Here is a 55424-nt window from a genome sequence, read left to right as displayed (position 1 = left end):
CGGCACCGGGCGACGAGCAGATCGACACCCCGCCAGAGCGATAGACATCCATCAGACCCGGCACGCCCAGCATGGAATCGCGGCGGAAGGTCAGCGGGTCGATGAAGGCGTCATCGACACGGCGATAAATCACATCGACGCGCTTCGGCCCTTCGGTGGTGCGGATATAGGCGAACTCCCCCTCGACAAACAGATCCGCGCCCTCGACCAGTTCCACACCCATGAGGTTGGCCAGGAAACTGTGCTCGTAATAGGCGCTGTTGTAGTGGCCCGGCGTCAGGATCACCACGCGCGGCCGGCCCTGGCATTTCTTGGGCGCCACCGATTCCAGCGTCCGGCGCAGCAATTCGGGATAGCCGTCCACCGGCTCGATGCGGTTGCCCCGGAACAGCTCTGGGAACATCCGCATCATGATCTCGCGGTTCTCCAGCATGTAGCTGACGCCGGACGGGGTGCGGCAATTATCCTCCAGCACGAAGAAATCATCGCGCCCGGTGCGGACCAGATCGACGCCGATGATGTGGCTGTAGACACCGCGCGGGGGGCGGAAACCGACCGCTGCCTTTTCATATGCGGCGTTCTGATAAACGAGCCGCGCAGGGATGCGCCCGGCGCGCACAATCTCGCCCCGCGAATAGACATCGGCGAGAAACGCGTTCAGCGCCTTGGCGCGCTGCTTGATGCCGCGCTCCAGCCGCCGCCACTCGGCCTGGGTGAAGACCCGCGGCATCATGTCGAAGGGGATCAGCCGGTCGGGATCGCCGCCTTCGCCGTAAACCGCGAAGGTGATCCCGATGCGGCGGAACAGCGCCTCGGCCTCGGCCTGTTTCATCTGGCGGAAATCCGCGGGCATCTTGTCCACCCAGTCCGACAGGCTCGCATAGGCCTCGCGCACATCGTCGCCGTTGAACATCTCGTTGTAATACATCATCGCCCCTTCATTCGGACCAGACCCCAAGCATCGCGCATCACGGCGCGGATGGCACGCTGGTCCCGCCTGTCCCAACGGGCAGCCATGTCCGAAGTTCCGGGATCTGCCGGTTTGGCGGGCAATCTGCGGAAGATGTTTCCACCGATTGGCAATTCCCCTAGAATGCCGGGAAAAAGTAACGAGAGGCAGTCATGAACAGGTTTCTGAAACTCGCGATCCTGATGCTGGTCGCGTCATGCGGGGGCGGCGGCAATTACTCTGCGCCGCGCGATCTGGAAAACGCCTGCGCCATCGTGCGCGAGCGCCCGGCCTATCACCGCGCCATGCAGCGCGCCGAGCGGCGTTGGGGCGTGCCGGTCGCGGTGCAGATGGCGTCGATCCACCAGGAATCCAAGTTCATCGGCGACGCCCGCACCCCGCATCAATACGCGCTCGGCATCATCCCGATCGGCCGGCAAAGCTCGGCCTATGGCTACAGCCAGGCGCTTGACGGCACCTGGGAGGAATATCAGCAGGAAACCGGCAACCGCCGCGCCCGGCGCGACAACATCAACGATGCTACCGATTTCATGGGCTGGTATATGGACGGCACGACGCGGCGGCTCGGAATCTCCAAATGGGATGCGCGCAACCAGTATCTCGCCTATCACGAAGGCCGGTCCGGGTTCGCGCGCGGCTCTTACCGCGCCAAGGGCTGGCTGATGGGCGTGGCCAATCGGGTCCAGTCACGCGCAGAGATGTATCACGCCCAACTCCGCTCCTGCCGCTGAGCCCGCCGACCTGCCCGTCACGGAAAAAGGGGCCGGAGGGCCCCCTCTTGCTACGCCGGATCACTCGTTCAGCGTCATCGGACGCTCGCCGCCCGGCGGCAGGCCGAAGATCCGGCGGACCCAGTTCAGCCAGGCGCCATAGGGTCGGCCAAGTGCCAGCATCATCACCGCCGCACCCAGCGTGCCGCGCAGCAGCCCCGCCCCGCTGGCCCCGCTGACCGCGATGATGAGCGCATAGATCGGCACCTGGAAACTCATCAGCGCAATCCCGTCCCAGATCAGCCGAGACAGCCTGCCCTCACCGGCCCGCCGCATCAGCAGATCCCGCCAGACACCGTAAGGGCGGCCGACCGGGATCATCAGCGCGGCGCCCAGAAGGCGGGCGCGGAACACCTCGTCCCAAGCCATTCCGGCGATGAAGCGTTCATTGATGATGCCGGTCAGCGTGAAGAACGTGATGAGCGCCACCGTGTCGGCGGCAAAGGAACGCAGACGGCTCGGCGACGCGACGTGCGATCCTTGCATGAGCTGCCCCCCCGACTGTTGTCGCCATCCTTCGCCGGGGCGGCGCATTGCCGCCCCGGCAAGCACATGCTTACTGACCCCGCCGCGCCAGCTCGTTCTGGATCACGAAGGTCGAGGCGCTGAAGCGCACCCCCTTCTTCATCTCGCCCAGGATAACGGTGGTCTTCTTGCCGGTATCATCGGTGACCACCCATTGCCGCAGCTCGGTGGGCGAGGTGAACACCATCTCGATATTCCCATATTCGGGATGCGCCGGATCCTGCGCCCTCACGACCGTGGTGTTCTTGCGCTCCGAATGCCCGGTCACCATGCCGGCACGCGACAGGTTGACGTTGGAATCGAGGATGATCGACAGCGGCGTCTGGTTCAGCGGATAGATCTGCGGCCCCTGGTTCGACTTGGCATCGAACACCGCCACCTGCCCGCCCGAGGCGAGCATGAGCTGGTTGGAATTCTTGTATTCGAACCGGACGCGGCCCGGACGCTGGATATAGACGGTGCCGGCCGAAATCGAGCCGTCGGGATTGACCTGCGTGAACTCGGATTGCAGCGTCGAAAGGCCGTTCAGATAATTGGAAATGTTGTTGAGCGGGATCTTCTCCGCCAGTGCCGCCGGCGCGGACAGGAGAAGGGCTAGGACGGGCGCGAGCGCGAGCGAGAATCGTTTCATGCTTCCTTTATGCATGGCTTCAGAAGGACTTGCACATCACCTTGCGGCGAAGATCGCAGTGCGAACGCGCACGGCGCCGTTACCGTTCCGCCACCTCCCGGACATCTGATGGTCATAACCATGCGCTACCCGGATCGGTGAGCCCGCCAGTTCTTGCAACCACAGGAGTCAGCCATGCCCCGTCTCATCCGTTCCCGTCTCACCCGCCGCGCGGTTCTGGGAACCGGCACCGCCTTCACCGCGGCGCTGGCGATGCCGGCGATCTCTCGCGCGCAGGCCCGGCCGGTCTTCGGCCATGGCGTCCAGTCGGGCGATCCGACGGCCACATCCGGCATGGTCTGGACACGGCCCGACCGCGCCTCGCGCGTCACGCTGGAGGTCGCCACAACAGAAAGCTTCGGCAACGCACGCCGCGTCGCCGATATGACCGCGCTGCCCGACAGCGATTTCGCGGTCAAGGCGCTGCTGGAAAACCTGCCGGCGGATCAGCGCATCTTCTATCGCTTCACCGCGACCGATCTGTCCGATGTCAACGCCGTGTCCGAGCCGCTGATTGGCCAGTTCCGCACCGCGCCCACCGAAAAGCGCAATATCCGCTTTGTCTGGTCGGGCGACACCGCCGGTCAGGGCTGGGGCATCAATGACGAGGGGATGCGCAGCTACGCGACCATGTCGCAGCATGAGCCCGATTTCATGATCCATTCCGGCGACACGATCTATGCCGACGGCCCGATGTCCGAACAGCAGGATTTCGACGGCGGCACCTGGACCAACACCGTGCTCATCGACGAGGTGCGCAAGGTTGCCGAAACCCTCGACGAATTCCGCGGCCGTTACAAATACAACATGCTGGACGACCATGTCCGCAGCTTCAATGCGATGACCCCGGTCTATTACCAGTGGGACGATCACGAGGTGACGAATAACTGGTCCTCGGCCAAGGATCTGTCCGGCGATGACCGCTATTCGGAAAAATCCATCGCGCTTCTCGCCGCACGCGGCGGCCGCGCCTTCCACGAGATGACGCCGATCTCCTACACCCCGGCCGAGCCGGGCCGGGTGTTCCGTCAGATCTCCTACGGCCCCTCCCTCGACATCTTCTTCCTCGATCTGCGCAGCTATCGCGGCCCGAACGGCCCCAGCATGGAAGAGGAGATGACGCCCGAATCCCGCGTGTTGGGCGAACGTCAGGTGGCCTGGCTGAAGGAGGCGCTGAAGACATCGACCGCAACCTGGAAGGTGATCGCCTCCGACATGCCCATCGGCATCATCGTCTGGGACAATTTCATGGAGGCCGCCGGTGCCGAGGCCGTCGCGAATGGCGAGGACGGCCCCGCCAAGGGGCGCGAGCTGGAATTCGCCGATCTGCTGCGCTTCATCCGCGACGAAAACATCGCCAATACGGTCTGGCTGACGGCGGATGTGCATTACACCGCCGCCAATCACTACAGCCCCGACCGCGCCCAGTTCCAGGAGTTCGCGCCGTTCTGGGAATTCGTCTCGGGCCCGCTCCATGCCGGGACATTCGGGCCGGGCGAGATGGACATGACCTTCGGGCCGTCGGTCGAATTCGTGAAAGCGCCGGAACCCGGTCAGGTCAATCTGCCGCCTTCGGCCGGTCTGCAATTCTTCGGCATCGTCGATATCGATGGCGAGACCGAGCAGATGACCGTGCGCCTCATGGATGTCGGCAATACCGAGTTGTGGTCCACCACGCTCGATCCGCAAACCGCCTGATCCCGGCTTGCCCCCGGCGCCGTCCCTGCATCAGTCGGGGACGGCCCCTGCCATCAGCTTGCAAAGATCCCGTCCCAGTCGCGGAACCCCTTGACCTCGATCGGGTTGCCCGACGGGTCGGTGAAGAACATGGTCGACTGCTCTCCCGGCTCGCCCGGGAAACGGGTCTGCGGCGGCAGGATGAAGAAGGTGCCCGCCGCCTCCAGCCGGTCGGCCAGGGCGCGCCAGTCATCCTGACGCATGACCAGCCCCAGATGCGGCATCGGGACCATGTGATCGCCCACCTTCCCGGTATTGCCGGTCTGGAAGGGCTCTCCCAGATGCAGGCTGATCTGATGTCCGAAAAAGTCGAAATCGACCCAGCTTTCTGTGCTGCGCCCCTCTTTGCAGCCCAGAACGCCGCCGTAGAACTCCCGCGCCTGATCTAGATCCCTGACGTGGTAAGCGAGGTGAAAACGGGTCTCCATGCAAATCCTCCAGACGACGGCTGAGCAGGGGAAACTTGCGCGTGCCGCGCGGGAAAGTCCATGCCAAGCGGCCAGAGGCTGCGACATCATGCGAGGCCGCTGAAAAGAAACAGACCCTCCGCTGGGTGGCGAAGGGTCTGTCTCCTCCCGCATTCGGGTGCCCCGGCCTCCCCGCCCGGCACCCTGCGAATTCCGTCATGCAAGCGTCATAGTTGCTAACACGCGATCACTTTTGCCTGAGACCCCGGCAGCCTGTCAACCGGCCATCGCGGCGCTCCGGCTTGACGACCGGGTCATCGCGGCGCATGACGGCAGGAAACCGCCCAAGTTGGAGCCTCACATGTCCCGCACAGTCTATGTCAACGGCGCGTACCTCCCCGAAGATCAGGCCACGGTGTCGATCTTTGACCGCGGGTTCGTCATGGCCGACGCGGTGTACGAGGTGGTCAGCGTCCTGGACGGCAAGCTGATCGACTTCGACGGGCATCAGGCGCGGCTGACCCGCTCGCTGGACGCGCTCGAGATCGGCAACCCTCTGTCGGACGCGGAGTATCTGGCCATGTTCCGCGAACTGGTCAGCCGGAACGAGATCACCGACGGGATGATCTATCTGCAGGTCACGCGCGGCAACCCCGGCGATCGCGACTTCGCTTATCCCGATCCCGACACGCCGCAGACCGTCGTGGCCTTTACCCAGGCCAAGCCGGGTCTCGCCGACAGCCCGGCCGCCCGGACTGGCTGGAAAGTCATCACCGTGCCCGATGAACGCTGGGGACGGCGCGACATCAAGACCACCCAGCTTCTCTACCCCTCGATGGCCAAGATGGCGGCCAAGGCGCAGGGCGCGGATGACGCCTGGCTGGTCGAGGATGGCAAGATCACCGAAGGCACCTCGAACAACGCCTATATCGTCAAGGGCAACAGGATCATCACCCGCGAGCTGTCGCACGACATCCTGCACGGCATCACCCGCGCCGCCGTGCTGCGCCTGGCCCGCGAATCGCAGATGCAGGTCGAGGAGCGCGGATTTTCGGTCGAAGAAGCGCAACAGGCGGACGAGGCCTTCGTGACCTCGGCCTCGGCCTTCGTCATGCCGGTGGTCGAGATCGACGGCGCCGCCATCGGGGACGGCGCGGTCGGCACCGTGGCGGCACGGTTGCGCGAGATCTATCTCGACGAGATGCGCCGCACCGCGATCTGACGGATCATCCCGAACGGTCCACGCGGGGCACCGCGCGGACCGGCAGGCGCGGCGCGGTCACGCGGCGCGTTTCTGGACCAGCCGACGCCCCTTGCGCTGATGCAGCATCGCAAGTTTCCGCCCCATGCGCCCGCTGCTCAGCGGCCTCGCCGACAGCGCCGTGTAATCGATGTCACGCAGCTCCGGGAACAGGGTCAGGATTTCTTCGCGGGCCGCGGGCGACACGCTCTTGAGGGCCTGCGGGCCGGTATAGAAGCTTTCCGTCTCAGCGCCGTTCGAGAACAGGATCTCATGCTGGTCGAACAGCAAATGAAAATACTCGACCTCGGTGACGTCCGCGGCAATGTCGATCCCGTCAACCACCACAAGCTGCTTGGCGGCGACCAGCACCTCGGACTGACCGAAGATGCGGTTCGCGATCTGCGACCGGACCAGCATCCGGTGCTGCGGCGAGACCAGCAGATCCTGCGCGGGCAGCTTGCCGCCCAAAGCCCCGGCGCGGATGCGGATCGGCACCAGATTGGGACATTCGGCAAGCTGCCGCGCGTCCAACATCTTGCGCCCGATCCAGCGGACCGGCTGGTATCCGTGATCCGCGGTCAGCACATGGTCGCCCTCGCCGATATCCTCGACCGCGACGCTGCCATGCGCCGTCTCGATCTGCGTGCCGCGCGCGAAGCAGGTCGCCAGTTCCGAGTATTTGGGCGCGAATTCTTTGTCGATACCGACTTTAGGGTTATCCGTGCCGGCCGAAGTGTCACGTGTGACATTCGTGTATGTCACACCGGGGATGAGCCGCTGGGTCGAGACATACACTGTCGGAATCGGGCTGCCATCCGGCATCGTGCCGTCTTTGAAATCGATCTGCGAGACGTAGATGACGGTGCCATCGGGTGCGGTGACGCGGTAGATATTCTCGGCCTCGTAATAGCCGTCGCCGGACGTGGCACCTGACAGCAACTCAACCGAGCCGATCTGGCTGTGATCGTTGAAGACATTATCGTCCCCCGAGTTGCTGAAGCCGTCGTTCAGATAGTCGTCATTGTCCTTTGAGTTGAACACGGCTTGCTGTGCCGTGCTGGCAACCGTCAGCTCTTCGTTCGCGATCGTGACATCGCCCGCCTGCCAGGCGAGATAGCTGGTGAAGCCCGATCCCGTTTCACCGGGGCCGTCGGGCGAGGCCACATGATCGATCTTCGTCCCGATGTCGAAGATGATTTGCGTGTCGGGCGTTTCAGGCGTGTCGAAGACCGAATTATTGTCGTTGATTTTGTGACCAGGCGAGCCGTCCTTGAGAAGCGTGTTGTAGGTCTCGCCGGGTGTCAGATTGTAATTCGAGATAAAGACTCGCTCTCCTCCGGCACCAATGACCTCGACCAGAAAATACGTTTTGCCGTCCGGTCCGACGAAGTCCCAAGAAAATTCTGGCTGGACGCTGGTGCCCGAACCAAAATCGATCTCGTCACCGTTCATCGCGGACATACTGCCGCTAGCAGTAAAAAGTTTGTCGTCAATAAGCCGGTGTGTGTCCGGAGAGGACAGCTTGATCGTGCCAGGCTCGGCGTCCGCATGCACTGCTAATGTGCCTGGGCCGTGCGTGTTACCGGGATCATCTAAAGTGAAAACCAGCATGTCCCGCGAGAATGCGTAGACATTGCCGCTGAAGTTAACTCCGCTTGGGTCGGTCGCCATGGTCTTCCGTCACCTTCTTTTGGCAGGCTGCTCTGCCAAATGAATCATTCGCTTCCGTCGGTCGCAGCGTGCCGCCGGAAACCGATCTCGAACTCAGTATCAGTGAAGAATGGGAACCACCGCGCGCGCCGGCGCCGGATCGATTGACAGCAAATGACCTTTGGTCAGGCTGTATACACAATCATATGCAGATTAAAATAGGTCGCATGCAACTTTTAGTTGTAAAGTTGCACTATTCTACCCGCAGCACCGGCGCCAGTGCCACGGCAGCCAGCGCCAGCAGCGCCAGCATCCCGAACGACGCCTGCAATCCCGCCAACTGCGCGACGAATCCGACGATGGGCGGACCCAGCAGCAGCCCGCCATATCCCACCGTCGCCACGCTGGCGATGGCGCGGCCGGGCGGCAGGTCCGGGTCATTGGCGGCGCGCGAAAAGGCCAGCGGCATCAGCACCGCATAGCCCATCCCGACCAGGGCAAAGCCGGTCAGCGCCAGGCCGAGACTGTCGGCAAGAATGGCCACCGCCAACCCCGTGAAGGCGATCAGCCCGCTGAACCGGGTGGCCGCGACCGGCCCCAGCCAATGCACCAGCACACCACCCGACAGGCGCGTCAGAACCATCGTCGCGCTAAAGGCGGCGTATCCGAGCGCCGCCTCCGCCTTGCTCGCCTGAACAAGTATTTCCAGATAGACGGCGCTCCAATCCGCCATCGCGCCCTCGCCCATCGAGGCCGCGAAGGCGACCGTGCCGACCAGCAGAAGCGGCCCGGACGGGAGCGAGAAGATGCTGCGAGACCTGGTCGCGCGATCCGCGCGCGGGGGTGCCGCCCCCCTGGCCGGAATCATCACCCAGAGCGCGACCGCACCGCCGATGACAGCCACGACCAGGAAATGCCATGCCGGCGAGAAGCCGAGCCGCACCGCCGCGTACCCGCTGGCCGCGCCCAATCCTGCGCCGAAGCTGAACATGGCGTGGAAGATCGACATGGTGGAGCGTTTCAGCCGCGCCTCCACCTTCGCCCCCCAGCCGTTCATCGCCACATCCATCGCCCCGTGCTGCGTGCCGAAGACGAACAGCGCCACCGCCAGCAGGATCGTTGTCGGGGCAAGCGCCAGCGCCAGCAGCGCCGGGCAATAGATCATCGCGCAGGCAATTGTCACCCGCTCCGCCCCGAAGCGCTCGCTCAGCCCGCCCGCGAAGGGGAAGGATACGATCGCGCCGCCCGCAAGCGCCAGCAGCAGAAGCCCGAGCGCCGCCGGCTCGAGCGAGAATGCCTGCTTGAAATCCGGCACCCGCGCCGCCCAGGCCCCGAACAGCATCCCGTTCAGCGCGAAGGCCGCGGTGACGGCCCACCAGCCGGCGTCGCGCCACAGCGCGGTCGGCCGTGCGGCAGAAGTGATGAGGGGCTCCGACATGAACAACTCCGGTCCGGCATCGCTGCCGCAAAAACTGAAATACGGGAATTTGCCTCGCTGCGCGAGCCGTGCTGCGATCTCGCGCGGCTCTTCGCCAGACGCAAGACCATCAGGGAAAAATGCGCTCGATTCCCGCTGACCGTGGCCATGCCGCACGGCGTTTGTCGTCGCGCGCGCGCCCGCGACCCTTGACCGCTCCGGCGTCAGTCGGCCGGACGGATGGTCTCCCCGCCCATGAAATGCGGCTTCAGCACCAGCTTGCCGCCATCCGGCGCAGGCTCTTTGCCGGCCACGATCCGCGCCGCCCGCCGCCCGATATCAAAGCGCCGCGCATCCGTGGTCGCAAGCCGCATCGGCAGACCGTCCAGCAGATCGACCCCGTTGAACCCGGCCAGCCCGAGCCGGCCCGGAATGTCGAACCCCTGCTCGCGGCACCAAAGCATCCCGCCCGCGCCGATCATGTCGTTGGAGTAATAGAGGAAATCCAGATCCGGCTGCCGCTCCAGGATCCGCTCGGTCAGTTCCCGCCCCTTCGCCAGCGAGGATCCTCCCTGATAGAATTCGCGCGCCGCAAGCGAGATCCCGGCCGCGCCAAGCGCGCGCTCCAACCCTGCCAGCCGCTTCTTCGCGCGATGATCCTCGGGCATATGCGTGCCGATGAAGCCGATGCGCCTATACCCCGCGGCGAGGATCTGCTCGCCCATCTGCCGCCCGGCCGCGAGATGCGAAATCCCGACGCCGCAATCGATGACATCGCCGTCGATATCCATGATCTCGACCACCGGCACCGACGCCGCCGCCAGCATCGCCCGCGCGGCGCGGTTATGTTCCAGCCCGGCCAGAATCACCCCGGAGGGCCGCCAGGACAGCATGTCGTAGAGCACCGACTCCTCGCGCGAGAGCGAATAGTTCGTCACCCCCACCACGGGTTGCAGCGGCGTGTCATCCAGCTCGGCCGAGATCCCGGTCAGCACATCGGGAAACACCAGGTTCGACAGCGACGGAATCACCACCGCGACCAGGTTGACGCGCTGGCTCGCCAGCCCCCCGGCGATCATGTTCGGCACATAGCCGAGCGCCTTCGCCGCGGTCAGCACCTTCTCGCGCGTCGAGGCCGAGACATCGCCGCGATTGCGCAACACCCGGCTGACCGTCATCTCGGACACACCCGACGCCTCGGACACGTCTCGAAGCGTCAACGGGCGGCGGTTCTTGCGGTGCGGCATGGGTGATCTTTCAATGGGTTTATCTGAGTTAGCGCATGACAACCGCTCAGGGCAAGCGCCTTGCCAAACCCGGCCTTTCCGGTCACAAGACCTGCGTCGGCCCCGTGGCTCAACTGGATAGAGCAGCCCCCTCCTAAGGGGCAGGTTGCAGGTTCGAATCCTGCCGGGGTCACCACGTTCCCGCTGACTAGCTCGACCCGAACCGCGCGGGACATTTTTTCCCTGCCTCCCTCAAGGGATACGAGTGACCTGATCTCGCCGGACTTTGGTTCTGTCGTGCCAGAATAAGGCAAAGGGGCCCCGAGAGCCCTTCTCAGCCGCCACATCCCGCACGGCCGCGACGTGCGGGCCGTGCGCCTCGGGCATCCTCGCTAAGCCAGCACCGTCGCGATCTCGTCCAGCGGCTTTTTCATCTTCGCCACTTTCGGGACTTTCGCATCCGCCGCCGGATGCCCCACCGCGATGATCATCGTCGCCTTCTCGCTGTCCGGGCGGCCGAGGAGCTGGTTGAGGAACTTCATCGGGTTCGGCGTGTGGGTGAGCGAGACGAGGCCGGCATGATGCAGCGCTGCCAGCAGAAAGCCCGTGGCGATGCCGGTGCTTTCCGGGACGTAGTAGTTCTTGAACCGGACGCCGTCATCGAACTGACCCCATCTCTGCGCGAAGACCACGATCAGCCAGGGCGCCTCCTCAAGATGCGGCTTGTGGTCATTGGTGCCGATGGGTTCAAGCGCCTTGAGCCATTCATCACCGGCACCCCCGTCATAGAACTGCCGCTCCTCCTCCTCGGCCGCCTCGCGGATGCGTTTCTTCAGCGCGGGATCCGAGATGGCAACGAAATGCCAGGGCTGGTGATTGGCCCCGGACGGGGCGGTGCCCGCGGTGCGGATGCATTCCTCGATCACCTCGCGGGCAACGGGGCGCCCGGCATAGTCGCGCACCGTATGGCGGCGGCGCATCACCTCGTAGAAGGCGCGGGCCGCGGGCAGCATCTCCGCATCCTCCAGTTCGCTGCGATCCGGCAGATCGAGCGCCTCGTATTCAATCTTCTCCCTGGCAAACATCCGTGTTCCTCCCTGTCACTGCCCGGCTGTCATCGTCGCTATCCACCGGTATTCGCGCGCGGAATCCCGCGTCCCGACACATCATTCACCAAATGTCCCGCGCGATCCAGCCATCTGCGTCGCTGGCCGGAAGGTGCCGTCTGACCCGGCCCGCCATGCGCGCGCGATTTGCCTTGCAGCCGCGTTTGCGCGCATGATCCTGCGGGGATGCCGCGATGGGGAGAGCGCAGTATGAAAGCCGGACACCGCAACCTGATTACAGATGTCGCCGGATTGCGCGTCGGCAATGCCGAGGATGCGACGCTCCGGTCTGGCACGACCGTGCTGACGGCGGATCGGCCCTTTGCCGCGGCCGTGCATGTGATGGGCGGTGCGCCGGGCACGCGCGACACCGAATTGCTGGCCCCGGACAAGCTGGTGCAGGAGATCGACGCGATCTTCCTGTCGGGGGGGTCGGCCTTCGGTCTCGCGGCGGGTGATGGCGTAATGGAGGGGCTGCGCGCCGCCGGGCGCGGCTTTGCCGTGGGCGACATGCGCGTGCCGATCGTGCCCGGCGCCATCGTCTTCGATCTTCTGAATGGCGGCGAGAAGGGATGGGACCGGAACCCCTATCCCGCGCTTGGCCGGGCGGCATGGCAACGCGCCGACGCTGATTTTGCCATCGGCAGCGCGGGCGCGGGAACCGGGGCGATGACCGGGCGGCTGAAGGGCGGGCTGGGGTCGGCCTCGGCGGTGCTGGAGTGCAGCATCACCGTCGGCGCGTTGGTGGTGGTCAATGCGCTCGGCTCGGCCACGATCGGTGATGGCCGGGCGTTCTGGGCCGCCCCGTGGGAAATAGGCGACGAGTTCGGCGGGTTGGGCATGGCAGGCCGGTTCGACCCGCAACATGAGCCCCTGCCCGAGAAACGGCTGGGCGAGGCAACGACCATCGCGATCGTCGCCACCGATGCGACGCTGGACAAGGCGGGGCTTCAGCGCCTGGCCACCGTGGCGCATGACGGGATGGCGCGGGCGCTCGTGCCCAGCCACACGCCCTATGACGGCGACCTGATCTTTGCGGTCTCTACCGGCGGGCGGGAGCTGCCCGATCCACAGGTGACGCCGTTCCAGCTTGGCCATGCGGCGGCCACCACACTGGCGCGCGCAATTGCCCGCGGCGTCTATGCCGCCCGGCCCGCGCCGGGGGATTTGCAGCGATGCTGGTCGGAGCTTCAGGACACCGCAGGATGACGGCACGACGACGGGGCCGAGCCACACCCTTGCCGACCGCGCGATTGGACGCCGCGTGACAGAGCAGAACGGCCCTTAGCTCGGCCGGATTTACCGGAGACCGCCGAGTGTTGATCGCGATTCACCGGCGGTCGTCCGCCTGCGGGATGCCCCGAGCGTGACATCCTCCGGCACCCCGTTGCGCTTCGTTGTGTTGCAGACGCACATCACCAGCTTTGCAGGCGCGCTTGCGCCGCCCACATTCCGAAACGACCAGAAACACCCCTTGCCACGCCCCGGCAAACGCGCCAGCCTGCCGCCGAAATCGGCAAGGGAGCCCAGCCCATGAACATGCAGTCCACCGATCTGAAAACGATGCTCAGCGATCCGTCGCTTCTGGAAACCCGCGCCTTCGTCGCCGGCGAATGGATCGAGGCCGATGACGGCAAGACGTTCGAGGTCGTCAATCCGGCCCGCGGCGACGTGATCGCGCATGTCGCCGATTTGTCCCGCGTCGAGGTCGCCCGCGCCATCGATGCGTCGGCCGAGGCGATGAAGGGCTGGGCCGCGCGCACCGCAAAGGAGCGCGCGCAGATCATGCGCAAATGGTTCGACCTGATGATGGAGAACCAGGACGATCTGGCCCGCATCCTGACCGCCGAAATGGGCAAGCCTCTGGCCGAGGCGAAGGGCGAGATCGCCTATGGCGCCAGCTTCATCGAATGGTTCGCAGAGGAGGCCAAGCGCATCTACGGCGAAACCATTCCCGGCCACCAGCCCGACAAGCGGCTGACGGTGATCCGCCAGCCGATCGGGGTGGTCGGTTCGATCACGCCGTGGAATTTCCCTAACGCCATGATCACCCGCAAATGCGGCCCCGCCATCGCGGCCGGCTGCGGTTTCGTGGGGCGCCCTGCCGCTGAGACCCCGCTTTCGGCACTGGCATTGGCGGTTCTGGCGGAACGCGCGGGTCTGCCGAAAGGGCTGTTCGCGGTGGTCACATCCACCTCGAGCAGCGAGATCGGCAAGGAGTTCTGCGAGAACCCGCTGATCCGCAAGCTGACCTTCACCGGATCGACCCAGGTGGGTCGCATCCTGCTGGGCCAGGCCGCGGAGCAGGTGCTGAAATGCTCGATGGAGTTGGGCGGCAACGCCCCCTTCATCGTCTTCGACGATGCCGATCTGGATGCTGCGGTGGAGGGGGCAATGGCCTCGAAATTCCGCAATAACGGCCAGACCTGCGTTTGCGCCAACCGCATCTATGTCCAGTCCGGCGTCTATGACGCCTTCGCCGACAAGCTCGCCGCCGCGGTCGAGAAGCTGCGCGTGGGTGACGGGCTGGAGGAGGGCGTGACCACCGGCCCGCTCATCAACGATGACGCGGTCGAGAAGGTCGAGGAACATATCGAGGATGTCGTCAGCGGCGGCGGCAAGGTGGTGACCGGGGGCAAGCGCAAGGACGGTCTGTTCTTCGAGCCCACGGTGGTGACCGGCGTGACCGACGACATGAAGGTGGCCACCGAGGAGACCTTCGGTCCGCTGGCGCCGCTGTTCCGCTTCGACAGCGAGGAGGAGGCGATCGAGAAGGCCAACAACACCATCTTCGGCCTGGCCAGCTATTTCTACGCCCGCGACATCGGCCGCATCACCCGCGTTCAGGAAGGGCTGGAATACGGCATCGTGGGGGTGAACACCGGCATCATCTCGACCGAAGTCGCGCCCTTTGGCGGGGTCAAGCAGTCCGGTCTGGGCCGCGAGGGCAGCCGCCACGGGATCGAGGATTACCTGGAAATGAAATATATCTGCCTGTCGATCTGACGGAACGATCGCGGCCGGGCACCGTTCTGAAAGGACAGGCAGCGCGCCCCGTCCTGCGGGCGGGCGAGCCGCCATCATCGCCCCGGCCGCGGCATCGCAGCCCAGGATCAACGACCAGCAGAGGTAGATCATGTTTCACAGGCTTGCAGGCGCGACGGCGCTCACACTCGCATTGTCCGGCCCGATCCTCGCCCAGACCGCATCCAACCCCGTCGTGTTTCCGGTGGGCACCACAGGCACCCAGCTCGAAGGCAGCATCTCCGGGCAGGACGTGGCGGATTTCACCCTGACCGCGCGTCAGGGCCAGACCCTGATCGTGAAGATGGTCACCGACAACCCGTCCGGCTATTTCAACATCTACGGGCCGGGCAGCGTGCCGGGCGAGGACGAGCCGCTGCACAGCGGCAGCAGCGCCGGGCTGGACGCCTCGCTGGAGATGCCCTCCGACGGCACCTATCTGATCCGCACCTTTCAGTCGCAGGAAGGTGGCAACGCGGACGGCGTGGCGAACTACACGCTGTCGGTCAGCGTGGACGGCGACGCGCCCGATGCCGGAGCGGATGCGACGGTCACGGCGGAAGGCCCGGATCTCTGGCAGGTCGCCGGGGCCGGGGCGGGCCTGAACATCCGCTCGGAGCCGACCCAAGCCGCCGAAGTGCTGGCCCGCGTCGAAAACGGCACCAGCCTGCGCAATCGTGGCTGCAAGCCGGTGGGGGAGACGAGCTGGTGCGAGGTCGAGACGACATCGGGCACGCCGGTCTCGGGCTGGGCCGCCAACAGCTATCTGCGCGCGCCGACAGAGCCGGTCGAGGCCGACCCGCCCCCCGCAAGCCCCGCCGTATCAGCGCAGCCGCCAGCGGCGTCGCCCGCGCGGGTCGAGGCCGGCGACGCCCCGCCTGCAAGCCCCGCCATCCGCGCCGACAAGCCCGCGCCCAAACCCGCCCAGGCGGAGGCGCCGGCGGAGATGCAGGGCGAACTGCCCTGCTCTGTCGCGATGGGGGCGCCGACGCAAAACTGCGCCTTCACGGCCTCGCGCGGGGCGGATGGCGCTGTGACCGTCACGATTGACTGGCCCGAGGGCGGGCAGCGCGAATTGCGATTCGCAGACGGCGCACCCGCACCGCGTGAGGGCATGACATCGGAACGGCGCGGCGCGCTGACGGTCATCAATATCGGTGACGAACGTTACGAGATCCCCGACGAATTGCTCAACGGCGGCTGATCGAAGCAGCACTTCTCAAACGGAAAGGCCCCGCGCATGGCGGGGCCTTTTTCATCGGATCGGACGCGGGGGGATCAGTTGTCCTCGTCCTCGGCGTCATCCTTGGAGTCGGGCAGGTTGAAGAACGTCTCGGCGTCATATTCACGCTCCTTCTCCTCCGGCTCCTCGTCCTTGGTCAGCGTGAAGTTCTCCAGCCCGGCAATCGCGGTCGGCAGGCGCGGTTCGTCCTCCATCGACAGCGAGGTCTCGGTGGAGACCAGCTTGCGGCGCTCGTCATCGGACATCACCCCGCCCTCGGCTTCGCGCTTCTTGGCGGCCTTCTGCACGGCGGCATCCAGCTCGGTCTGCTTGGCGAGACCAAGGGCGACCGGATCGATGGGCTGGATGTTCTGGATGTTCCAATGCGTCCGTTCGCGGATCGCCTGAATGGTCGGCTTGGTGGTGCCGACCAGCTTGGCGATCTGGGCGTCCGCCAGTTCCGGGTGGAACTTGACCAGCCACAGGATCGCCGCAGGACGGTCCTGACGCTTCGACAGCGGCGTATAGCGCGGACCACGACGCTTCTCCTCGCCCTCGGCGGCGGGGTTGTGCTTCAGCTTCAGCTTGTAGGCCGGATCCTTCTCGGCCGTGTCGATCTCCGACTGGTCGAGCTGGTGCGAGGCAATGGGATCGAAGCCCTTCACGCCCGCGGCCACATCGCCATCCGCGATGCCCTGCACTTCCAGTTCGTGCAGCCCGCAAAAATCCGCGATCTGCTTGAAGCTCAGCGTCGTGTTGTCGATCAGCCAGACGGCGGTGGCTTTGGCCATGAGCGGTTTGTTCATCGGATCACTCCTTGCGCATATCTCTCCCGGCCGGGAAAACGGCGTTTGGGCGAAGCCTTTCAGCGTTTTCGGGGGGGAATTCGGCGGCTGTATAGACGCTCGCGCCAGAAAGGGAAAGCCGGAATCTGATCCGACCCCGTGCAAAACCGGGTGGACTGCGCTATCGGTGGCGCGGACAGCGCGGGGAGGCGGCGGTGAAACAGGGATTATGCGCGGCGCTTGCCGTCTGGACATGCTGGGCCGCACCCACAACGGCCCAATCCGACCGCGCCGGCGATTTCGACTATTACGTGATGGCGCTCAGCTGGTCGCCAAGCTGGTGCAGCACCACCGGCGACCGGCGCGGGGCCAGCCAGTGCGATGCCGGCCGCAAGGTCGATTTCGTGCTGCACGGGCTGTGGCCGCAATACGAATCCGGCTGGCCGCAGGATTGCCGCAGCGACGAGCGCGATCCATCCCGGCGCGAGACCCAGGCCATGTCCGACATCATGGGATCGGGTGGGCTCGCCTGGTATCAGTGGCAGAAGCACGGGCGTTGCAGCGGGCTGTCCGCGGCCGGGTATTACGATCTGTCGCGCGCGGCCTTCGCATCGGTGACACTGCCCGAGTATTTCGTCGATCTCGACCGCGACATCTCTATCCCGCCCGAACTGATCGAGGAGGCGTTCATCGAATACAACCCCGATCTGACGGCCGACGCGATCACCGTCACCTGTCGCAGCGAGGATCTCCAGGAGGTGCGGATCTGCCTGACCCGCGATCTGAAACCGCGCGACTGCGCCCCCGATGTGCGAAGGGATTGCAGCCGCGCCTCCGTCCTCATGGAAAAGGTGCGCTGACCCTTACAGCCCGCCGCCGCCGACCGAGCCGAAATACTCCCCGGTGATATAGCTCGCCTCGTCCGAGGCCAGCAGCACGTAGATCGGGGCGATCTCCACCGGCTGGCCGGGCCGGCCGAGCGGCTGCGACTTGCCGTGGATCGCGGCCTTCTCGGTCGGCTGACCGCCCGAGATCTGTAGCGCCGTCCAGTAGGGGCCGGGGCAGACCGCGTTCACCCGGATGCCGCGCGGCGCAAGCTGCTTGGCCAGCGACTGCGCGAATGCGACGTTCGCGGCCTTGGTCTGGGCGTAGTCGAACAGGATATCGGAGGGCGAGAAGGCCTGCACCGACGAGGTGATGATGACCGAGGCGCCGCTGTCCAGATGCGGAAGCGCAGCGCGGGTAATCCAGAACGGCGCGTAGATGTTCGTCTTCATCGTGGCGTCGAAGGACTCGGTCGTCAGATCCTCGAGATTGTGGCAGAATTGCTGACGCCCGGCATTGTTGACCAGCACATCGAGGCCGCCGAGCCCGGAGACCGCCTGTTCAATCAGCGATTTGCAGAAATCCTCATCCGTGATGTCGCCTGGAATGGCGATGGCCTTGCGGCCCTCGGCCTCGATGGCGGCAACGACGCTGTCGGCGTCGTCCTGTTCATCGGGCAGATAGTTGATCGCCACATCCGCACCCTCGCGGGCATAGGCGATGGCCGCGGCGGCACCGATGCCGCTATCGCCGCCGGTGATGAGCGCGCGCTTGCCGGTCAGCCGGCCGGTGCCGCGATAACTCACCTCGCCATGATCGGGCAGCGGGTCCATTTTCGCTGCGAGACCCGGAAAGGGCTGCTCCTGCGCCGGGAAATCCGGGCGCGGCAGGCGCGGATCGCTGAGCGCGCCGCTGCGGAAAGGCTGGGCGGGGGCGTTGTCGTTCGGCATGGGAGCCTCCATTGCAATCGGATTACGGAATGCAGGGAGAACGACGACGACCGCCCGGTGGTTTCCCCGGTTCGGAAAGGTCAGCCGCCCGCGACCTTCAACACGATCTTGCCGATGTGATCGCTGCTTTCCATGCGGCGATGCGCCGCCGCCGCGTCGCGCAGATCGAATTCGCTGTCGATCAGGATGCGGATCTTCCCGGCCGCGATCAGCGGCCACAGATGCGCGCGCAGCTCCTCGGCAATCCGGGTCTTGGCGGCATCCGATTGCGGGCGCAGCGTCGAGCCGGTGATGGTCAGCCGCCGCATCATCAGATGGGCGAAATTGATCTCCGCCTTCGGACCCTGCAAGAAGGCGATCTGGACGAGCCGTCCGTCCATATCCAGCGATTTCAGGTTCCGCGCGATATAATCGCCGCCCACCATGTCGAGGATCAGGTTCGCCCCCCCCGCGTCACGCAGGACGCTGACGAAATCCGCATCGCGGTAGTTGATCGCGACCGCGCCGAGCGTTTCGCAGGCAGCGCATTTCTCGGCAGATCCGGCGGTGGCCCAGACCCGTGCGCCAAGCGCTGTGGCCACCTGGATGGCCATGGTGCCGATCCCGGACGAGCCGCCATGCACGAGAAACCGCTCCCCTGCCTTCAATCCGCCGCGCATGACCACGTTCGACCAGACGGTGAAGGCGGTCTCCGGCAGGGCGGCTGCCTCTTGCAGCGACATGCCCTCCGGCACTGGCAGCGCATGGCCCTGATGGCAGGCGACATATTCCGCATAGCCACCACCCGGCAGCAAAGCGCAGACCCGGTCACCGGGCGCCCAGGCGGTGACGCCGCTGCCGACGGCGACGACCTCTCCGGCGCCTTCCAGCCCCGGCAGGTCCGAGGCGCCGGGCGGCGGGGCGTAATTGCCCTGACGCTGCGCCACATCGGGCCGGTTCACCCCGGCATAGGCCAGCCGAATGACGATCTGGTCGTGGTTGGGCATGGGCACCGGCCGGCTGGTCTCTGCCAGCACATCGGCCGCGCCGGGTTCGGTAATCTCGACGGCGCGCATGGCGTCAGGCAGGGTCATGGCCGCGATCCTTCCTCGGTCGATTTCGGGGCCCGGATCCAGCCGGTCGCCAGATCGGTCAGCATGGTGACGCCGGGCAGCTTGCGAGCCCGCGCCTTCAGCTTCTCGAACTGCATCACCCCCTCGATCCGCCGGTCGATGAAGCCGCGCGTGTCGGCATGGCCCGCGGAGCTGTCGCCCAGCCAGTAAAGCACGCTGGCCGAATAGACCGCGGCCAGCGTGGCGCGTTTGGAATACCAGTTCACATCACGCGAACTGTCATTCAGCCCGGTCCAGATCGTGTCCGCCGTCTCCCAGACCAAGCGCGCGGCGAGCGGCTGGTTGGCGGGCAATGCCAGAATGGCGGATGCCGCGCGCACCAGCTCCACATCGGCGAGTTCCAGCCGCCGGGCGATGGCGGCGGCGATCCGGGCGCTGATGCCGCCCTGCCCCGTTTCCTGTCCGCTCATCCACTCCGCCAACTCCCGATCGCCCTTGCGGTGGATCCAGGCGGCCAGATCGGCGCCGCCGGCGGGGAAGAAGGCCTTGGCCACATCCTCTGACAAGCCCAGATCCTTTGCCCCCGCCCGCAGCGCGGCGGCGTTCATGCCATCGAACGGAACATGGCTGATGGCGGCCTCGGCCAGCCTGTCACGGGTATCGGTCATCCTCACCTCTGTACTGGACATAACGGAAAAATCGCCCTATATGAGCGCTTCCTGCAATCTCTATCAACTCTAACCTAGGAAGGTGGTGACAACCACATGCAGGTGAACGTTCGCGACAACAACGTCGAACAGGCGATGCGCGCCCTGAAGAAGAAACTTCAGCGCGAAGGCGTGTTCCGCGAGATGAAGCTTCGGCAGCATTTCGAGAAACCGTCCGTCAAGAAGGCCCGTGAAAAGGCCGAGGCCGTGCGCCGCGCCCGCAAGCTGGCCCGTAAAAAGGCACAGCGCGAAGGCGCTCTGTAAGACGAGCGGACCGAGAGAGGTTCAAGACCCCCGCTGGCGCGTGTCGGCGGGGGTTTTCCTTTGCCTGTCATCTGGAGGCGACGCTGCGGGCTCACGGGATTTTGGGATGCAGGCGCGATGCGTCTGCCCTATGCAGGACGGATGAGCCCAAAGCCGCCGATGATCCGTCTGACCGCCCTTGCCGCCATGCTGGCGCTCGGCGCCTGTGCGGCCCGCGACGTGGCGGAGGCGGACCGCATCGACGGGATCGACTGGAAGCTGATCTCGGTGAACGGGCTGGCCTATCCCTATGACGTGTCCCTCAGGCTCGATGGGGACCGGCTGAGCGGCGTGCTGCCCTGCAACGCCTATTCCGGTCAGCGCGGCGGCGCGGCCCCGTCATTCACGGCGAGCGGGCTGGACGTGACCGAGATGGCCTGCGCCGATCCGCAGCGCCGCCGGGCCGAGGCAGAATATCTGGCCCTCCTGCCCCGGCTCACCAGCATCGCGCGTGATGGCGACGGCCTGCGGATGACCGGCCCGGATGCCACGCTGAGCTTCGCGCGGCGGGAGGCGCGTGGCGATGAGGTGTTCTGATCTGGCAAAGCTGGCGGCTGTGACGTTCATCGCCGGCTGCGCGCCGGTGGCAGCGCCGCCGCTTGACGGCAGCTATCGCCTGGCCGGGATCGACGGCGCACCGATCGCAGGCACCGCGAACTTGCAGATCGACGGGGCGACCCTGTCCGGGCACGGCCCCTGCAACCGTTTTCACGCGCAGAACCTGTCGCAATGGCCGCAGATCGACCTGACCGCCATCGCATCGACACGTCGCCTCTGCGTTCAGGACGGCGGAGAGGCGGCGTTTCTCGCGGCCTTGGGTCAGGTCGAGACGGCACGCCGGACCCGCGACGTCCTGACGCTGAGCGGCCCCGATCACATCCTGCGCTTCACCGCCGAGTAAGCCGCGCCGCCAGCCGTTGCCGCGCGGCGGGCAGCGGGCGGGACACATGCGCTTCGGCCAGCCAGTGATGCAGGAAATGGCCGGTCAGAAGCAGCGCATGCGCCAGGTCGTCATTGCTCTGCGGACCGCCCAGCATTTGCGGCAGGCGCAGAAGGCGCGGGGCATAGTCGCCGGCGGCCGCGGCCGTCACCGCGCGGCCCGATGACGGGCTGACATAGCACAGCCCCTCCGTCGCGCCGGTCACCGCACAGCGGCGCAGGTCGAGGCCGAACCCCATCTCGTCCAGCAGAAGCATTTCCCACCGCACGTAATCCTCGGCCCAGTCCGCGCCGGCGTCCATCAGATCCCACAGCCGTTCCGACGCCTCGGCCAGTTTCGGATGGGGATCGCGCTCGGGCAGCGCAAAGCGCAGCAGCGCCGCGGTGGCGTTCATCCCGTCAAGCGCGGCGGCATCGGCCAGCAATCCCGGCCGCGCCCGTCCGGGTTCGATGCTGAACGTGCCAAGCTGGTCCTCCAGCCGCGCGCGCCAGACCGCGTCCACCTGGTGGCCGGGCTGGAGCATGGCGGCTTTCCGGCGCCCCGCCCCGCCGGGGACGATCCCCGCGATGCGACCTGCCTCCGCGCTGAGCACATCCAGCAGCACTGCGTGCTCTCCATGCGCGCGCCGCCCGATCACCGTGCCCTCGCCCCGCCACTCCATCAGCCGGTGAAATCCGCAAGCTGAGCGCCGCTGATGCGCAGCAGATCACCCGGCGCAATGGCAAAGACATGGCGCGGCGTGCCGGCCGCGGCCCAGACCTGGTCGAACGTCATCAGCCGCGGGTCCATGAAGGCCCGAACCGGGCGCAGATGCCCGACCGGCGCCACCCCGCCAATCGCGAAGCCGGTCTCGGCCCGGATCAGCGCCGCATCGGCCTTGCCCAAGTCCTGCCCCGCCAGATCGGCGGCGCGCGCGGCATCGACGCGATTGCCCCCGGCGGTCAGGAACAGCAGCGCGCCGCCGCTCTCCACACCCCGGAAGATGATCGACTTCGCGATCTGGTCCACCGCGCAGCCCACCGCGGCCGCCGCATCCGCGGCGGTGCGCGTGTCGCCCATCTCTCGGATCTGCGCGGCCAGACCCGCCGCGCGCAGCGCCGCCTCCACCCTTGCCAAACTCCGGCTCATCAAGCACTCCCCTGTCGGGACAAGTGGTAAGGGGACCGGCATGGCCGAACAAGTCTATACGCTGCTGGTGCAGGTCGGACGCAGCAAGGAGGACGGGCTGCCGAAAGGGGCGAGCGGGGCGGCACTGCTGTGCTATGCCTCCGGCGCCGATGAGGGCGAGGCCGTGCGCGAGACGGTCGCCATCCTGAAACAGGCGGAGATGTCGCCGCTCGACGTGACCGGCTACGGCACGCTGGCCGAGCGCGAAGCCGAAGGCCACGAGATCGGCGCGGAGGACCGGAAACTAATGCAGCGCGCCCTGGACGAGAACGCCGTGATCGTCGCCCAGATGGAGCCGGTTTTTGACGACGGCACAGCGTAGGGCGCGACAAGGATTGACCGTTCTGGGTCGATCCGCTGCACCGGCCGGTTTTCCTTGTCCCAAAGCTGCGCTATCGTCGTGGCAAATCACCTCTAACGGGCAGGGAATTTCATGAGCAGAACCATCACCAGACTGACCATTTCGGCCGCCGCCATCGCCATTCTGAGCGCCTGCGCGACGGCGCCGGTCGGCTCCGTTTCCACCGGCTCCTCGGTGACGCCGGAGCCGATCCCGCAAGCCTCGCCGGCCTCTGAGGCCGGGCTTCAGAACTGGATCCAGGGCTTCCGCTCGCGCGCGCTTGCATCAGGCATCAGCGCCGGCACCTATGACAACGCGATGCGCATCGCGCGCTACAACCCGGAGGTGATCCGGCTGGACCGCCGCCAGGCCGAGTTCAACCGCCCGGTCTGGGAATATCTGGACAGCGCCGCCTCGGACAGCCGCACCACCAAGGGGCGCGGCCTGGCCCGCACCTATGGCGGCACGCTGGCCAGCATCGAGGGGCGTTACGGCGTCGACCGCAATATCGTCATGGCGATTTGGGGGATGGAATCGAATTTCGGCGGCAATCGCGGCAAGATGCAGATCATCCCGTCACTCGCCACACTGGCCTATGACGGGCGGCGCGGAGAGATGTTCTCGCGCCAGCTCATCGCCGCACTCAAGATCATTCAGGCCGGCGATGTGGATCCGGCCGGGATGCTGGGAAGCTGGGCCGGCGCCATGGGCCACACCCAGTTCATGCCGACCTCTTACCTGGAATATGCGGTAGATTTCACCGGCGACGGACGGCGCGACATCTGGTCGGATGATCCGACCGATTCGCTGGCCTCGACTGCGGCCTATCTGAACCGCTCGGGCTGGGTGCCGGGCCTGCCCGCGGTCGTCGAGGTGCGGCTGCCGCAGGGATTCAACTATGGCCAGACCGGGCGCAGCAATGTGAAATCCGGCAGTGCCTGGTCGGCGCAGGGCGTGCGTTCGGTCAGCGGGCAATCCCTGCCCTCGGGCGGGATCATCGCGCCGGCGGGCCGGTCGGGGCCGGCCTTTCTGGTCACCCGCAACTTCATGGCGCTGCGCGCCTATAACGCGTCCGACAACTACTCGCTCGGCGTGGCCATGCTGGCCAACCGGATCAGCGGCGGACCCGGCATCGTCGGCAGCTTCCCGCGCGAGGCGGGCTCTCTGACCCACAATCAGAAAGAGGAGGTGCAGCGCCTGCTGAACCGTCTCGGCTATAATGTCGGCGAGCCGGACGGGGCGATCGGCGAGAACACCATTGCCGGGATCAAGGCGTTCCAGCGTCGCATCGGGGTGGAACCGGACGGCTATGCCAACACCACGCTGCTCCAGCACTTGCAGCGCGCCACCTGAGCACAAGGGCGATGACGATGACCGAACCCGCCGCGCCAGCAGAGACCAGAACTGCCCCGGCGGCGGGTGACGTTATCGCGGCGACTTGCCCGATCTGTGCAACCGATTACAGCTATCCCGACGGCATATCGACCCGCGAGCGGAAGATATGCCCGAATTGCGGTGCCTCCGGGCGATCGGGGTCGATTGTCCGCCATGTCTGCCAGGCCATCTATGGCGAGGACAAACCGCTGTTCAGCCAGCAGCCCCGAAAATCGGCGCGCGTGATCGGCCTGTCGGACGGCATGGTCTATGCCAAGCCGTTCGGGGAATATTTCAACTATACCAACACCTTCTACCACAAGCCGCCGAAGCTGGACATCCGCGATCCCGAGCCGGATTTCTGCGGCATCGCGGATGTGCTCATCAATTCCGAAGTGTTCGAGCATGTCATCGGCGACACGCAGAGCGCCTTTGACGGCACGCTGAAGGTGCTGAAACCCGGCGGGACCATGGTGTTCAGCGTCCCCTTCGTCAATCGCGAGGGGTCCGAGCATTATCCCGGCCTGACCGATTACACGCCGCGCACCCTGGATGACGGCAGAACCGTCGTCGATCTGGTGTTCGCGGATGGTCGGCGCAAAACCGACGAGTCACCGAAATTCCATGGCGGGCCCGGCCTGACGCTGGAGCTGCCCATGTTCAGCCGAAAGCGTATGCTGGACGAGCTGACGGCGGCGGGCTTCGTGGATATTACCATCCATGACGACAACCTGCCGCAGCATGGCATCGTCTGGCCGCCGCTGTCGCGCATGGTGACGGCGCGCGCACCGCAGGAGCCGCCGCGGCCCGCACGCCGCGGCAATCTGCTCAGCCGGATGCTCGGGCGCGGCTAGGTCAGTCCGCGCTCAGGCGTCCTCCTCCTCCATCGCGCGGCCGCCGACCACGCCCAGCGATTTCAGCTTGCGGTGCAGCGCGCTGCGCTCCATGCCGACGAATTGCGCCGTGCGGCTGATATTGCCGCCGAAGCGGTTGATCTGGTTGACGAGATATTCGCGCTCGAACATCTCCCGCGCCTCGCGCAGAGGCAGGGCGGTGATGCGTGGTCCCAGCGTCAGCGTATCCGCCCCCTCGCCCTCCGCGCCCTGACCCTGCAACTCGCGCGACCGGATCGGGCCACTGTCTTCAGCGAGGATCAGCACCCGCTCGATCACGTTGCGGAGCTGGCGGATATTGCCCGGCCAGTCCATCGCCTGGAGCGCATTGCTGCTGTCATCCGACAGCGGGCGCAGGGCCAGCCCCTGTTCGTCATGCATCTGCTGCATGAAATGCGCGGCCAGCAGCGGAATATCCTCGCGCCGGTCGGCCAGTGACGGAACCGCCAGCGGCACCACGTTCAGCCGGTCATAGAGTTCCTGACGGAACCGGCCCGCGGCGATCTCGGTCGGCAGGTCGCGATTGGTCGAGGAAATCACCCGCAGATCGACGCGCACCTTGTCGGCCCCGCCGGCGCGGGCGAATTGCTGTTCGGTCAGCACGCGCAGGATCTTGGGCTGCGTGCCGACGGGCATGTCGGCCACCTCGTCGAAATAGATCACCCCGCCATGCGCCTGTTCCAGCAGCCCCGGCTCGATCCCGCGCTCCGGCGATTCGCGACCGAACAGCACTTCTTCCATCCGCTCCGGTTCGATGGTGGCGCAGGGAACCACGACAAAGGGGGCGTGCGCGCGGGGGCTGTGCGCATGCATGTAGCGGGCCGCCATCTCCTTGCCGGCGCCGGGCTGGCCGGTCAGCATGACCCGGCCGTTCGACTTCGCCAGCTTGTCGAGCTGATCGCGCATCCGCTTGAACGCGGCCGACTGGCCCAGCATCTCGGCCGATCGCTGATCGCCGCGCTTGAGCTGCGAATTCTCGCGCCGCAGCCGGTTGGTCTCCATCGCCCTGTTGATGACCACCAGAAGCTGGTCGATATTGAACGGCTTCTCGATGAAATCATAGGCGCCCTGCCGGATCGCGGCGACGGCGATCTCGATATTGCCGTGGCCGGAGATGATGATGACCGGCACGTCGGGGTTGTTGCGCTTGACCTGCTTGAGGATGTCGATCCCGTCCATGCGGCTGTCCTTGAGCCAGATGTCGAGGATCATCAGCGCCGGTTCGGCTGCGTTGAGTTCGCCGATCGCCTCGTCGGAATTGGCCGCGGTGCGGGTCTCGAAGCCTTCGTCCTGCAGAATATCGGCGATCAGTTCGCGGATATCCTTCTCGTCGTCCACGATCAGAATGTCGCTCATATGTCCTCCTGCTCTTTGTTCTTGCGTGCGATCCGCACGGGGTTTCGTTCGCGTGGCAGCCGGATCTCTGCCAGCGCACCACGCTCGGGTGCGTCGGTCAGATTCAGGCTGCCGCCATGTTCCTCGATGATCTTCTTGACGATGGGCAAACCAAGCCCGGTGCCGCCGGGTTTCAGCGTCACATAGGGTTCAAACAGGCGCGACCGGTCCTCCGGCAGGCCCGGCCCGTTATCGGTGATGGCGATGCGGACCGAATCGGGGCATGCCTCCATCTCGATTCGGATCTGCGGATGCCAGCCTTCGGGCGGATCGTCGCGCAGCGCGTCGATGGCCTCGGCCGCGTTCTTGATGAGGTTGGTAAAGACCTGCGCGATCATCGTGGCGTCGCAGTCGATGCGCAGTGCCTGGTCCGGAATGTCGGTGACCAGCTCGGCCTTCACCGCGTCGCGCTGCAACAGCACCGTGTCGCGCAGAAGCTTGGCCACGTCAGTCTCGCGCCGGTCGGGTTCGGGCATCCGGGCGAAGCGCGAGAACTCGTCGATGATCCGGCGCAGATCATTGGTCTGGCGAATGATGACATCGACATAGCTGTCAACCGCCTCGCGATCCGCTCCCTCCGGCGCGATCTTGGCGAATTTGCGCCGCATCCGCTCGGCCGAAAGCTGGATCGGGGTCAGCGGGTTCTTGATCTCATGGGCCACGCGGCGGGCCACGTCGCCCCATGCCGCCATGCGCTGCGCGCTGACCAGGTCGGTCACATCGTCGAAGGCCACCACGTAACCTTCCAGCCCGCCATCCGTGCCGTGGCGCATGGCCACCCGCACCAGCAGGCTGTCCATCCGCCCTTCCCGCACCAGCCGGATCTCGTCCTGCACGGTTTCCGTCACCGCGCCGGTCAGCCGGTCCAGCAGCGGGGCGAATTCCGGCACCACCTCGGCCAGCGGGCGGTCATGGTCGCGCGCCGGATCGACGCCAACCATGCGCATGGCCGAGCGGTTCATGAAATCGACATCGCCATCCTCGTCCAGACCGATGACCCCGGCCGTAACGCTGGTCAGAACCGAATCGAACAGCCGCCGCTGCTCCTCGCTGTCGCGATGGCTTTCGACCAGCTCCTCTCGCTGCGCCTTGAGCTGGCGCGTCATGCGGTTGAAGCTTTCGCCGAGCGTCTGGATCTCGTCGCCGGTATCGGCCTCGGGGATCTGCAGGTCCAGATCGCCCTGCCCGACCCGTTCCGACGCCTCGGCCAGCCGGCCGATGGGCCGCGACAGACGTTCCGCGAACCACAGCGCCATCCACATCGCCGCGGCAATCAGCAGCAGCGCAAAGCCCAGATAGACCAGCGAGAATTCCAGCAGCACCCGGCCCCGATCCTGCTCCAACTGGCGGTATTCGCCGATCGTCTCTCGGGTTTCGTCCAGCAGACCCAGCAGGCGCCCATCGACGTCGCGCGCCACATACAGAAACCGGTCGGCCAGCGGCGGCAGGGCCACGAGCGCACGGAACGCATTCTGGTCCCAGTCCTCGACCAGCACGACGCCATCGGCACGGGCCTGGTCAAACTGGCTGCGCGTCGGCTCCACATACCAGAAATCATAGGACCGCTCGCCCCGCGCGTGGATCGCGCCCGAGGCGTCGATGATATAGGCCTCGCGCAGTCCACGCTGCGTGCCGGATTGCTGGTCGGTCAGGATCAGCCGCAGGTCGCCATCCTCGATCAGCGCGTTGGCCGCGGCGGCGCGGCGCAGCACGGCGGCGATGTTCGTCGCGTCCTCGGTCAGATCGTCGCGATGTTCGGTCTGATAGGCGATGGCGGCGGATTGCGCGTTGGTCACCACCTCGCGCACCCGGTCGGAAAACCAGCCCTCCAGCCCGATATTGATAACCACGCCCGCGAACAGCGCCACCAGCACCGTCGGCACGAGCGCAATCAGCGCGAAAATCCCCACCAGCCGCGAATGCAGGCGCGAGCCGGCGCGGGCATGACGCCGCCCGGCCACGATCTGGGCCAGCCGGATCAGCACCAGCCCGATCAGCAGAAGCAGATAGATGAAATCCAGCAGCAGCACGAGGCTCAGCCAGCGCGACCCGCCGGCCACCCCGACCAGCATCAGCACGATCACGGTCAGCACGGCCAGCACCGGCGCGGTCACGACAACCGCCAGCGTCACCACCGTCCGCGAGCGGCGCCGCGCGGCCAGGCGCGCCAGCCGGTCCGCAAACCGATGGGCGCGAATTGATGTCAGGCCGGTTGCTGCCATGGCCTCGTTCTGCTCGCTACCGCGCCGCTTGGGGCGGCGTCTTGTTGCACGAACGCGACGCAAATTCGCCGCGCTGTGACCGTTTTACATCACTCTGCGGCGGCGTGTCACCTGAATATTCAGATCGCTCAGCTTCTTGCGCAGCGTATTGCGGTTGATGCCCAGAAGTGCCGCGCAGCGAAGCTGGTTCCCGCCGGTCGCGTCGAGCGCGATCTCCAGCAAGGGCACCTCGATCTCGCGCAGGATCCGGTCATAGAGGCCCGGCGGCGGCAGCGCATCGCCGTGCAGGTCGAAATAGCGTTGCAGATGATCGGCCACCGATCCCGAAAGCTGGCCGGTGGCCGTGCCGCGCGGGCCGGCGGAGGGCGCGCCTGCAGGGGTGGGGACTGGTGTCGCGGCCCCGCCGGCCAGATCGCGGAGCTCCTCGCGCGTGACGGGGCCGGACCCGGTCAGCGCAAGTCGCCGGACCAGGTTCTCGAGCTGGCGCACATTGCCGGGATAATCGAGCCCGCGCAGATCTGACAGAACGTCCTCCGGCAAGGCCCGCTCCGCCAGTCCCAGGGCGGCCGCCCGGCCCATCAGATGCTGCGCCAGCGCGGGAATGTCGTCGCGCCGCGCAGCCAGCGGCGGGACGGAGATCATCGCGCCCGCCAGCCGGTAATAGAGATCCGCCCGCAGCCGCCCCTCATCCACCTCGCCCTGCGGATCGGGCCCGGCGGTTGACACCAGCCGCGGCGCCGAGATCGCACCATCCGCCTGTTCCAAAAGCGCCAGCAGCCGCGTCTGCGCCGCCGCATCGAAACCGGCCGGGTTCTCCACCATCAGCGTGCCGCCCTGCGCGCCGCGCATTGCGCGAGACAGCGTCTCGGAACTGCCATCGGCCGGCGTCACCACCACCAGCAGACCGGCGCTGCGTTCCGAAAACTCGTGCAGGGCGCGGCCGATCGTGGTCTTGCCCACCCCCGCCTGGCCCGCGACCATCACCGGCAGATCGGCGTTGAGCAGCTTCGCCACCAGCCGGAACAGCGCCTGCATGGCGGGGGCGTGCCCGATCAGCGGCAGGGTTGTGTCGCTCAGATCGGGTGCGGCAGGCGCGTTCGCGCCCTGCCCGGTCAGCTCGGAGATCCGGGGCCGCCGCGACAGTGCCTCGCGCGCGCGCGCCAGAAGCTCCGGCAGATCGAAGGGTTTGGGCAGGTAATCGAAGGCCTCGGCCTCGGTCGCGCGGATCGCGGTCACGATGGTGTTCTGCGCCGAGATCACGATCACCGGCAGTTCGGGGCGGCTGCGGCGAATGGCGGGGATGGTGTCGATGCCGTTGCCGTCGGGCATCATCACATCGGTCACGACCAGATCGCCGCGCCCCTCCTCCACCCATTTCAGAAGCTGCTGAAGGCTGCCCGTCGCATGGACCCGACAGCCGGCCCGTGTCAGCGCCTGGGTGAGCACGGTGCGAATGCTGCGATCGTCATCGGCAATCAGGATGGTTCCGTCCATGGATCTCAAGCCTTCGGTAATGAAATTCGGAACACGGTCCGGCCGGGTCGGGACTCGACCCGCAGCCAGCCGCCGTGATCGGCCACGATCTTCGAGACCAGCGACAGGCCCAGCCCGGTGCCGTTCTCACGCCCCGACACGAACGGCTCGAAGATCTGCCCGGCGATGGCATCGGGAATGCCCGGCCCGTCATCCTCGATCTCGATCTGCAAGGGCAGCGCCCGGCCATTGGGATGGTCCGGGCAGGGCGACAGGCGCAGCGCCCCGTCATACAGCGTGCGGATTCGGATGCAGCGCCCGTCCCGCCCTTGTGCCTGCCCGCCATGCAGCGCCTCTGCCGCGTTCTTGAGCAGGTTCAGCGCGACCTGCATCAGCTTGTCATCGTCGCCAAGCGCATCCGGCAGGGACGGGTCATATTCGGTGACCACATGGAGATCGCGGGCAAAGCCCAGCTCGGCAGAGCGTCGGGCGCGTTCCAGCACATCGTGCAGATTGACCGGTCGCAGATCGGGGGGCGAGGTGTCACCGAAGCGTTCAACCTGATCCAGAAGCGCCACGATCCGGCGCGATTCTTCCACGATCAGATCGGTGAACTCACGATCCTGCTCGCCTACATTCATCGACAGAAGCTGCGCCGCGCCGCGGATGCCGGACAGCGGGTTCTTGATCTCATGGGCCAGCATCTCCGCCATGCCCACGGCCTGCCGCGCCGCCTTGCGCGACGCATCCCCTGGCGACAGGCCCGCCGCCGCCTCGGTCGGCGCAATGAGCAGGATGACCCCGCCGGGCAGTTCATCGGGCGCAGGCCCCAGATGGATGTCACCGAAGCGCGGCAAATGCCCACCGGTCCGGTCGCCCAGATCGAAGCGCAGGCGCGGCTGTCCCACCGGGCCATGCCCGTCGCGGACCCGGTCCAGAAGCGGCGAGAGGGCGGGGCTGACCTGCAGGCGCGCGTGGATCTGCTCATCCTCCAGCCGGTGGCCGAGCGCCAGGCGGCGCGACAGGTTCAGCCAGATCTCGGCTGCATCGTTCAGCCCGACGATTCGGTCCTGCGCGTCGAGCATCAGGCCGGGCAGCGGCAGCGCGTCAAAGCTGGGGCCCGGCGTAAAGCTCGCCCCGGCGCTCATGCGGCGATCCCGGCGCCGGGGCCCGGCGCATCCGCAAACACCGTTCGGATCAGCCGCAGCGTTTCGGCCGGGCTGGGGGCGCGGAACAGCGCCTGCTTGCCGCCCGCCGCGCCGTTCGCCTCGGCATACCATCCCAGATGCTTGCGCGCGACGCGCAGACCCGGATCGGTGCCGTAGAATGACATCATGTCCTCGTAATGCGCGGCCACGAGATCTGCCAGCGCATCTCCCTTGGGAATGCGGGGGGCAGCTGTGCCGTGCAGCGCATGGGCAATCTCCGCCAGCCGCCAGGGCGCACCCTGCGCCCCGCGACCGACCATCACCGCCTCGGCCCCCGAGGCGGACAGCGCAGCCCGTGCGGCCTGCGCGTCCAAGATATCGCCGTTGACGACAAGGGGCGGCCTGCCCGGCAGATTTGCGACCGGGCGGATCGCCGCCCAGTCTGCCCGGCCGGTATAGAACTGCGCGCGGGTCCGGCCATGCACGCTGAGCATCTGCACGCCGGCATCCCCTGCACGCGCCGACAATTCGGCCGCGTTCAGGCAATCGCTGTCCCATCCGAGCCGCATCTTCAGCGTTACCGGCAGGTCGACCGCCCCGACCACCGCATCGATCAGGCCGAGCGCGTGATCCAGATCGCGCATCAGCGCGGCGCCGGACAGACCGCCCGTCACCTTCTTGGCCGGGCAGCCCATGTTGATGTCGATAATCCGCGCGCCCATGTCGGCCACGATCCGCGCTGTCTCGGCCATCGGCGCGGCCTCGCGCCCGGCGATCTGAACCGAGACCGGAGTGACGCCTTCGGTCAGCGCCTTAGCCCGGACTGAGGCACGCGGCGAGGGGCGGGCGGTCACCATCTCGCTCGACGCAACCATTTCGCTGACCACCAGACCCGCGCCGAACTTCGCCACCGCGCGGCGAAACGGCAGATCCGTGATCCCGGCCATCGGGGCCAGGAACACCGGCACGCCGAGCGTGACATCGCCCAGCCGGATCGCTTCAGGGGTCAGCTTGTTCATCATCCTGTCCATCACCGGGGTTGTCCGGGTCAATTGCGAGCTTCTCAAGCAGTCTGCCCGGGCCATAGGGTGGGCGACCCGGATCTCTGCACAATAAATAGGCTTAATCTTCCTCGATGACCAGTTTTCAGGCAGGCCGACAAAGGGCGGCGCGGGATGCGCCCGTGCCTACCCGCCGCCGGATGATCCGGGCAATGCTTGCCGCCAATGGACATATTAAGCTATTGCGGGCGCAACGGGACATAATTGCCTGCACCGGCATCAGAACGAAGGACAGTCAGATGAAACTCCGCTACGCCCTGGCGATTCTGCCGCTTACGCTCGCCGCCTGCGATGAACAGACCATGCAGGACATGCGCATGCCGTGGGACAGGCCGCTCGACGCCGCACCTGCCGAAGCGCCCGCCGAGCCCGTCGATCCCATGCAGACGCCGCTGACCGATCCCGAAGTGTCCCCGACGCAGGTGCCGATCGAGGTAGAGGGCGAACAAAGCGCCGTCGCCACCGCCGAGGCCACCACGTTGAACACCCAGGCCTACACCGCCCGCGGCAACGAGCCGTTCTGGCGCGTCGATGTGGCCAACGGCACGGCGCAGTATCGCACGCCGGAAAACCAGTCGGGCCGCAACATCGCCGTCAACCGCATTGTTTATCGTCAGGGTGTCGAGTATATCGGCGAGCTGAACGGCGGCCCGTTCTCTCTGAACATCCGCAATGTGCGCTGTGCCGATACCATGGCCGACCGGACCTACCCGATGACCGCGCTGCTGCGCGTCGGCTCGCGGCGGATGCAGGGTTGCGCGGGTCCGGCAGAGCCGGTGGCGGCCGAACCCTCGGCGGCCGAGGCGGCACCGCAGGCCCGGCCCGCCGCCCAGCAGGGCTGATCCCCGGCACCGCTGATCCGGGCCCGCCCGACAGACGGCCGGTCCGTCCACCAGTGCCTTGAGGCAACAGGGCCGCGGAAACATGCCGCATCAGCGCCTCCACGCATTGGCGCGGCCCGGCCGACATCCTATAGTCCCCCGACCTATCGCCGAGGAACCTTTCATGCGCCGTCGTTTCCGCCCGTTGTTACTGACCTCCACCGCGCTGCTGACCGCCTCTGTCTCGGCGCTCGGGGTGGCCTCCCCCTCGCAGGGTCAGACATTGAACAGTTATGGCCTGCCGGGTGCCATCGACACGCCCACCGCGATCGCGCCCCCGGAAGGGGAAATCGCCGCGACCGTCAGCTACAGCGATTACGGTCGGCGCGTGACGCTGAGTTTCCAGCCGGTGCCGAGGCTGACCGGCGCGCTGCGCTACTCCAAGATCGACGGGATCGACATCAACCGCGACGCGTTGCAGGACCGCAGCTTTGACATGCAGTTCCAGATCTTCGACGAGGATGAAGGCTGGCGTCCCGCCGTCGCCGTCGGTCTGCGCGACTTCATGGGCACCGGGGTTTATTCCGGCGAGTATCTGGTGGCGACCAAGACCGTCACCCCACGGCTGCGCGTCACCGGCGGCATCGGCTGGGGCCGCCTGGCCGGCGCGTGGCGGCAGACCGATTATCGTGACGAGGGCGGCAAGCCCAATGTCGAGGACTGGTTCTCCGGCCCGGCCAAACCCTTCGCCTCGGTCGAGTGGCAAGCAACGGACACGCTGTCGGTGCTGGCCGAATACTCGCATGACGATTACGAACCCGAAATCGGCGGCGGGGCGGAGCCGCCGGGCGGCAAGTTCAATCTCGGCGTCAATTACAAGATCGGCGACACCTACCAGATCGGCGCCTACACGGTCGGCGGCGACACGTTCGGCATTCGCGGCTCGGTCGCGCTGAACGCCCGCAACTCCCCCTACCCGTCCGGTCTGGAACCGGCGCCCGCACCGGTCCGGCCGCGCCCGGCACCGGGTGCGGATCCCGAAGGCTGGTCCGGTGCCTGGACCGCGGACGCGACCGCTCGCCCGGTCATCCAGACCGCGCTTGGCAAGGCGCTGCGGAACGAGGGCCAGACGCTCGAATCCATGTCGCTCTCGGCCAATCGCGCCGAGGTGCGCATCAGCAACAACCGCTACAGCCAGCAGGCCGAGGCGATCGGACGCACCGCGCGGCTGATGACGCGCGCCCTGCCGCCATCGGTCGAGACCTTCGTCATCACCTCGGTCGAACATGGCGTGCCGACCTCCTCGGTGGTTCTGCGGCGGTCCGATGTCGAGCGGCTGGAGAACACGGCGGCCGCCCATATCGGTCAGCGCGCCCAGATCGTCAGCGCCGATCCGCGCCCCGGTGATCTGGTCATGTCCGACGGGCTGTATCCGAGCTTTAGCTGGGGCATCCGTCCCTATGTCTCGGTCAGCCTGTTCGACCCCGACGACCCCTGGCGCTACGAGGTCGGGGCGCGGGCGAGCGCCCGCTACGAGATCCGACCCGGTCTTGTCCTCTCTGGCGAAGTCAAGCAACGCGCCTTCGGCTCCATCGAACAGGAGGCGCCCGGCGGCCTCTCGGTGGAGGAGTATCAGGCGCAGGATGCCGACGTGACCGCGTTCGGCGTGCCAAGGGTCCGCTCGGACGGCCGGATGTATTCCGGCGATGACAGCCCGTCCATCCCCAGACTGACCCTGGCGTGGTTCGCGAAGCCGACCCCGACCGTCTACACGCGGGTGACATTCGGCCTGCTCGAACGCGCCTATGGCGGTGTCTCGGCGGAGGCGCTGTGGAAGCCGGTGGATTCGCGTCTGGCCATCGGTGCCGAGGTGAACCATGTCCGCAAGCGCGAGTTCCACGAGGCATTCGAGTTCCGCGACTACGAGGTCACCACCGGCCATGTCTCGGCCTATTACGATTTCGGCGGCGGGATCTGGGGACAAATCGATGTCGGCAAGTATCTGGCCGGCGATGTGGGCGCGACGGTCGCCCTGAACCGCGAATTCGAGAATGGCTGGCGGATCGGCGCTTTCGCCACCAAGACCGATATGAGCGAAGAGGAATTCGGCGAAGGCTCCTTCGACAAGGGAATCCGGCTGTCGATTCCGCTGAGCTGGGCGACCGGGACACCTTCGACCCAGCGGATCGGCGGCACGATCCGGTCGCTGTCGCGCGATGGCGGGTCGCGGGTGCGGGTCGATGACCGGCTCTACGAGGTGGTGCGTGAAAGCCATACCGGCAATCTCTACGACGGATGGGGGAAATTCTGGCGATGACGCGGATGATGAAGAACACAGCCCTGATGGCGGCCGCCGGTCTGGCCCTTGCCGCCTGCGGCACGCGCGACCCCGAGGCCGGCAACTCGCTTTACGGGCAGTTGCAAGAGGCAGTCGCGCCTGCCGTGGCGCGGGTCGGTGGTGGCGGGCGGGCGCCCGCGCAAGCCGCCGCACCGCTCAGCGCCGAGCAGATGGCTGCCCGCGCCCTGGCGGCCAACCCCGCTCCTCTGATCCTCGCCGGCTTGGAAAGCAGCGGCGCCACACAGGTGATGGCGATGACCGGTCAGAACGGCGATATGCGCACCTACATGACGCCCAACGAGCAGGCGCTCATCATCCGCAACGGCATGCTGACCGGCACGAAGGGGCTGGGACATGACCTCTCCGTGGCCGAGGCCGATGGACCGGCGGCACTGATCCGCGCGCGCCGCGCCGGCCAGGCCACCCGGATCAACCGCTATCTTGGCGGCGACGGCGTGGAACGACCCCTGCCGATGACCTGCACCGTCGCCACCGGCGAAGGCAAGAGCTTCGGCTTTGCCGGGCGCGCATGGTCCGCAACCCAGGTCATGGAGACCTGTGAGGGTGGTGGCGTCGAGGTGCAGAATTCTTATCTCGTGACCGCATCCGGGCAGATCCCCGTCTCGCGGCAATGGATCAGCCCCCAACTTGGCTATGTGACGATCCAGACAATCCGCCCCTAGCCGCGGGCTGTCGCCCGATCATGCAAACGCCCGGTGACAGCGCCGGGCGTTTTGTTTTTCGGTCCCTGCACGATCGATGACCGGCATCGCGTGCCCCCGGAATCGAAAAGGGCTGGCAAGCGCCAGCCCCTCGAAACCATATCCTTGCGGATAATGATTAGTTGGTGGTCGACGAGTCGTCGTCGTCGTCGTCCGAAGCGACGGCGGCGATAACGCCCAGCAGCAGCAGCGCCGGGACAACCAGGCCAGCGTTCGACGAAGCCGCGGGGGCGGCGTCGACAACAACCGGCTCGACTTCGACGACGGGCTCAACATAGCCGCCGGCCAGAGCCGAGGAAGCGGTCAGGCCGAGGGCCGCAGCGAAGGTAGCAAATTTGGTCATGATCATGCTCCGTTTGGTCTTGTGAAAGCTGCCGTCTCCAGCAGCATCGGGGCGACAGTCTCACAAACTGCGTGGCTTTGAAAGTCGGATTAATTCAAATCCCCGGCGGGTTTGCCTCAACTGTTGCATATTTCACAACACCCTCACAGGGGGTCGGTTCCTGCCCGATCAGGGTGCTTCCGCCGCAGTGTGACAATTATGTCTAACTTCTGCGAAACGGCAGCGCCAGCAGGAAGATCAGCGCCGCGGAGGCAATGATCGCGGGCCCGGCCGGCAGGTCCGCAGAGAGGCTCGCGCCCAGACCGGCCGCAACGGAAACCGCCCCGATCAGCGTCGCCATCACGGCCATGTGTTCCGGGCTGCGCGCGAAACCACGCGCCGACGCGGCGGGAATCACCAGCAGGGCAGAGACCAGCAAGGCACCCACGACGCGAATCGCGACGGCAACCGTCACCGCCATGGCGAGCGTCAGGATCAGCCGCTCGCGCCCCGGCGCAATGCCGGAGGCCATGGCCAGTTCCTCGTTCACGGTTGCGGTGACGAGCGCCTGCCAGCGCCAGATCAGCAGGCCCAGCACCAGCGTCGCGCCCCCCCAGACCCAGAGCAGGTCCGCATGCTGCACCATCAGGATATCGCCGAAGAGCCAGGCATTCAGATCGTTGCGCAGACCGGGGATCAGGCTGGCCGCCACCAGACCGAAAGCCAGCGCGCCATGTGCCAGCACTCCAAGCGCGGTATCGACCGCCTCTCCCCGTCCGGCCAGATGCGCGACCAGCCAGCCCATCACGACGGCGACCCCGATGGTGCCGAGATAGACCGGCGCGCCGAGCGCGAGGCTCAGCGCCACGCCGAGGATGGCGGCATGGGCGGTGGCGTCGCCAAAGTAGGCCATGCGCCGCCAGACGACAAAACATCCGAGCGGCCCGGCGGCCAGCACCACCCCCAGCCCGGCAATGGCGGCGCGGATCAGGAAATCATCGAACATGCCGCAGCGCTCCGTGCTCCGCGCCAAGGTGGCACGCATGATCGCCTTGGGGGAGACCGGACTGGTCATGGTCGTGGTCATGGCGGTGCCGGTACAGGGCCAGCGTCTGCGCCGAATCGACTCCGAACAGCGCCTGATATTCCGGTGCCGCGCTGACCGTTTCCGGCGTGCCGTGGCAGCAGACATGGCCGTTCAGACAGATCACCTGGTCCGACGCCCGCATCACCACCAGCAGGTCGTGGCTGACCATCAGCACCGCCGCGCCGGTCTGCTGCCGGATCTCCTCGATCAATTGATAGAAGGCGACGATCCCTGGCTGGTCCAGCCCCTGCGTCGGCTCGTCGAGAACCAGCAATTGCGGGGCGTGCAGCAGCGACCGCGCCAGCAGCACACGCTGGAACTGCCCGCCCGAGAGCCGGGTGATCTGTCGTGCCTGCAATCCGTCCGCGCCGGTCCGTGACAGCGCGGCCGACGCCGCCGCGTCGGAGATCCGCCGGGGCAGCGACAGGAAGCGGCGCACGGTCATCGGGATCCGGTCGTCCACATGAACCCTCTGGGGGACATAGCCGATCCGAAGCTCCGGCTGGCGACGGATCTCGCCCGCTTCGAGCGCGACATGGCCCAGCACCGCGCGCACCAGCGTGGACTTGCCCGAGCCGTTGGGGCCCACCACGGTCACGATCTCGCCTGACCGAATGCTGAAATCCACGTCCTGCAGGATCGCCCGCGCCGCCCCGGCATGGCGCACCGTCAGCCGATGCGCCGCGATTAACGGCCCGCCGCTCATTGCGCCACCGCCGCGCAGGCGGTGCAGAGGCCGAGCGCCTCGACCGTCACCCGCTCGACATGAAACCCGGCGCCGTTGGCCTGCGCAGACAAGGTCTCGTGCAGCGCGCTGGCATCCAACTCCGCCACGGTCTGGCAGTCCCGGCAGATCAGGAAGGCGGGGGGCTGGCCGTCGGCATGGTCGCCCACGCAGGCGGTGAAGGCATTCAGCCGCTGGATGCGATGCGCCAGCCCGTTCTCGACCAGAAATTCAAGCGCGCGATAGGCCACGGGGGGCTGCTTGCCCAGCCCTTCCGAGGCCAGCCGTTCCAGCACCTCATAGGCGCCCAGGGCCCGATGGCGTTCCAGCAGGATTTCCAGCACGCGGCGGCGCACCGGCGTCAGGCGAAGCCCGCGATCCGCCGCGATCCTCTCGGCCCGCGACAGCGCCTCATGGGCGCATGCGCCGTGATCATGTCGGTCGAAAGCGGTGTTCATGTAACTTTATAACATTCTGGTTGACTTGTTACGTTATCACATACAGATAGCCCGGACATTCCACAAGCCAGGACCCCAGATGAACCCCTTCCCTCCACGATTTCTGTTTTCCGCCGCCCTGCTGCTCCTCGCCGCACCGGTCGGGGCCGCGCCGCTGCGCATCGCCACCGACATCCCGGTCACTGCCTCGATTGCCCGCCAGGTGACCGGCGATCTGGCCCAGGTGGAGTTGCTGCTCGACCGCGCTGCCGACCCGCATGATTTCCAGCTTCGTCCTTCCCAGGTCCGCGCGTTGGAGAATGCGGATCTGCTGGTCTGGATGGGACCGGAACTGACCGGGTGGCTGGACCGGGCGGCCGCGCAACGGGGAGAGGAGGCGCAATTGGCGCTGCTCGACGTGGCGGGTGTCGAATTGCGCGCGCTGACTGATGACGACAGTCCCGCGGCGGAGCGTGAGGGCGTGGAGGCGCACACAGACGACCACGATAACGGCCACGACCACGACCACGACCACGACCACGATCACGATCACGGCTCGCAGGATCCGCATGGCTGGCTGAACCCGGAGAATGGCCGGCTCTGGTTCGCCACGCTCGCCGATCAGCTGGCCCGGCTGGACCCGCAGAACGGGGAGGCTTATCGCCGGAATGCCGTGGCGGCGCAGGCGCGGCTCGACGCGACGGAGACCGAGATCCGGTCGCTTCTCGCCAGCCAGGAGATCGGGCCGTTTGTCACCTTCCATGACGCATACGGCAATTTCACCGCCGCCTTCGGCCTGCCCGATGCCATTGCCATCACGCTCGGCGACGCCTCTGCCCCGTCCGCCGCGCGGCTGAGTGAGGTCCGGGACCGCATCGCGGCGTCCGGGGCGAGCTGCGCCTTCAGCGAAACGAATCAACCTGCCCGGATGATCGAGACGGTGATCGACGGGACCGGCCTGAAACTGGGCCCGCCGCTTTCGCCCGCGGGGCTGGACCTCCCCGATGATGCGGCGCTCTACAACCAGATGCTTCTGCAATTGGGGCAGCACATCGCCGCCTGTCACGACGGCGAAGACTAATTCCGACAAAAACACTTTGACATTCGGTCGGGCGTTGCGCAATGTTGGCCCAAGGTTCAGCAAAGAGGACACGACATGACCGCCACACGCCCTGCCGAATTCGGCCACGTCGGAATTACACCCGTGAACAATCTGCCCGCGCACGAGGCCACAGAGCTGACGCATGGCGGCAACCAGGCTCTGATCGTGCTGAACGACCAGGTCTATAACCTGCGCATCACCCGCGCCGGCAAGCTGATCCTGACGAAGTGATCAGCCACTGGGCCGGCGCGGCCCTTTGGGTCCCGAACGGGACGGTCCCTTTGCCGGACCGCCGCCTGGCCTGCCGCCCCGCTTCGGGCCCGCGCCGTCGGGCTTGAACCCGCCGCGCGGCCCCTTGCCTGAAAAACCGCCGCGCGGAGTGTCGGCCCGCCTTGCCCCGGCCGTGCCTCCGGCCCCGGCCCCCTCCCGGTCAAAACGCTTCGCGGGCTTTCCGGCGCGCCCCTTTTCCCCGCCAGAGCGGGCATGCGGTGCGTCGTCTCCCCTTGCGTGGCGCGGCTTCCTTGCTGCGTCATCGCGACGATTGAAGGGCTTGCGCTCACTGCGGCCATCGGCGTCGCCCGCGCCAGATTGCCGGGGGCGCCGTGCCTCCCCCTCGCGCCGTTCATAGGGCTTGCGCTCACCGTCATCGCGCCGCGGACGTGCCGCGCCCTGGCCGCGTTCGGTCCGGCCAGAGGTTGCCCCCTCGCCCTCGGCCCTGCGCCCAGCCGGTGTCCGCCCGGCATCATCCCGCCGACCGAAGGGCTTGCCGTCGCCGCCACCGCGCTTGGCGCCGGGCCTGCGCGATCCATCATCCGCACCGCCATCACCGCGGCGACCGAAACCGCCGCGCGCCCCGTCGGGCCGGGGCCGGTCGTCCTTGCGACCCGAGCCGTCGCCACGGCCAAAGCCACGCCGGTCGCCGCCTGCGTCGCGGCGGTCCCGGCTCTCTGGGTCTGCGCCATGCGCGCGGAAGGGCCGGTCCTTCTCCTCGGCCTCACCGGTCAGCAGCCCGCCCAGCTGGTCGCGCAGCACCCGGCGCTTGATCTCGCGGACCTCGTTTGCCTCCAGCCCGGTCAGCTTGAACGGACCGTAACCGATGCGGATCAGCCGGTTCACCTGCAGCCCGACATGGGCCATGGCGCGCCGGATCTCGCGATTCTTGCCCTCGCGAATGCCCACGGTCAGCCAGGCATTCGCGCCCTGCTGGCTGTCGAGCTTGATTTCCATCGGCGCGAATTCCTCGCCCTCGATCTCGACCCCGCGGCGCAAAGGCGCAAAGGTCAGATCATTGGGCTGGCCATTCACCCGGACGCGATAGCGGCGCAGCCAGCCGGTTTCCGGCAATTCCAGCCGCCGCTTCAGCTCGCCGTCATTGGTCAGCAAGAGCAGCCCTTCGGAGTTCAGATCCAGCCGCCCCACGCTCATCACCCGCGGCAGATCGCGCGGCAGCGCGTCGAACACGGTCTGCCGGCCCTTCTCATCCGCCTCCGAGGTGATCAGCCCGACCGGCTTGTAATAGAGCCAGAGCCGCGTCTCCTGCGGTTCCTCCAGCCGCTTGCCATCCACCGTGATCCGGTCCGCGGGCAGCACGTCGAGCGCCGGGCTGTCGATCTTCTGCCCGTTCACCGTCACCCGGCCCTCGAGGATCATCCGCTCCGCCTCGCGCCGCGAGGCGAGGCCGGCGCGCGCGATCACCTTGGCGATGCGGTCGGCATTGGCGGGTTTGTCGGGATTGGGCTGGTCGGTCATGGCGATTCTCCTGTGGGCGCATCTCTGCGGCGAAACCGCATGAATACGCCTGCCCGCGCGCAAAGGAAAGAACTTCCCCATTGCAGGGCAGCCATGCAACAACGCCGCATGAGCGATTTCGTCTCGCATATGCCGCAGGCTTTGGCCGAGGCCCGCGCCGCCGCCACACGCGGCGAGGTGCCGGTGGGCGCGGTGCTGACCGATGCGGCGGGCCGCGTCGTGGCAAGCGCCGGCAACCGCACCCGCGAAGTGCACGACCCCACCGCCCATGCCGAGATCCTCGCCATCCGCGCCGCCTGCGCCGCCGCCGGTTCCGAACGCCTGCCGGGGCACCGGCTCTGGGTGACGCTGGAACCCTGCCCGATGTGCGCCGCCGCCATCTCTGCCGCGCGGATCGAGATCCTCTATTTCGGCGCGGAGGATCCCCGCATGGGCGGCGTGCGCCACGGCGCGCGCGTCTTCGAGCACCCGCAATGCCACCACCGGCCCGAGATCCATGACGGCATCGCCGCCGGGGAAAGCAGCGCAATATTGCGTGAGTTTTTCGCCGCCAGACGTTGACCAAGTGCAACATAGGGCAACGCCCGACCGCGGGTGGGCGCCTCCGACCGCACCACAATGCACTTCATCGCGCATCCCCGCCGAACGACTATCCTGCGCGGACCGGCCACGAAGCGCCCGCCCATGGGGCGGTCGGGCGCTGCCCGGCGGGGCTGCGCCCCTTGATTCCAGGCGGGGACTGCCCCGGCTCGGTCGGGACATGGGTATTTTCGTGAAGAAGAAAGAGGCGAAGATTGGCGAGGGGCGGTCCCGCCGCACGACCTGCCGCTACAGGAAACTCTGCGGATCAATATCCACCGACAGCCGCATATTCACCGGCAGTTTCACCGGCTGAAGCCAGTCCGAAATCGCCATCTGCAACGCCGCCTGTCGCGGGGCGCGGATCAGCATGCGCACCCGGTGACGTCCCCTTATCCGCGCGATCGGCGCAGGTGCCGGTCCCCACAATTCGGCCCCGGCCGCACGGATCGGGGCGGCCTGACCCGCCAGATGCCGCGCAAACGCGCTCACTATCCCCAGATCGGGATGCGACAGGATGATCCCCGCCAGCCGCCCGAAAGGCGGCATGCCGGCCTCGCGCCGCATGGCGGCCTCGGCATCCCAGAAGCCTTCGTCATCGCCGGACAGAATCGCCCGGATCACCGGATGATCGGGCTGATGGGTCTGCAACAGCGCCAGACCGGGCCGCTGCCCCGCCACGCGGCCCGCGCGCCCCGCCACCTGGCGCATGAGCTGAAAGGACCGCTCGGCGGCGCGCAGATCGGCACCTTGCAGCCCCAGATCGGCATCGATCACGCCCACCAGAGTCAGCCGCGGAAAATTGTGACCCTTCGCCACCAGTTGCGTGCCGATGATGATGTCGGTGTCACCCCCGGCAATCTCGGCAATCGTCTCTTTCAGGGCGCGCGCCGAGCCGAACAGATCCGAGGACAGCACCGTTGCCTTCGCTTCGGGAAACCGCGCCGCGACCTCTTCGGCCAGACGCTCCACCCCCGGACCGACCGGGGCCAGCCGCCCCTCGACCCCGCAGGCGGGGCAGGCATCGGGGATGGGCCGCGACTCGCCGCATTGATGACAGACCAGCCGGTTCTGGAACCGGTGCTCGACCATGCGCGCATCGCATTGCTGACAGCCGATCTGCTCACCACAGGCCCGGCAGACGGTCACCGGCGCATAGCCCCGGCGGTTCAGGAACAGAAGCGATTGTTCGCCCCGCGCCCGCCTTGCCTCGACCGCGTGCGCCAGCGTGGGTGAAATCCACTGCCCACCTGGCATCGCCTCGGCGCGCAGATCCACCGTCGCCATCTCCGGCAGCTCCGCCTCGCCATAGCGCGCGCGCAGATCCAGCCGATGATACTTGCCCGATGCCGCATTCACCCAGCTTTCGAGGCTCGGCGTGGCCGAGGCCAGCACCACCTGCGCCTGCGCCCCGGCCCCGCGCAGCACCGCCATGTCGCGGGCCGAGTAATAGACCGTATCTTCCTGTTTATAGGAGGAATCATGCTCCTCATCGACCACGATCAGCCCCAGATCGCGAAACGGCAGGAACAGCGCCGAGCGCGCGCCGACCACCAGCGAGACCTCGCCCTGCGCCGCCATATGCCAGAGCCGCCGACGCTCGGTCCGGCTGATCCCGGAATGCCATTCGCCCGGCCGCGCGCCAAAGCGCGCCTCGACCCGGTCGAGAAACTCCGCCGACAGCGCGATCTCGGGCAGCAGCACGAGCGCCTGCCGCCCGGCGCGCAGACAGGCGGCAACGGCCTCCAGATAGACCTCCGTCTTGCCCGAGCCGGTCACCCCGCGCAGCAGCGTCGTGCCATAGCCGCCCGAGGCGACCGCGTCGCGCAACGCCTCTGCCGCCGCCGCCTGATCGGGGGCGAGCGCCTTGCCGGGCAGCTCCGGGTCGAGCCGTGGATAGGGCAAGTCCCTGGGCGCGCTCACCTCGGCCAGAGTACCGGCGGCGACCAGCCCCTTGACCACGCTGGCCCCGACCCCGGCCATCTGCGCCAGTTCGGTGGGCGCAAACCCCGCCCCGCCGTGATCGTCCAACACCCGCAGCACGGCATGCCGCGCCTCGGTCATGCGGGCGGGTTCAGGCCCGGCGCGGTGGATGATGCGGCGCTCGGCGGGCGGCTTGCCCAGATCGGGCGCGCGCATCGCCATGCGCAGCAGCACCGGCAGGGGCGTCAGCGTATACTCCGCCGCCCGGTTCAGGAAATCCCGCAACTCCGCGGAAAGCGGTGCGGCCTCCACCACCTGCGCCACCGGGCGCAGCTTCGCCAGATCGAACGACCCCTCGCCCTGTCCCCAGACGGCCCCCATCACCCGGCGCGGACCCAGCGGGCAGATCACGATCTGCCCCTCGGCCACGCCACCCTCGGGCGCCAGGTAATCCAGCAGCCCGACCGGCTCGGTGGTCAGCACCCCGATACGCTGGCCCTCATCGTAGAAACTCACAGCCTGCCCTCAAGCGAAGTCCCGCAGACTTGGCCCGAGACCGCGCGAAAAACAAGCACCTCGACCTTCCCGCACCGGCGCCGATGCGCTATCACTCGGCCGAACGCAATTCAGGAGAGCGCCATGAAATTCTTTGTCGATACCGCCGATGTCGATGCCATCCGCGAGTTGAACGAGCTCGGCATGGTGGACGGTGTGACCACCAACCCGTCGCTGATCCTGAAGGCCGGCCGCGACATCGAAGAGGTCACACGCGAGATCTGCGAGATGGTCGACGGCCCGGTCTCGGCCGAGGTCGTGGCCGAGAAGGCCGATGACATGATCCGCGAGGGCAAGCATCTGGCGAAGATCGCGGAGAATATCGCCGTGAAGGTGCCGCTGACCTGGGACGGGCTGAAGGCCTGCCGGGCGCTGTCCGACGACGGCCATATGGTCAATGTCACGCTCTGCTTCTCTCCGGCGCAGGCGATCCTGGCCGCCAAGGCGGGCGCGACCTTCATCAGCCCGTTCATCGGTCGGCTGGACGATATCCATCTGGATGGGATGGAGCTGATCGCCGATATCCGCGAGATCTACGACAATTACGGCTATGAGACGCAGATCCTCGCCGCCTCCATCCGCTCGGTGAACCATATCATCGAGGCGGGGCGGATCGGCGCCGATGTCATCACCTCGCCGCCCACTGTCATCAAGTCGATGGCCACCCATCCGCTGACCGACAAGGGGCTGGCGCAGTTCAACGCCGACTGGGAAAAGACCGGCCAGAAGATCGGCGGGCAATGAGCGAGACCGGGCTGACCGCCGAACAGCGCCAGGCGCTGATGGAGGATCCCAGCACGATCCTGATGGATCGCGACCTGATGCGCGCCATTGTCGGCGCGCATGAGGACGGGGTGGGCGAAAATGTCATCGACATTCGCGGCCGCGCCATGACGGCCCTGGAGGCCCGGCTGGACCGGCTGGAATCGGCGCATGAGACGGTCATCGCGGCGGCCTATGAGAACCAGTCGGGGATGAACACCATCCACCGCGCCGTGTTGTCGCTGCTGGAGCCGGTGGATTTCGACGGGTTTCTCGACAATCTGCAAGGCGATCTCGCCGATATTCTTCGCGTCGATACGCTGGTGCTGGTGATGGAGACCGAGACCAAGCAGGGCGCACCGGAGCTGGGCGGCCCGCTGACCATGGTGCCGCATGGCACCGTTGCCAAATCCCTCGCGGGTGGCCGGCGCGGCCAGTCATCGGGAGAGGTCGTGCTGCGCCGGGTGGTGGCGGCCACGGTCGGTCTGCATGGCGGCCCGGTCTCGTCCGAGGCGCTGATCCCGCTGGATCTCGGCCCGACCCGGCTGCCTGCCATGCTGCTGATGGGATCGGCAGAGCCGGGCCGGTTCAGCGCCGCGCAGGGCACCGATCTGCTGCGGTTCTTCGGGCAGGCCTTCCGGCTGGTTCTGTTGCGGTGGCTGGACGAATGAACGGGCCGCTCGCCCTGTCGCCCGCCATGGCGGATGCGGTGGGGCGATGGCTGGAGGGCGAGGCGGGAACCCGCGACCGCTCGCCGCACACCATCTCGGCCTATCGCGACGATGCGATCGCGTTCCTGTCATTCCTCGGTGGCTATCACGGGCAGGCCGCCACGCCGAAATCGCTGTCAGGGCTGAAGCAGACCGATATGCGGGCCTTCGCGGCGGCGGAGCGGGAGCGCGGCCTGTCGGCGCGCTCGCTGGCGCGGCGGCTCTCGGCGATCCGCAGCTTCCTGCGTTTCCTGTCCGACCGGGAGGGGTTCGACCTCTCAGCCGCCTTGTCGGCGCGCGGTCCGAAATACAAGCGGTCCCTGCCGCGCCCGCTGGCGCAGGATCAGGCGCGGGCCCTGCTGGATGAGGCAGGCAGCCATCACCCGAAGCCCTGGATCGCGGCGCGCGACGCCGCTGTGCTGACGCTGCTTTATGGCTGCGGGCTGCGGATCTCCGAGGCCTTGTCCCTTCAGGGGCATGACTGGCCGCTGGCGGAGACGCTGACCATTCGCGGCAAGGGCGGGCGCGAGCGGATGGTCCCGGTCCTGCCGGTCGCACGCGACGCCATCGCGGGGTATCTGGAGTTGTGCCCCTGGCCGATGGACCCGGACGAGGCGCTGTTTCGCGGCGCGCGGGGCGGGGCGCTGCGCGCAGGCGTTTTGGAACGCGCGGTGGCCTCGATGCGGCAATCGCTCGGCCTGCCGCCAACCGCGACACCACATGCGATGCGGCACAGCTTTGCCACCCATCTGCTGTCGGCGGGCGGCGATCTGCGCACGATCCAGGAATTGCTGGGTCATGCCAGCCTGTCCACGACGCAGGTCTATACCGGCGTCGATGATGCGCATCTCCTGGCGGTGTATCGCAAGGCGCATCCGCGCCGCTGACCGGGGGCTATCCGGCGGTGACGTGCCGCGCAAAATTGTCCAGGATCGCCTGCCAGCCCGCCCGCTGCTCCTCGACGCTGTGGCTGTCTTCGGCGTCGAAGCTGACACGCACCGTCACTGCGTCGCCATCTGGGGCGAACTCCACCCTCGCCTGCCGCCCGCCGAACTCATACTCGATCAGGTTCTGCGGGACGACGCGGGTGTAGGTTCCGGCGAAATCAAACCCCATGCTGCCATCTTTCGCCTCCATCCGCGACGAGAACGCGCCGCCCTCGCGCAGATCGACCTCGGCCGCGGTGGTGTGCCAGTCCTCTGACGCCGCATTCCACCGGATGATGTCATCCGGCGTGGTATAGGCGCGCCACACCTCCGTGAGCGGGGCGTCGATGCGGGTCTCCACCGTGATGCGCTGCGTGTGCACGGAATGCCTCCTCCTCTTGCGCGCCGGGCCTTGCGGCCGATCCGCTTCGACGAAACGCCTTCGTCGGTCCGGCTGTCAAGCATTGCCTTGGCCGGCTCTGCGCCGGCGCGGCCGACCCGTCAGACCTTTTTGGTGGTGGCGACTGTCCGCTTGCGCGCATGGGTCACGAATGCGACAAACTGCGGATGGAACTTCGTCTGAAAGCGCTTTTCGTCCATCTGCTGACCGCCAGCGGTGCCGTGTTCTCGATGCTGGCCATGCTGGCCGCGGTCGAGGAGCGGTGGTCGCTGATGTTCCTGTGGCTGATCGTGGCACTTGTGGTGGACGGGATCGACGGGCCGCTGGCGCGGCGCTACAGGGTCAAGGAGAACTGGCCGCTTTATGACGGCGTGCTGATGGATCTCATCATCGATTTCCTGACTTATGTGTTCATCCCGGCCTTCGCTCTGTTCGAATCGGACCTGCTGCCCGGATGGACCGGCTGGTTCGCGATCATCGCCATCACCTATGGCTCGATCCTGTATTTCTCCGACTCGCGGATGAAGACGCTGGACAACTCATTCGCCGGTTTTCCCGCCTGCTGGAACATGGTGGTGCTGGTGCTGTTCGCGCTGAAACCGAATTTCTGGGTGATCCTGATCATCGTGGCGGTGCTCACGGTGGCCATGTTCACCAATGTGAAGTTCATCCATCCGGTGCGCACCGAACGCTGGCGGGCCGTGTCATTGCCCATTTCCGCCGCCTGGGTGGGCTTTGCGCTGTGGGCCATCATCGTCGATTTCCACCCGGCAAGCTGGGCGAATTGGGGGCTGGTGCTGACCAGCCTGTGGCTGCTCGTCGCCGGTGCGATCCAGCAACTCACCGAACGCCGATGAGCGTGGGGTCCGCGCCCTGCCGCGCCGCATCCGAGACCGGCGCTTGCGGCGATTCCCCTTGATTGCCGGGCGTTTCGCCGCATTATCGGCCGATAGGCTGAATTCAACCCGAGGGAAACTCATGCTCCATCGCTGGAAAACCACCGCCGCCGCGCTTGCGCTGATGACCACGCCGGCGCTTGCCGCGCAGGACAGCATCACGCTCGGCATGGTCCTGGAGCCGCCGAGCCTCGACCCCACCGCCAATGCGGCCGCCGCCATCGACGAGGTGGTCTATGCCAATGTCTTCGAGGGGCTGACCCGGTTCGGGCCGGACGGCTCGATCCAGCCCGCACTTGCCGAAAGCTGGGAGGTCAGCGAGGACGGCACCTCCTATCTGTTCCATCTGCGTAACGGAGCGACCTTCCATGACGGGGCCGAATTCACCGCCGAGGATGTGGTCTTTTCGCTCGACCGCGCGCGGGCGGAGGACTCGACCAATGCACAGAAGGCGCTGTTTGCCGGGATCACCGCCGTGGAGGCCGTCGATCCGGCGACGGTACGCGTGACGCTGAGCGCGGCAGACGGAATGTTCCCCTTCAAGATGGCCTGGGGCGACGCGGTGATGCTGGACGAGGCCTCGGCGGGTGATGCCGCGACACGGCCGGTCGGAACCGGACCGTTCCGTTTTGGCGAATGGCGGCAGGGCGATTCCATCACGCTGGAGGCGTTCGACGGCTACTGGGGCGACACGCCGGCGCTCAGCACGGCGACCTTCCGCTTCATCGGTGATCCGACCGCGGCCTTCGCCGCGATGATGGCCGGCGATGTCGATGCCTTCCCGATCTTCCCCGCCCCCGAAACCCTGGCCCAGCTTGAGGCCGATCCGCGGTTCAAGGTGATCGTCGGCACGACGGAGGGGGAAACCATCCTGACCATGAACAAGGCGGTGCCGCCGCTGGATGACGTCAGGGTGCGCGAGGCCATCGCGCATGCCATCAACAGACAAGAGCTGATCGACGGCGCGCTGTTCGGCTATGGCACGCCCATCGGCACCCATTTCGCGCCGCATCACCCGGATTACGTCGATCTGACCGAGCAATCCGCCTATGATCCCGACCGCGCCCGCGAATTGCTGGCCGAGGCGGGGGCGGAAGATCTGTCGCTGCGCCTGGCTTTGCCGCCCACCCCCTATGCACGGCGCGGGGGCGAGTTGCTGGCCGCGCAGCTTCGCGCCGTCGGCATCGAGACCAAGGCGACCAACATGGAATGGGCGCAATGGCTGGAGACGGTGTTCAACGGCAAGGATTATGACCTGACCATCATCAGTCATGTCGAACCGATGGATATCGGCATCTATGCGCGGCCCGACTACTACTTCAACTACAACAATGACGAGCTGAACGGCGTCATGGAGGCGCTGAACGCGGCAACGGACGCCGCCGAACGCTCGGATCTGATGCGGCAGGCGCAGACCATCATCGCGGATGACTATGCCAATGCCTATCTGTTCCAGCTTGCGAAGACCGGCGTGGCCAATGCGAAGATCGAAGGGCTGTGGGAGAATGCGCCGACCCCGGCCAATGACCTGACGCAGGTCCGCTGGACGGAGTAACTGCGATCTGGCTGCTCGCGATGGCCGGCCCTTCGGGGCCGGTTTTTTCGTGTCGCCCCTATGTCGCCGGGCCGGCCGCCGCTCAGTTGCGCAGCACGATGCAGCGCAGACCGACGACCTTGGCCTTCTGGCAGAAGCGGTTGGCTTCACCCCGAGAGTTCCACCCGACCTGCGCGGTATAGACCTGCCGCGTGCCCTTGCGCAGCGGTCGGCGCACATAGCTGACTCGCTTGCCGCCCAGGATCGGCCCCAGCGCGCGGTTCAGCCGGTTGACCTGCCCCTGTAGCCCGTTCCGCGTCGGATGCGAGGCGAGGATCACCCCCCAGGGCGATGGCGGCTCGCCCTGCCCTGCGGTCGAAAACTCCTTGAGCTTGCGGTTCCCGGCCAGCCTTGTGCAGGCCTCCAGAAACGGCGTGTCGCCATCCAGCCGAAGATCCAGCTTGTCCGGGCCAGGCGGATCCTCGCGCCAGCGCCAGGCGTTGAAGCCGGTGATCGCCTCGACATAATCCTGGGTCTCGTAAGGCAGCGTCCCGCCCGCGCTCAGAAAGCGGGCGGCGCGGTTCTCACCGCCATTATAGGCCACGGCTGCCAGGCCGATGGACCCGAAAAAGTCACGCAGACGGCGCAGGTAATTGGCCGAAACCTGGATCGCTTCGGCCGGGTTGAACGGATCATGCAGGCCGACGATCTCGGCCGTGCCGGGCATGAATTGCGCGATCCCTTCGGCCCCGACCGGAGAGATCGCGCTCGGCTCGAACCGGCTTTCCTTCCACAACAGCCGGGCGAGAAAGTTCTTGTCCAGCCCTTCGCGCGACGCCGCGCGTTCGATATTGCGGCAGACATCGGCCACATAGGTCTCCACGCGGATGCAATAGACACCATCGGCGGTGCAACGACGGTCCTCGATTTCCTTCGCGGGCGCGCGGCCTTCGACGGCATCCACGGCGGGACGCGCGCTGACCGGCACTGTCATGCTGGCTAAGCCAACCGAAGCCGCCAGAACCGCCGTCACCACGCGCTGCATATACCGAAACCCGCCTGAACCCATGCCATCCGGTTACCAAATCGGACCGGGCAAGGGAACAGAAAGCGGCGATGCCGCGCCGCGAGATCCGGGTTACGGCGCGGCGTGCGCGTCAGCCCAGCTCTGCCGCCGCCTTGCGGGCGCGGCGGGTGAATTTCCGCGCCTTGCGCCGGGCCTTCTGCGCCTTCTCCTCGGCTTCTTCGGCGGCCTTGCGGTGCTTCTTCTTGCCGCCCGGCTTCTCGGCCAGCTTGGCCGCTTTCTTCGCCTTGGCCTCGGCCTTTTCCGCCTTGGCGGAATGTTCGGCGGCCTTTTCGGTCATTTCCTGGACGAGCGCGGTTTTCGAATCGACCTTGCGCTGACGCGGACCGCCGGCGGAAGCCAGGCTGGCCGCCACCGCCGGTGCCGCGATCTTGTTGTCATCCGCCGCGGCAGATCCGGCCGCACGGCCAGCCCGGTTCCTGACCGTCGCCGCCATCTTGTTGGCCGCACCGCCACCCTGCCCGCGCCGCGCGCCGGCCGATCCGCCAGAGGCATTGCTCTTGGCGGCACCGTTGCTGTCGGCGACCGAGACGCTGGACGCCTGCTTGCCGCCCGCCGCCTTCGCCCGAGCTGCGGGTGCCGCGCCCGACCCAGCGCGCCCACGGCGCGCGCCGGTCGCGCTGCCGTTCTGGCCCCGGCCACCCCGCGTCGTGCGTCCGCTGCGCGCCGCCGACACGCGCTTCGCCTTCTGTGCTGCTGCAGGTTTCCCGGCAGCAGGCGCGGGCCTCCCCGCCTTCTCCGCCTCGGCCCGGTCCGCCGCAGCCCCGGCGATTTCGGCGGCGCGCTTGCGCCGCTTGTTCTGTTCGGCATTGGCCCGGCGCAGCGCGGCGGCCATGAAGGTCTGCCGCTTGCGCATGTCCTGGGCATCCTCGCCCGCCACCGCAGGGCCGTCACCCGCCTTGGCCCGTGCCTGCTTGTTGGCCTGGCTGCGAATCTGGTCGCGGATATTCCGCAGGCGTGTGATCAGCCCGGACAGATCCGCATCGGACAGCGCATCGATCTGCGGTTTTCGGGACTGCGTGGCCAGTTCAAGCTCATCGCCGGAGAGGATCCGTTTCTCTTCCTTGGAAAAATTGGGCATCTCAAACCTCTGCAATCGTTACATATTGATAACAGACAAAGTTTATCAAAGAAAGTTCCACGCAAACCCGCCGCGGCAAACGAAAAAACCCCGGCAGGGACTGCCGGGGTCGGTCAATTGCACGGCGCTTTGGATCAGCCGCCCACGGCACTTTCGACGGGGCTGACGCCCGGGGCGGCAGCGGCCGACGTCACCGCCGGGGTCTGGTTCACCGGAATCGCATAACCTTCGGGAGATTCGACGACCGGTCCTTCATATTGCCGGCTTTCCGCCGCGCTGCGCACATGCACGGTGGTGCCGTTGGGCACGCGGTTGAACAGATCCATGATGTCCTGGTTGAACATGCGGATACAGCCCGCCGAGGTGGCCTTGCCGATAGAGGACGGATCGACCGTGCCGTGAATGCGGTAATAGGTGTCGCGGCCGTTCTGGTAGAGATAGAGCGCGCGCGACCCCAGCGGATTGTCCAGCCCGCCGGACATGCCGCCCTTCAGCGGACCATACAGCTCCGGCTGGGTTGCGACCATGTTCGCGGTGGGCGTCCAGCTCGGCCATTCCTGCTTGCGGGCGATGGTGCCGTTGCCGGAGAAGTTCTTGCCCGCCTTGCCGACAGCGACCCCATAGCGTTCGGCCATGCCACCCGGCTGCACGTAGTAGAGCAGTCGCGCAAAGGGATCGACGACGATGGTTCCCGCAGATTCGGGCCCGTTATAGGGCACGGTGGTGCGCATGGTGCGCTCGTTCAGATAGGCCGACTTCACCGCCTTGATCGGCAGCGGCTCACCATTCGGGCCGGTATCGGTCCGCGCCTCGTAATAGGCCGGCACAACCTTTTCGGGCGCAGCGGTGGGGGTCGGCTGGGTCGGGGCACAGGCGGCGAGACCGAGGGCGACGGCAATCGCGACGGGGGTGATCCGCATTCTAACTTCCTTCCTTAACGCTCCGGGAGCAGACCGGCAGCGGCATGTCGTCGAGAATCGCATGCGCGGCGATCCTGAAATGTTCTTGTCTTCCGGCGATGGACAACGCCACGGTATCGGGATGAAAGCAAGCGAAGCAGCGCAAAGTTCCCATAGTTTTGAACGAAATGCACCGCGCGGGCCGCGTTCGTGTCACTTTTGCCGCACCGCCTTCGCCTTTGGCGGCGCGGGCAGCATCGGCTCAAGATAGCGCCCGGTATGGCTTTCCGCCACCCCGGCGACCTCCTCCGGCGTGCCGGTGGCCGTGATCCTGCCGCCGCCATCACCGCCTTCAGGGCCGATATCGATGATCCAGTCGGCGGTCTTTATCACGTCGAGGTTGTGTTCGATCACCACCACCGTATTGCCCTGCTCGACCAGGTGATGCAGCACTTCCAGAAGCTTGCGCACATCCTCGAAATGCAGACCCGTCGTCGGTTCATCGAGGATATACAGCGTCTTGCCCGTAGAGGCGCGGCTGAGTTCCTTGGCCAGCTTGACCCGCTGCGCCTCGCCGCCTGACAGCGTCGTGGCCTGCTGGCCGACCTTCACATAGCCCAGCCCCACCTGCATCAGCGCATCCATCTTGCGCCTTATCGAGGGCACCGCCTTGAAGAACTCCTGCGCCTCTTCGATGGTCATGGCCAGCACATCGGCAATGGATTTGCCCTTGAACAGCACTTCGAGCGTTTCGCGGTTATAACGCTTGCCGTGGCAGGTTTCGCATTCGACATAGACATCGGGCAGGAAATGCATCTCGATCTTGATGACGCCGTCGCCCTGACAGGCCTCGCAGCGCCCGCCCTTGACGTTGAAACTGAACCGGCCGGGCTTGTAGCCGCGGGCCTTCGATTCCGGCAGATTGGCGAACCAGTCGCGGATATGGTCGTAAGCGCCGGTATAGGTGGCCGGGTTTGATCGCGGGGTGCGGCCAATGGGGCGTTGGTCGATGTCGATGACCTTGTCGAGGTTTTCCAGACCCTTGATCGTCTCGCAGGGTGCCGGCGCCTGACGCGCGCCGTTCAGCCGCTGCGAGGCGGTTTTGAACAGGGTCTCAATCGTCAGCGTGGACTTGCCGCCGCCTGACACGCCGGTGACGCAAACGAATTTGCCGAGCGGGAATTCGGCGGTGACGTTCTTGAGATTGTTGCCGGTCGCGCCCACGACGGTCACCGACTTGCCGGTCCCCTTGCGTCGTTCCTGCGGCACCGCGATCTCACGGATGCCCGCCAGATACTGCCCGGTCAGGCTGGCCGTGTCGGCGGCGATTTCATCGGGCGTGCCCTTGGCCACCACCCCGCCGCCATGCACACCCGCGCCCGGACCCATGTCGAACACGTAATCGGCATTGCGGATCGCGTCCTCGTCATGCTCGACCACGATCACCGAGTTGCCCTGATCACGCAGCCCTTTCAGTGTGGTGATCAGCCGGTCATTGTCGCGCTGATGCAGCCCGATAGAGGGCTCATCCAGCACATAGAGCACCCCGGTCAGCCCCGATCCGATCTGGCTGGCCAGCCGGATCCGCTGGCTTTCCCCGCCCGACAGCGTCCCCGCCGCCCGGCTGAGCGTCAGATAATCCAGACCGACATTGACCAAAAACCCCAGCCTCTCGCGGATCTCCTTGAGGATCGCGGTGGCAATTTCATTCTTCTGCTTGCCCAGATGGTTCGGCGCATCGGTGATCCAGTCGAGCGCCTCGCGAATGGATTTCTCCACCACCTGCCCGACATGTTGATTGGCGATTTTTACCGACAGCGCCTCGGGACGCAGGCGGTAGCCCTGACAGGCCGCGCAATGGCGGTTGTTCTGATACCGCTCCATCTCTTCGCGGACCCAGTTCGAATCGCTCTCGCGCAGGCGGCGCTGCATATTGGGGATGACGCCCTCGAATTGCCGCGTCACCTCATAGATGCGGCCGGCATCGTCAAAGCGGAATTTGATTTCCTCCTTGCCGGAGCCATAGAGGAACAGCTTGCGGATATTCTCCGGCAGGTCGCGCCATGCGGTTTTCTTGTCAAAGCCGTAATGTCGGGCGAGCGCGTTGATCGTTTGTGTCAGATAGGCGGATTTCGACTTGGCCCAGGGCGCGATCGCTCCGCCCGCGACAG

At 66.6% G+C, this 55424-nt stretch carries 54 protein-coding genes and 1 tRNA gene (2 of these 55 cut by a window edge); 25 read left to right on the top strand and 30 right to left on the bottom strand.

Annotated features, from left to right (window positions below; translation table 11 throughout):
- Positions 1–931: the 5' portion of a circularly permuted type 2 ATP-grasp protein gene (locus tag BLT73_RS12905; protein WP_090524402.1), read on the bottom strand. Its footprint begins 479 nt before the window's first position; 931 of the gene's 1410 nt are visible here — the first part of the coding sequence; its start codon is at positions 929–931; its stop codon lies off the left edge, out of view.
- 191 nt (positions 932–1122) lie between these two features.
- On the opposite strand from BLT73_RS12905, the gene BLT73_RS12900 reads away from it, so the two are divergent.
- Positions 1123–1701, top strand: a complete 579-nt coding sequence (locus tag BLT73_RS12900) for a transglycosylase SLT domain-containing protein (RefSeq protein WP_090524400.1) — start codon at positions 1123–1125, stop codon at positions 1699–1701.
- A 60-nt stretch (positions 1702–1761) separates the two neighbouring features.
- Here the strand turns inward: BLT73_RS12900 and alaE are convergent, their stop codons facing one another.
- Both alaE and BLT73_RS12890 read right to left on the bottom strand, forming a co-directional pair.
- Positions 1762–2226, bottom strand: coding sequence for an L-alanine exporter AlaE (gene alaE, locus BLT73_RS12895; protein WP_090524398.1), 465 nt, complete (start codon positions 2224–2226; stop codon positions 1762–1764).
- Between the two features lie 70 nt (positions 2227–2296).
- Positions 2297–2896, bottom strand: coding sequence for a LolA family protein (locus BLT73_RS12890; protein WP_090524549.1), 600 nt, complete (start codon positions 2894–2896; stop codon positions 2297–2299).
- 174 nt (positions 2897–3070) lie between these two features.
- Between BLT73_RS12890 and BLT73_RS12885 the strand changes: the two genes are divergently transcribed.
- Positions 3071–4633 carry an alkaline phosphatase D family protein gene (locus BLT73_RS12885; protein ID WP_090524397.1) on the top strand — a complete coding sequence of 521 codons (1563 nt, stop codon included), beginning with the start codon at positions 3071–3073 and terminating at the stop codon, positions 4631–4633.
- 53 nt (positions 4634–4686) lie between these two features.
- Here BLT73_RS12885 and BLT73_RS12880 read toward each other — a convergent pair whose 3' ends face one another.
- The gene (locus tag BLT73_RS12880) at positions 4687–5100 is read right to left on the bottom strand and encodes a VOC family protein (RefSeq protein ID WP_090524395.1); all 414 of its coding nucleotides are present in this window, start codon (positions 5098–5100) and stop codon (positions 4687–4689) included.
- A gap of 340 nt (positions 5101–5440) precedes the next feature.
- Here BLT73_RS12880 and BLT73_RS12875 point away from each other — a divergent pair, with 340 nt between their 5' ends.
- Positions 5441–6301 carry a D-amino-acid transaminase gene (locus BLT73_RS12875; protein ID WP_090524393.1) on the top strand — a complete coding sequence of 287 codons (861 nt, stop codon included), beginning with the start codon at positions 5441–5443 and terminating at the stop codon, positions 6299–6301.
- A 57-nt stretch (positions 6302–6358) separates the two neighbouring features.
- Here the strand turns inward: BLT73_RS12875 and BLT73_RS17650 are convergent, their stop codons facing one another.
- The 3 genes from BLT73_RS17650 to BLT73_RS12860 all read right to left on the bottom strand — a co-directional run bounded on the left by BLT73_RS17650 (position 6359) and on the right by BLT73_RS12860 (position 10636).
- Positions 6359–7993, bottom strand: coding sequence for a Hint domain-containing protein (locus BLT73_RS17650; protein WP_245727330.1), 1635 nt, complete (start codon positions 7991–7993; stop codon positions 6359–6361).
- A gap of 232 nt (positions 7994–8225) precedes the next feature.
- The gene (locus tag BLT73_RS12865; RefSeq protein WP_090524543.1) at positions 8226–9410 is read right to left on the bottom strand and encodes an MFS transporter; all 1185 of its coding nucleotides are present in this window, start codon (positions 9408–9410) and stop codon (positions 8226–8228) included.
- Between the two features lie 203 nt (positions 9411–9613).
- Positions 9614–10636 (bottom strand): LacI family DNA-binding transcriptional regulator, encoded by a 1023-nt coding sequence (locus BLT73_RS12860; protein ID WP_090524391.1) that lies wholly within the window; start codon positions 10634–10636, stop codon positions 9614–9616.
- 98 nt (positions 10637–10734) lie between these two features.
- Between BLT73_RS12860 and BLT73_RS12855 the strand changes: the two genes are divergently transcribed.
- A tRNA-Arg gene (locus BLT73_RS12855) sits at positions 10735–10811 on the top strand.
- A gap of 196 nt (positions 10812–11007) precedes the next feature.
- On the opposite strand, the gene BLT73_RS12850 is transcribed toward BLT73_RS12855, so the two are convergent.
- On the bottom strand, positions 11008–11700 hold the full coding sequence (locus BLT73_RS12850) for a nitroreductase family protein (protein WP_090524389.1): 693 nt from the start codon (positions 11698–11700) through the stop codon (positions 11008–11010).
- Between the two features lie 231 nt (positions 11701–11931).
- Here BLT73_RS12850 and BLT73_RS12845 point away from each other — a divergent pair, with 231 nt between their 5' ends.
- The 3 genes from BLT73_RS12845 (at position 11932) to BLT73_RS12835 (ending at position 15949) form a co-directional block, all read left to right on the top strand.
- Positions 11932–12930 (top strand): P1 family peptidase, encoded by a 999-nt coding sequence (locus tag BLT73_RS12845; RefSeq protein WP_090524387.1) that lies wholly within the window; start codon positions 11932–11934, stop codon positions 12928–12930.
- Positions 12931–13254: 324 nt separating this feature from the next.
- Complete coding sequence (locus tag BLT73_RS12840) at positions 13255–14727, top strand: NAD-dependent succinate-semialdehyde dehydrogenase (RefSeq protein ID WP_090524385.1); 1473 nt, start codon at positions 13255–13257, stop codon at positions 14725–14727.
- 130 nt (positions 14728–14857) lie between these two features.
- On the top strand, positions 14858–15949 hold the full coding sequence (locus BLT73_RS12835; protein WP_090524383.1) for an SH3 domain-containing protein: 1092 nt from the start codon (positions 14858–14860) through the stop codon (positions 15947–15949).
- Between the two features lie 74 nt (positions 15950–16023).
- Here the strand turns inward: BLT73_RS12835 and BLT73_RS12830 are convergent, their stop codons facing one another.
- Positions 16024–16773, bottom strand: a complete 750-nt coding sequence (locus tag BLT73_RS12830; protein WP_090524380.1) for a DUF1013 domain-containing protein — start codon at positions 16771–16773, stop codon at positions 16024–16026.
- A gap of 194 nt (positions 16774–16967) precedes the next feature.
- Here BLT73_RS12830 and BLT73_RS12825 point away from each other — a divergent pair, with 194 nt between their 5' ends.
- Complete coding sequence (locus BLT73_RS12825) at positions 16968–17612, top strand: ribonuclease T2 family protein (RefSeq protein WP_245727329.1); 645 nt, start codon at positions 16968–16970, stop codon at positions 17610–17612.
- A gap of 3 nt (positions 17613–17615) precedes the next feature.
- Here BLT73_RS12825 and BLT73_RS12820 read toward each other — a convergent pair whose 3' ends face one another.
- The 3 genes from BLT73_RS12820 to BLT73_RS12810 all read right to left on the bottom strand — a co-directional run bounded on the left by BLT73_RS12820 (position 17616) and on the right by BLT73_RS12810 (position 20247).
- Positions 17616–18527: an SDR family oxidoreductase gene (locus BLT73_RS12820; RefSeq protein WP_090524376.1), complete on the bottom strand. Its 912-nt coding sequence runs from the start codon at positions 18525–18527 to the stop codon at positions 17616–17618.
- A gap of 80 nt (positions 18528–18607) precedes the next feature.
- Complete coding sequence (locus BLT73_RS12815; protein WP_090524374.1) at positions 18608–19600, bottom strand: NAD(P)H-quinone oxidoreductase; 993 nt, start codon at positions 19598–19600, stop codon at positions 18608–18610.
- Positions 19597–20247, bottom strand: a complete 651-nt coding sequence (locus tag BLT73_RS12810) for a COQ9 family protein (RefSeq protein WP_176805086.1) — start codon at positions 20245–20247, stop codon at positions 19597–19599. Before BLT73_RS12810 ends, BLT73_RS12815 begins: the two co-directional genes overlap by 4 nt.
- 96 nt (positions 20248–20343) lie before the next feature.
- Between BLT73_RS12810 and rpsU the strand changes: the two genes are divergently transcribed.
- From rpsU to BLT73_RS12795, 3 genes are all read left to right on the top strand, one after another.
- On the top strand, positions 20344–20550 hold the full coding sequence (gene rpsU, locus BLT73_RS12805) for a 30S ribosomal protein S21 (RefSeq protein ID WP_090524370.1): 207 nt from the start codon (positions 20344–20346) through the stop codon (positions 20548–20550).
- A 141-nt stretch (positions 20551–20691) separates the two neighbouring features.
- Complete coding sequence (locus BLT73_RS12800; RefSeq protein ID WP_176805084.1) at positions 20692–21126, top strand: META domain-containing protein; 435 nt, start codon at positions 20692–20694, stop codon at positions 21124–21126.
- Entirely contained in the window at positions 21113–21490 is a 378-nt protein-coding gene (locus BLT73_RS12795; protein ID WP_090524366.1) for an META domain-containing protein, read from the top strand. Before BLT73_RS12800 ends, BLT73_RS12795 begins: the two co-directional genes overlap by 14 nt.
- On the opposite strand, the gene recO is transcribed toward BLT73_RS12795, so the two are convergent.
- Both recO and BLT73_RS12785 read right to left on the bottom strand, forming a co-directional pair.
- The gene (recO, locus tag BLT73_RS12790) at positions 21477–22190 is read right to left on the bottom strand and encodes a DNA repair protein RecO (protein ID WP_090524364.1); all 714 of its coding nucleotides are present in this window, start codon (positions 22188–22190) and stop codon (positions 21477–21479) included. The genes BLT73_RS12795 and recO overlap by 14 nt on opposite strands.
- Complete coding sequence (locus tag BLT73_RS12785; RefSeq protein ID WP_090524362.1) at positions 22190–22657, bottom strand: YbaK/EbsC family protein; 468 nt, start codon at positions 22655–22657, stop codon at positions 22190–22192. Before BLT73_RS12785 ends, recO begins: the two co-directional genes overlap by 1 nt.
- 40 nt (positions 22658–22697) lie before the next feature.
- Here BLT73_RS12785 and BLT73_RS12780 point away from each other — a divergent pair, with 40 nt between their 5' ends.
- The 3 genes from BLT73_RS12780 to BLT73_RS12770 all read left to right on the top strand — a co-directional run bounded on the left by BLT73_RS12780 (position 22698) and on the right by BLT73_RS12770 (position 25264).
- Complete coding sequence (locus BLT73_RS12780; RefSeq protein WP_090524360.1) at positions 22698–23018, top strand: hypothetical protein; 321 nt, start codon at positions 22698–22700, stop codon at positions 23016–23018.
- Positions 23019–23129: 111 nt separating this feature from the next.
- Entirely contained in the window at positions 23130–24389 is a 1260-nt protein-coding gene (locus BLT73_RS12775; RefSeq protein WP_090524358.1) for a lytic murein transglycosylase, read from the top strand.
- Positions 24390–24406: 17 nt separating this feature from the next.
- Entirely contained in the window at positions 24407–25264 is an 858-nt protein-coding gene (locus BLT73_RS12770; protein ID WP_090524356.1) for a class I SAM-dependent methyltransferase, read from the top strand.
- 12 nt (positions 25265–25276) lie between these two features.
- On the opposite strand, the gene ntrX is transcribed toward BLT73_RS12770, so the two are convergent.
- The 5 genes from ntrX to dusB all read right to left on the bottom strand — a co-directional run bounded on the left by ntrX (position 25277) and on the right by dusB (position 32560).
- Positions 25277–26659 carry a nitrogen assimilation response regulator NtrX gene (gene ntrX, locus BLT73_RS12765; RefSeq protein ID WP_090524354.1) on the bottom strand — a complete coding sequence of 461 codons (1383 nt, stop codon included), beginning with the start codon at positions 26657–26659 and terminating at the stop codon, positions 25277–25279.
- Entirely contained in the window at positions 26656–28920 is a 2265-nt protein-coding gene (locus tag BLT73_RS12760) for a sensor histidine kinase NtrY-like (RefSeq protein ID WP_090524352.1), read from the bottom strand. The genes ntrX and BLT73_RS12760 overlap by 4 nt, the downstream gene beginning before the upstream one ends.
- 84 nt (positions 28921–29004) lie before the next feature.
- Positions 29005–30414, bottom strand: a complete 1410-nt coding sequence (locus BLT73_RS12755; protein ID WP_090524350.1) for a response regulator — start codon at positions 30412–30414, stop codon at positions 29005–29007.
- A gap of 5 nt (positions 30415–30419) precedes the next feature.
- Positions 30420–31541, bottom strand: a complete 1122-nt coding sequence (locus BLT73_RS12750; protein ID WP_090524348.1) for a two-component system sensor histidine kinase NtrB — start codon at positions 31539–31541, stop codon at positions 30420–30422.
- Positions 31538–32560: a tRNA dihydrouridine synthase DusB gene (gene dusB, locus BLT73_RS12745; protein WP_090524541.1), complete on the bottom strand. Its 1023-nt coding sequence runs from the start codon at positions 32558–32560 to the stop codon at positions 31538–31540. Before dusB ends, BLT73_RS12750 begins: the two co-directional genes overlap by 4 nt.
- Before the next feature lie 194 nt (positions 32561–32754).
- Between dusB and BLT73_RS12740 the strand changes: the two genes are divergently transcribed.
- The 3 genes from BLT73_RS12740 to BLT73_RS12730 all read left to right on the top strand — a co-directional run bounded on the left by BLT73_RS12740 (position 32755) and on the right by BLT73_RS12730 (position 36444).
- Positions 32755–33444 carry a COG3650 family protein gene (locus tag BLT73_RS12740; protein WP_143025676.1) on the top strand — a complete coding sequence of 230 codons (690 nt, stop codon included), beginning with the start codon at positions 32755–32757 and terminating at the stop codon, positions 33442–33444.
- 163 nt (positions 33445–33607) lie between these two features.
- On the top strand, positions 33608–35740 hold the full coding sequence (locus BLT73_RS12735) for a YjbH domain-containing protein (protein WP_090524344.1): 2133 nt from the start codon (positions 33608–33610) through the stop codon (positions 35738–35740).
- A 5-nt stretch (positions 35741–35745) separates the two neighbouring features.
- A complete protein-coding gene (locus tag BLT73_RS12730; protein WP_090524539.1) occupies positions 35746–36444 on the top strand; it encodes a YjbF family lipoprotein in 699 nt (232 codons plus the stop codon).
- A 157-nt stretch (positions 36445–36601) separates the two neighbouring features.
- Here BLT73_RS12730 and BLT73_RS12725 read toward each other — a convergent pair whose 3' ends face one another.
- From BLT73_RS12725 to BLT73_RS12710, 4 genes are all read right to left on the bottom strand, one after another.
- The gene (locus BLT73_RS12725) at positions 36602–36826 is read right to left on the bottom strand and encodes a hypothetical protein (RefSeq protein WP_425438823.1); all 225 of its coding nucleotides are present in this window, start codon (positions 36824–36826) and stop codon (positions 36602–36604) included.
- Positions 36827–37028: 202 nt separating this feature from the next.
- Positions 37029–37811, bottom strand: coding sequence for a metal ABC transporter permease (locus tag BLT73_RS12720; RefSeq protein WP_090524537.1), 783 nt, complete (start codon positions 37809–37811; stop codon positions 37029–37031).
- A complete protein-coding gene (locus BLT73_RS12715) occupies positions 37801–38598 on the bottom strand; it encodes an ATP-binding cassette domain-containing protein (RefSeq protein ID WP_090524340.1) in 798 nt (265 codons plus the stop codon). Before BLT73_RS12715 ends, BLT73_RS12720 begins: the two co-directional genes overlap by 11 nt.
- Positions 38595–39074 carry a Fur family transcriptional regulator gene (locus BLT73_RS12710; protein WP_090524338.1) on the bottom strand — a complete coding sequence of 160 codons (480 nt, stop codon included), beginning with the start codon at positions 39072–39074 and terminating at the stop codon, positions 38595–38597. The genes BLT73_RS12715 and BLT73_RS12710 overlap by 4 nt, the downstream gene beginning before the upstream one ends.
- 79 nt (positions 39075–39153) lie before the next feature.
- Here BLT73_RS12710 and BLT73_RS12705 point away from each other — a divergent pair, with 79 nt between their 5' ends.
- Positions 39154–40134, top strand: a complete 981-nt coding sequence (locus BLT73_RS12705; RefSeq protein WP_090524336.1) for a zinc ABC transporter substrate-binding protein — start codon at positions 39154–39156, stop codon at positions 40132–40134.
- Between the two features lie 75 nt (positions 40135–40209).
- Positions 40210–40386 carry a hemin uptake protein HemP gene (gene hemP, locus BLT73_RS12700; RefSeq protein ID WP_090524334.1) on the top strand — a complete coding sequence of 59 codons (177 nt, stop codon included), beginning with the start codon at positions 40210–40212 and terminating at the stop codon, positions 40384–40386.
- On the opposite strand, the gene BLT73_RS12695 is transcribed toward hemP, so the two are convergent.
- Positions 40387–41904 carry a pseudouridine synthase gene (locus BLT73_RS12695; protein ID WP_090524332.1) on the bottom strand — a complete coding sequence of 506 codons (1518 nt, stop codon included), beginning with the start codon at positions 41902–41904 and terminating at the stop codon, positions 40387–40389.
- A gap of 93 nt (positions 41905–41997) precedes the next feature.
- On the opposite strand from BLT73_RS12695, the gene BLT73_RS12690 reads away from it, so the two are divergent.
- Positions 41998–42465 carry a nucleoside deaminase gene (locus BLT73_RS12690; RefSeq protein WP_245727328.1) on the top strand — a complete coding sequence of 156 codons (468 nt, stop codon included), beginning with the start codon at positions 41998–42000 and terminating at the stop codon, positions 42463–42465.
- Between the two features lie 267 nt (positions 42466–42732).
- Here the strand turns inward: BLT73_RS12690 and BLT73_RS12685 are convergent, their stop codons facing one another.
- Complete coding sequence (locus BLT73_RS12685; protein WP_245727327.1) at positions 42733–44922, bottom strand: primosomal protein N'; 2190 nt, start codon at positions 44920–44922, stop codon at positions 42733–42735.
- 123 nt (positions 44923–45045) lie between these two features.
- Between BLT73_RS12685 and fsa the strand changes: the two genes are divergently transcribed.
- The 3 genes from fsa to BLT73_RS12670 are packed head-to-tail and all read left to right on the top strand — an operon-like array spanning position 45046 to position 47320.
- Positions 45046–45705 carry a fructose-6-phosphate aldolase gene (fsa, locus tag BLT73_RS12680; RefSeq protein WP_090524327.1) on the top strand — a complete coding sequence of 220 codons (660 nt, stop codon included), beginning with the start codon at positions 45046–45048 and terminating at the stop codon, positions 45703–45705.
- Positions 45702–46394 (top strand): DUF484 family protein, encoded by a 693-nt coding sequence (locus BLT73_RS12675; RefSeq protein WP_090524325.1) that lies wholly within the window; start codon positions 45702–45704, stop codon positions 46392–46394. Before fsa ends, BLT73_RS12675 begins: the two co-directional genes overlap by 4 nt.
- The gene (locus BLT73_RS12670) at positions 46391–47320 is read left to right on the top strand and encodes a tyrosine recombinase XerC (protein ID WP_090524323.1); all 930 of its coding nucleotides are present in this window, start codon (positions 46391–46393) and stop codon (positions 47318–47320) included. Before BLT73_RS12675 ends, BLT73_RS12670 begins: the two co-directional genes overlap by 4 nt.
- A gap of 7 nt (positions 47321–47327) precedes the next feature.
- Here BLT73_RS12670 and BLT73_RS12665 read toward each other — a convergent pair whose 3' ends face one another.
- Complete coding sequence (locus tag BLT73_RS12665) at positions 47328–47741, bottom strand: SRPBCC family protein (protein WP_090524322.1); 414 nt, start codon at positions 47739–47741, stop codon at positions 47328–47330.
- A 185-nt stretch (positions 47742–47926) separates the two neighbouring features.
- Between BLT73_RS12665 and BLT73_RS12660 the strand changes: the two genes are divergently transcribed.
- Both BLT73_RS12660 and BLT73_RS12655 read left to right on the top strand, forming a co-directional pair.
- A complete protein-coding gene (locus BLT73_RS12660) occupies positions 47927–48616 on the top strand; it encodes a CDP-alcohol phosphatidyltransferase family protein (protein ID WP_090524533.1) in 690 nt (229 codons plus the stop codon).
- Between the two features lie 121 nt (positions 48617–48737).
- Complete coding sequence (locus BLT73_RS12655) at positions 48738–50210, top strand: ABC transporter substrate-binding protein (RefSeq protein WP_090524320.1); 1473 nt, start codon at positions 48738–48740, stop codon at positions 50208–50210.
- 82 nt (positions 50211–50292) lie between these two features.
- Here the strand turns inward: BLT73_RS12655 and BLT73_RS12650 are convergent, their stop codons facing one another.
- From BLT73_RS12650 to uvrA, 4 genes are all read right to left on the bottom strand, one after another.
- Entirely contained in the window at positions 50293–51183 is an 891-nt protein-coding gene (locus tag BLT73_RS12650; protein ID WP_245727326.1) for a lytic transglycosylase domain-containing protein, read from the bottom strand.
- A 163-nt stretch (positions 51184–51346) separates the two neighbouring features.
- Positions 51347–52354: a hypothetical protein gene (locus BLT73_RS12645; protein ID WP_090524318.1), complete on the bottom strand. Its 1008-nt coding sequence runs from the start codon at positions 52352–52354 to the stop codon at positions 51347–51349.
- Between the two features lie 134 nt (positions 52355–52488).
- Positions 52489–53274: a L,D-transpeptidase gene (locus tag BLT73_RS12640; RefSeq protein ID WP_090524316.1), complete on the bottom strand. Its 786-nt coding sequence runs from the start codon at positions 53272–53274 to the stop codon at positions 52489–52491.
- A gap of 192 nt (positions 53275–53466) precedes the next feature.
- Positions 53467–55424: the 3' portion of an excinuclease ABC subunit UvrA gene (uvrA, locus tag BLT73_RS12635; protein ID WP_090524529.1), read on the bottom strand. 931 nt of this gene lie beyond the right edge of the window; only the last 1958 of its 2889 coding nucleotides appear in the window; its start codon lies off the right edge, out of view — the gene reads right to left on this strand; it ends in the stop codon at positions 53467–53469.

Origin of the sequence: Paracoccus isoporae, from assembly GCF_900101865.1 — a bacterium.
Classification (GTDB): domain Bacteria; phylum Pseudomonadota; class Alphaproteobacteria; order Rhodobacterales; family Rhodobacteraceae; genus Paracoccus; species Paracoccus isoporae.
The sequence above is the reverse complement of the archived record's forward strand: the minus strand, read 5'-3'. Positions and strand labels throughout refer to the sequence as shown.

Excerpts from the sequence above, each read along its gene's own strand:
- BLT73_RS12900 (WP_090524400.1), top strand. The coding sequence starts at position 1,123 with ATGAACAGGTTTCTGAAACTCGCGATCCTGATGCTGGTCGCGTCATGC.
- alaE (WP_090524398.1), bottom strand. The coding sequence starts at position 2,226 with ATGCAAGGATCGCACGTCGCGTCGCCGAGCCGTCTGCGTTCCTTTGCC.
- BLT73_RS12890 (WP_090524549.1), bottom strand. The coding sequence starts at position 2,896 with ATGAAACGATTCTCGCTCGCGCTCGCGCCCGTCCTAGCCCTTCTCCTG.
- BLT73_RS12885 (WP_090524397.1), top strand. The coding sequence starts at position 3,071 with ATGCCCCGTCTCATCCGTTCCCGTCTCACCCGCCGCGCGGTTCTGGGA.
- BLT73_RS12880 (WP_090524395.1), bottom strand. The coding sequence starts at position 5,100 with ATGGAGACCCGTTTTCACCTCGCTTACCACGTCAGGGATCTAGATCAG.
- BLT73_RS12875 (WP_090524393.1), top strand. The coding sequence starts at position 5,441 with ATGTCCCGCACAGTCTATGTCAACGGCGCGTACCTCCCCGAAGATCAG.
- BLT73_RS17650 (WP_245727330.1), bottom strand. The coding sequence starts at position 7,993 with ATGGCGACCGACCCAAGCGGAGTTAACTTCAGCGGCAATGTCTACGCA.
- BLT73_RS12865 (WP_090524543.1), bottom strand. The coding sequence starts at position 9,410 with ATGTCGGAGCCCCTCATCACTTCTGCCGCACGGCCGACCGCGCTGTGG.
- BLT73_RS12860 (WP_090524391.1), bottom strand. The coding sequence starts at position 10,636 with ATGCCGCACCGCAAGAACCGCCGCCCGTTGACGCTTCGAGACGTGTCC.
- BLT73_RS12850 (WP_090524389.1), bottom strand. The coding sequence starts at position 11,700 with ATGTTTGCCAGGGAGAAGATTGAATACGAGGCGCTCGATCTGCCGGAT.
- BLT73_RS12845 (WP_090524387.1), top strand. The coding sequence starts at position 11,932 with ATGAAAGCCGGACACCGCAACCTGATTACAGATGTCGCCGGATTGCGC.
- BLT73_RS12840 (WP_090524385.1), top strand. The coding sequence starts at position 13,255 with ATGAACATGCAGTCCACCGATCTGAAAACGATGCTCAGCGATCCGTCG.
- BLT73_RS12835 (WP_090524383.1), top strand. The coding sequence starts at position 14,858 with ATGTTTCACAGGCTTGCAGGCGCGACGGCGCTCACACTCGCATTGTCC.
- BLT73_RS12830 (WP_090524380.1), bottom strand. The coding sequence starts at position 16,773 with ATGAACAAACCGCTCATGGCCAAAGCCACCGCCGTCTGGCTGATCGAC.
- BLT73_RS12820 (WP_090524376.1), bottom strand. The coding sequence starts at position 18,527 with ATGCCGAACGACAACGCCCCCGCCCAGCCTTTCCGCAGCGGCGCGCTC.
- BLT73_RS12815 (WP_090524374.1), bottom strand. The coding sequence starts at position 19,600 with ATGACCCTGCCTGACGCCATGCGCGCCGTCGAGATTACCGAACCCGGC.
- BLT73_RS12810 (WP_176805086.1), bottom strand. The coding sequence starts at position 20,247 with ATGACCGATACCCGTGACAGGCTGGCCGAGGCCGCCATCAGCCATGTT.
- rpsU (WP_090524370.1), top strand. The coding sequence starts at position 20,344 with ATGCAGGTGAACGTTCGCGACAACAACGTCGAACAGGCGATGCGCGCC.
- BLT73_RS12800 (WP_176805084.1), top strand. The coding sequence starts at position 20,692 with ATGAGCCCAAAGCCGCCGATGATCCGTCTGACCGCCCTTGCCGCCATG.
- BLT73_RS12795 (WP_090524366.1), top strand. The coding sequence starts at position 21,113 with ATGAGGTGTTCTGATCTGGCAAAGCTGGCGGCTGTGACGTTCATCGCC.
- recO (WP_090524364.1), bottom strand. The coding sequence starts at position 22,190 with ATGGAGTGGCGGGGCGAGGGCACGGTGATCGGGCGGCGCGCGCATGGA.
- BLT73_RS12785 (WP_090524362.1), bottom strand. The coding sequence starts at position 22,657 with ATGAGCCGGAGTTTGGCAAGGGTGGAGGCGGCGCTGCGCGCGGCGGGT.
- BLT73_RS12780 (WP_090524360.1), top strand. The coding sequence starts at position 22,698 with ATGGCCGAACAAGTCTATACGCTGCTGGTGCAGGTCGGACGCAGCAAG.
- BLT73_RS12775 (WP_090524358.1), top strand. The coding sequence starts at position 23,130 with ATGAGCAGAACCATCACCAGACTGACCATTTCGGCCGCCGCCATCGCC.
- BLT73_RS12770 (WP_090524356.1), top strand. The coding sequence starts at position 24,407 with ATGACCGAACCCGCCGCGCCAGCAGAGACCAGAACTGCCCCGGCGGCG.
- ntrX (WP_090524354.1), bottom strand. The coding sequence starts at position 26,659 with ATGAGCGACATTCTGATCGTGGACGACGAGAAGGATATCCGCGAACTG.
- BLT73_RS12760 (WP_090524352.1), bottom strand. The coding sequence starts at position 28,920 with ATGGCAGCAACCGGCCTGACATCAATTCGCGCCCATCGGTTTGCGGAC.
- BLT73_RS12755 (WP_090524350.1), bottom strand. The coding sequence starts at position 30,414 with ATGGACGGAACCATCCTGATTGCCGATGACGATCGCAGCATTCGCACC.
- BLT73_RS12750 (WP_090524348.1), bottom strand. The coding sequence starts at position 31,541 with ATGAGCGCCGGGGCGAGCTTTACGCCGGGCCCCAGCTTTGACGCGCTG.
- dusB (WP_090524541.1), bottom strand. The coding sequence starts at position 32,560 with ATGAACAAGCTGACCCCTGAAGCGATCCGGCTGGGCGATGTCACGCTC.
- BLT73_RS12740 (WP_143025676.1), top strand. The coding sequence starts at position 32,755 with ATGCTTGCCGCCAATGGACATATTAAGCTATTGCGGGCGCAACGGGAC.
- BLT73_RS12735 (WP_090524344.1), top strand. The coding sequence starts at position 33,608 with ATGCGCCGTCGTTTCCGCCCGTTGTTACTGACCTCCACCGCGCTGCTG.
- BLT73_RS12730 (WP_090524539.1), top strand. The coding sequence starts at position 35,746 with ATGATGAAGAACACAGCCCTGATGGCGGCCGCCGGTCTGGCCCTTGCC.
- BLT73_RS12725 (WP_425438823.1), bottom strand. The coding sequence starts at position 36,826 with ATGACCAAATTTGCTACCTTCGCTGCGGCCCTCGGCCTGACCGCTTCC.
- BLT73_RS12720 (WP_090524537.1), bottom strand. The coding sequence starts at position 37,811 with ATGTTCGATGATTTCCTGATCCGCGCCGCCATTGCCGGGCTGGGGGTG.
- BLT73_RS12715 (WP_090524340.1), bottom strand. The coding sequence starts at position 38,598 with ATGAGCGGCGGGCCGTTAATCGCGGCGCATCGGCTGACGGTGCGCCAT.
- BLT73_RS12710 (WP_090524338.1), bottom strand. The coding sequence starts at position 39,074 with ATGAACACCGCTTTCGACCGACATGATCACGGCGCATGCGCCCATGAG.
- BLT73_RS12705 (WP_090524336.1), top strand. The coding sequence starts at position 39,154 with ATGAACCCCTTCCCTCCACGATTTCTGTTTTCCGCCGCCCTGCTGCTC.
- hemP (WP_090524334.1), top strand. The coding sequence starts at position 40,210 with ATGACCGCCACACGCCCTGCCGAATTCGGCCACGTCGGAATTACACCC.
- BLT73_RS12695 (WP_090524332.1), bottom strand. The coding sequence starts at position 41,904 with ATGACCGACCAGCCCAATCCCGACAAACCCGCCAATGCCGACCGCATC.
- BLT73_RS12690 (WP_245727328.1), top strand. The coding sequence starts at position 41,998 with ATGCAACAACGCCGCATGAGCGATTTCGTCTCGCATATGCCGCAGGCT.
- fsa (WP_090524327.1), top strand. The coding sequence starts at position 45,046 with ATGAAATTCTTTGTCGATACCGCCGATGTCGATGCCATCCGCGAGTTG.
- BLT73_RS12675 (WP_090524325.1), top strand. The coding sequence starts at position 45,702 with ATGAGCGAGACCGGGCTGACCGCCGAACAGCGCCAGGCGCTGATGGAG.
- BLT73_RS12670 (WP_090524323.1), top strand. The coding sequence starts at position 46,391 with ATGAACGGGCCGCTCGCCCTGTCGCCCGCCATGGCGGATGCGGTGGGG.
- BLT73_RS12660 (WP_090524533.1), top strand. The coding sequence starts at position 47,927 with ATGGAACTTCGTCTGAAAGCGCTTTTCGTCCATCTGCTGACCGCCAGC.
- BLT73_RS12655 (WP_090524320.1), top strand. The coding sequence starts at position 48,738 with ATGCTCCATCGCTGGAAAACCACCGCCGCCGCGCTTGCGCTGATGACC.
- BLT73_RS12650 (WP_245727326.1), bottom strand. The coding sequence starts at position 51,183 with ATGACAGTGCCGGTCAGCGCGCGTCCCGCCGTGGATGCCGTCGAAGGC.
- BLT73_RS12645 (WP_090524318.1), bottom strand. The coding sequence starts at position 52,354 with ATGCCCAATTTTTCCAAGGAAGAGAAACGGATCCTCTCCGGCGATGAG.
- BLT73_RS12640 (WP_090524316.1), bottom strand. The coding sequence starts at position 53,274 with ATGCGGATCACCCCCGTCGCGATTGCCGTCGCCCTCGGTCTCGCCGCC.